The sequence below is a fragment of the Janthinobacterium sp. GW823-FHT01H08 genome (assembly GCF_058797855.1).
The window spans coordinates 2,903,285-2,960,955 of the sequence record NZ_CM179504.1; the positions used below are offsets into that span (position 1 = coordinate 2,903,285).

General features: G+C 61.5%; 50 protein-coding genes, 1 pseudogene and 2 riboswitches (2 of these 53 running past the window's edge). Of the genes and pseudogenes, 37 read left to right on the plus strand and 14 right to left on the minus strand.

Going from position 1 to position 57,671, the window contains the following annotated elements; translation table 11 throughout:
* Positions 1-1,266: the 3' portion of a methyl-accepting chemotaxis protein gene (locus tag AC3RCG_RS13085; RefSeq protein ID WP_492404827.1), read on the plus strand. It extends 369 nt beyond the left edge of the window; the window shows 1,266 of its 1,635 coding nt (coding positions 370-1,635); its start codon lies beyond the left edge, outside the window; its stop codon occupies positions 1,264-1,266.
* Positions 1,267-1,347: 81 nt separating this feature from the next.
* A complete protein-coding gene (locus AC3RCG_RS13090; protein ID WP_230505591.1) occupies positions 1,348-2,985 on the plus strand; it encodes a methyl-accepting chemotaxis protein in 1,638 nt (545 codons plus the stop codon).
* Positions 2,986-3,038: 53 nt separating this feature from the next.
* On the opposite strand, the gene AC3RCG_RS13095 is transcribed toward AC3RCG_RS13090, so the two are convergent.
* Genes AC3RCG_RS13095 through mgtA form a run of 3 tightly spaced genes read right to left on the minus strand, consistent with a single transcriptional unit; the run spans position 3,039 to position 6,610 of the window.
* Positions 3,039-3,551, minus strand: coding sequence for a ribonuclease HI family protein (locus AC3RCG_RS13095; protein WP_230505592.1), 513 nt, complete (start codon positions 3,549-3,551; stop codon positions 3,039-3,041).
* A complete protein-coding gene (locus AC3RCG_RS13100) occupies positions 3,548-3,889 on the minus strand; it encodes a hypothetical protein (protein ID WP_492404830.1) in 342 nt (113 codons plus the stop codon). Before AC3RCG_RS13100 ends, AC3RCG_RS13095 begins: the two co-directional genes overlap by 4 nt.
* Positions 3,890-3,925: 36 nt before the next feature.
* Positions 3,926-6,610: a magnesium-translocating P-type ATPase gene (gene mgtA, locus AC3RCG_RS13105; RefSeq protein WP_492404832.1), complete on the minus strand. Its 2,685-nt coding sequence runs from the start codon at positions 6,608-6,610 to the stop codon at positions 3,926-3,928.
* 950 nt (positions 6,611-7,560) lie between these two features.
* On the opposite strand from mgtA, the gene AC3RCG_RS13110 reads away from it, so the two are divergent.
* A complete protein-coding gene (locus tag AC3RCG_RS13110) occupies positions 7,561-7,857 on the plus strand; it encodes a hypothetical protein (RefSeq protein WP_492404834.1) in 297 nt (98 codons plus the stop codon).
* A gap of 258 nt (positions 7,858-8,115) precedes the next feature.
* On the opposite strand, the gene AC3RCG_RS13115 is transcribed toward AC3RCG_RS13110, so the two are convergent.
* Positions 8,116-8,724, minus strand: a complete 609-nt coding sequence (locus tag AC3RCG_RS13115; RefSeq protein WP_492404836.1) for a TetR/AcrR family transcriptional regulator — start codon at positions 8,722-8,724, stop codon at positions 8,116-8,118.
* Positions 8,725-8,749: 25 nt separating this feature from the next.
* A complete protein-coding gene (locus tag AC3RCG_RS13120) occupies positions 8,750-9,967 on the minus strand; it encodes a Bcr/CflA family efflux MFS transporter (protein WP_492404838.1) in 1,218 nt (405 codons plus the stop codon).
* A gap of 161 nt (positions 9,968-10,128) precedes the next feature.
* Between AC3RCG_RS13120 and AC3RCG_RS13125 the strand changes: the two genes are divergently transcribed.
* Positions 10,129-10,287, plus strand: coding sequence for a hypothetical protein (locus AC3RCG_RS13125; RefSeq protein ID WP_162995629.1), 159 nt, complete (start codon positions 10,129-10,131; stop codon positions 10,285-10,287).
* 319 nt (positions 10,288-10,606) lie between these two features.
* Positions 10,607-11,566, plus strand: coding sequence for an IS110 family RNA-guided transposase (locus AC3RCG_RS13130; RefSeq protein ID WP_083289991.1), 960 nt, complete (start codon positions 10,607-10,609; stop codon positions 11,564-11,566).
* A 90-nt stretch (positions 11,567-11,656) separates the two neighbouring features.
* Here AC3RCG_RS13130 and gcvP read toward each other — a convergent pair whose 3' ends face one another.
* The 3 genes from gcvP to gcvT form a co-directional block, all read right to left on the minus strand.
* Positions 11,657-14,557, minus strand: coding sequence for an aminomethyl-transferring glycine dehydrogenase (gene gcvP, locus AC3RCG_RS13135; RefSeq protein ID WP_409026538.1), 2,901 nt, complete (start codon positions 14,555-14,557; stop codon positions 11,657-11,659).
* 118 nt (positions 14,558-14,675) lie between these two features.
* Positions 14,676-15,056 (minus strand): glycine cleavage system protein GcvH, encoded by a 381-nt coding sequence (gene gcvH / locus AC3RCG_RS13140; RefSeq protein ID WP_070221532.1) that lies wholly within the window; start codon positions 15,054-15,056, stop codon positions 14,676-14,678.
* 73 nt (positions 15,057-15,129) lie between these two features.
* On the minus strand, positions 15,130-16,251 hold the full coding sequence (gene gcvT, locus AC3RCG_RS13145) for a glycine cleavage system aminomethyltransferase GcvT (protein ID WP_492401690.1): 1,122 nt from the start codon (positions 16,249-16,251) through the stop codon (positions 15,130-15,132).
* 74 nt (positions 16,252-16,325) lie between these two features.
* Positions 16,326-16,432, minus strand: a riboswitch (glycine riboswitch).
* 26 nt (positions 16,433-16,458) lie between these two features.
* Positions 16,459-16,545, minus strand: a riboswitch (glycine riboswitch).
* A 169-nt stretch (positions 16,546-16,714) separates the two neighbouring features.
* On the opposite strand from gcvT, the gene AC3RCG_RS13150 reads away from it, so the two are divergent.
* The 7 genes from AC3RCG_RS13150 to def all read left to right on the plus strand — a co-directional run bounded on the left by AC3RCG_RS13150 (position 16,715) and on the right by def (position 26,772).
* A complete protein-coding gene (locus AC3RCG_RS13150; protein WP_070221578.1) occupies positions 16,715-17,287 on the plus strand; it encodes an ATP-dependent Clp protease proteolytic subunit in 573 nt (190 codons plus the stop codon).
* 161 nt (positions 17,288-17,448) lie between these two features.
* Entirely contained in the window at positions 17,449-18,084 is a 636-nt protein-coding gene (locus AC3RCG_RS13155; RefSeq protein WP_230505599.1) for a phosphatase PAP2 family protein, read from the plus strand.
* Positions 18,085-18,268: 184 nt separating this feature from the next.
* Positions 18,269-21,796: a chromosome segregation protein SMC gene (gene smc, locus AC3RCG_RS13160; RefSeq protein WP_492401689.1), complete on the plus strand. Its 3,528-nt coding sequence runs from the start codon at positions 18,269-18,271 to the stop codon at positions 21,794-21,796.
* A complete protein-coding gene (locus tag AC3RCG_RS13165) occupies positions 21,793-22,959 on the plus strand; it encodes a cell division protein ZipA C-terminal FtsZ-binding domain-containing protein (RefSeq protein ID WP_070221528.1) in 1,167 nt (388 codons plus the stop codon). Before smc ends, AC3RCG_RS13165 begins: the two co-directional genes overlap by 4 nt.
* A 14-nt stretch (positions 22,960-22,973) precedes the next feature.
* On the plus strand, positions 22,974-25,325 hold the full coding sequence (gene ligA / locus AC3RCG_RS13170; RefSeq protein WP_492401688.1) for an NAD-dependent DNA ligase LigA: 2,352 nt from the start codon (positions 22,974-22,976) through the stop codon (positions 25,323-25,325).
* A 20-nt stretch (positions 25,326-25,345) separates the two neighbouring features.
* The gene (gene galU, locus AC3RCG_RS13175) at positions 25,346-26,239 is read left to right on the plus strand and encodes a UTP--glucose-1-phosphate uridylyltransferase GalU (protein ID WP_070221526.1); all 894 of its coding nucleotides are present in this window, start codon (positions 25,346-25,348) and stop codon (positions 26,237-26,239) included.
* Positions 26,236-26,772 carry a peptide deformylase gene (gene def / locus AC3RCG_RS13180; protein WP_070221525.1) on the plus strand — a complete coding sequence of 179 codons (537 nt, stop codon included), beginning with the start codon at positions 26,236-26,238 and terminating at the stop codon, positions 26,770-26,772. The genes galU and def overlap by 4 nt, the downstream gene beginning before the upstream one ends.
* 95 nt (positions 26,773-26,867) lie before the next feature.
* Here def and AC3RCG_RS13185 read toward each other — a convergent pair whose 3' ends face one another.
* From AC3RCG_RS13185 to map, 4 genes are all read right to left on the minus strand, one after another.
* Positions 26,868-27,632, minus strand: coding sequence for a flagellar brake protein (locus tag AC3RCG_RS13185; RefSeq protein ID WP_083287073.1), 765 nt, complete (start codon positions 27,630-27,632; stop codon positions 26,868-26,870).
* 145 nt (positions 27,633-27,777) lie between these two features.
* Complete coding sequence (locus AC3RCG_RS13190; RefSeq protein WP_034752263.1) at positions 27,778-28,527, minus strand: pseudouridine synthase; 750 nt, start codon at positions 28,525-28,527, stop codon at positions 27,778-27,780.
* 41 nt (positions 28,528-28,568) lie between these two features.
* Positions 28,569-31,136: a [protein-PII] uridylyltransferase gene (locus AC3RCG_RS13195; protein ID WP_492401687.1), complete on the minus strand. Its 2,568-nt coding sequence runs from the start codon at positions 31,134-31,136 to the stop codon at positions 28,569-28,571.
* 55 nt (positions 31,137-31,191) lie between these two features.
* Complete coding sequence (gene map / locus AC3RCG_RS13200; RefSeq protein ID WP_070221576.1) at positions 31,192-32,004, minus strand: type I methionyl aminopeptidase; 813 nt, start codon at positions 32,002-32,004, stop codon at positions 31,192-31,194.
* A gap of 400 nt (positions 32,005-32,404) precedes the next feature.
* On the opposite strand from map, the gene rpsB reads away from it, so the two are divergent.
* The 19 genes and pseudogenes from rpsB to AC3RCG_RS13295 all read left to right on the plus strand — a co-directional run bounded on the left by rpsB (position 32,405) and on the right by AC3RCG_RS13295 (position 50,029).
* The gene (gene rpsB, locus AC3RCG_RS13205; RefSeq protein ID WP_010397614.1) at positions 32,405-33,157 is read left to right on the plus strand and encodes a 30S ribosomal protein S2; all 753 of its coding nucleotides are present in this window, start codon (positions 32,405-32,407) and stop codon (positions 33,155-33,157) included.
* Positions 33,158-33,315: 158 nt separating this feature from the next.
* A complete protein-coding gene (gene tsf, locus AC3RCG_RS13210) occupies positions 33,316-34,227 on the plus strand; it encodes a translation elongation factor Ts (protein WP_034752260.1) in 912 nt (303 codons plus the stop codon).
* Positions 34,228-34,374: 147 nt separating this feature from the next.
* Positions 34,375-35,091, plus strand: a complete 717-nt coding sequence (gene pyrH / locus AC3RCG_RS13215) for a UMP kinase (protein WP_034752258.1) — start codon at positions 34,375-34,377, stop codon at positions 35,089-35,091.
* Between the two features lie 166 nt (positions 35,092-35,257).
* On the plus strand, positions 35,258-35,818 hold the full coding sequence (gene frr, locus AC3RCG_RS13220; RefSeq protein ID WP_070221522.1) for a ribosome recycling factor: 561 nt from the start codon (positions 35,258-35,260) through the stop codon (positions 35,816-35,818).
* Between the two features lie 100 nt (positions 35,819-35,918).
* A complete protein-coding gene (gene uppS, locus AC3RCG_RS13225) occupies positions 35,919-36,686 on the plus strand; it encodes a polyprenyl diphosphate synthase (RefSeq protein WP_070288000.1) in 768 nt (255 codons plus the stop codon).
* Positions 36,686-37,519 carry a phosphatidate cytidylyltransferase gene (locus tag AC3RCG_RS13230; RefSeq protein ID WP_070288002.1) on the plus strand — a complete coding sequence of 278 codons (834 nt, stop codon included), beginning with the start codon at positions 36,686-36,688 and terminating at the stop codon, positions 37,517-37,519. Before uppS ends, AC3RCG_RS13230 begins: the two co-directional genes overlap by 1 nt.
* Positions 37,520-37,527: 8 nt before the next feature.
* Positions 37,528-38,712, plus strand: coding sequence for a 1-deoxy-D-xylulose-5-phosphate reductoisomerase (ispC, locus tag AC3RCG_RS13235; protein ID WP_070288004.1), 1,185 nt, complete (start codon positions 37,528-37,530; stop codon positions 38,710-38,712).
* Complete coding sequence (rseP, locus tag AC3RCG_RS13240) at positions 38,709-40,070, plus strand: RIP metalloprotease RseP (RefSeq protein ID WP_070311814.1); 1,362 nt, start codon at positions 38,709-38,711, stop codon at positions 40,068-40,070. Before ispC ends, rseP begins: the two co-directional genes overlap by 4 nt.
* An 83-nt stretch (positions 40,071-40,153) precedes the next feature.
* Positions 40,154-42,490, plus strand: coding sequence for an outer membrane protein assembly factor BamA (gene bamA, locus AC3RCG_RS13245; protein ID WP_070221517.1), 2,337 nt, complete (start codon positions 40,154-40,156; stop codon positions 42,488-42,490).
* A gap of 51 nt (positions 42,491-42,541) precedes the next feature.
* Positions 42,542-43,060: an OmpH/Skp family outer membrane protein gene (locus AC3RCG_RS13250; RefSeq protein WP_046684967.1), complete on the plus strand. Its 519-nt coding sequence runs from the start codon at positions 42,542-42,544 to the stop codon at positions 43,058-43,060.
* A gap of 21 nt (positions 43,061-43,081) precedes the next feature.
* On the plus strand, positions 43,082-44,137 hold the full coding sequence (gene lpxD / locus AC3RCG_RS13255; RefSeq protein ID WP_492401686.1) for a UDP-3-O-(3-hydroxymyristoyl)glucosamine N-acyltransferase: 1,056 nt from the start codon (positions 43,082-43,084) through the stop codon (positions 44,135-44,137).
* On the plus strand, positions 44,134-44,613 hold the full coding sequence (gene fabZ / locus AC3RCG_RS13260) for a 3-hydroxyacyl-ACP dehydratase FabZ (protein ID WP_070311812.1): 480 nt from the start codon (positions 44,134-44,136) through the stop codon (positions 44,611-44,613). The genes lpxD and fabZ (AC3RCG_RS13260) overlap by 4 nt, the downstream gene beginning before the upstream one ends.
* A 110-nt stretch (positions 44,614-44,723) precedes the next feature.
* Positions 44,724-44,855, plus strand: a pseudogene (locus tag AC3RCG_RS13265) (UDP-3-O-(3-hydroxymyristoyl)glucosamine N-acyltransferase); the annotation flags it as partial.
* A 16-nt stretch (positions 44,856-44,871) separates the two neighbouring features.
* Complete coding sequence (gene fabZ, locus AC3RCG_RS13270) at positions 44,872-45,366, plus strand: 3-hydroxyacyl-ACP dehydratase FabZ (protein ID WP_034752234.1); 495 nt, start codon at positions 44,872-44,874, stop codon at positions 45,364-45,366.
* Position 45,367: 1 nt separating this feature from the next.
* On the plus strand, positions 45,368-46,159 hold the full coding sequence (lpxA, locus tag AC3RCG_RS13275; protein WP_070221515.1) for an acyl-ACP--UDP-N-acetylglucosamine O-acyltransferase: 792 nt from the start codon (positions 45,368-45,370) through the stop codon (positions 46,157-46,159).
* Complete coding sequence (gene lpxB / locus AC3RCG_RS13280; RefSeq protein WP_070288510.1) at positions 46,143-47,327, plus strand: lipid-A-disaccharide synthase; 1,185 nt, start codon at positions 46,143-46,145, stop codon at positions 47,325-47,327. Before lpxA ends, lpxB begins: the two co-directional genes overlap by 17 nt.
* A gap of 44 nt (positions 47,328-47,371) precedes the next feature.
* Positions 47,372-48,010, plus strand: a complete 639-nt coding sequence (rnhB, locus tag AC3RCG_RS13285) for a ribonuclease HII (protein WP_070221514.1) — start codon at positions 47,372-47,374, stop codon at positions 48,008-48,010.
* Positions 48,007-48,792 (plus strand): TrmH family RNA methyltransferase, encoded by a 786-nt coding sequence (locus AC3RCG_RS13290; protein ID WP_070221513.1) that lies wholly within the window; start codon positions 48,007-48,009, stop codon positions 48,790-48,792. Before rnhB ends, AC3RCG_RS13290 begins: the two co-directional genes overlap by 4 nt.
* A 22-nt stretch (positions 48,793-48,814) precedes the next feature.
* Complete coding sequence (locus AC3RCG_RS13295; RefSeq protein WP_492401684.1) at positions 48,815-50,029, plus strand: aminotransferase class V-fold PLP-dependent enzyme; 1,215 nt, start codon at positions 48,815-48,817, stop codon at positions 50,027-50,029.
* A 44-nt stretch (positions 50,030-50,073) separates the two neighbouring features.
* On the opposite strand, the gene ppsR is transcribed toward AC3RCG_RS13295, so the two are convergent.
* Complete coding sequence (ppsR, locus tag AC3RCG_RS13300; RefSeq protein WP_070288024.1) at positions 50,074-50,922, minus strand: posphoenolpyruvate synthetase regulatory kinase/phosphorylase PpsR; 849 nt, start codon at positions 50,920-50,922, stop codon at positions 50,074-50,076.
* Positions 50,923-51,074: 152 nt separating this feature from the next.
* On the opposite strand from ppsR, the gene ppsA reads away from it, so the two are divergent.
* From ppsA to AC3RCG_RS13325, 5 genes are all read left to right on the plus strand, one after another.
* Positions 51,075-53,507: a phosphoenolpyruvate synthase gene (gene ppsA / locus AC3RCG_RS13305; RefSeq protein WP_070221573.1), complete on the plus strand. Its 2,433-nt coding sequence runs from the start codon at positions 51,075-51,077 to the stop codon at positions 53,505-53,507.
* A 146-nt stretch (positions 53,508-53,653) separates the two neighbouring features.
* Positions 53,654-54,151 (plus strand): Dps family protein, encoded by a 498-nt coding sequence (locus AC3RCG_RS13310; protein WP_034752224.1) that lies wholly within the window; start codon positions 53,654-53,656, stop codon positions 54,149-54,151.
* Positions 54,152-54,327: 176 nt separating this feature from the next.
* Complete coding sequence (locus tag AC3RCG_RS13315) at positions 54,328-54,744, plus strand: NfeD family protein (protein ID WP_070221510.1); 417 nt, start codon at positions 54,328-54,330, stop codon at positions 54,742-54,744.
* Between the two features lie 15 nt (positions 54,745-54,759).
* Entirely contained in the window at positions 54,760-55,704 is a 945-nt protein-coding gene (locus tag AC3RCG_RS13320; RefSeq protein ID WP_070221509.1) for an SPFH domain-containing protein, read from the plus strand.
* A 607-nt stretch (positions 55,705-56,311) separates the two neighbouring features.
* Entirely contained in the window at positions 56,312-56,620 is a 309-nt protein-coding gene (locus tag AC3RCG_RS13325; RefSeq protein ID WP_010397665.1) for an H-NS histone family protein, read from the plus strand.
* 305 nt (positions 56,621-56,925) lie between these two features.
* On the opposite strand, the gene smpB is transcribed toward AC3RCG_RS13325, so the two are convergent.
* A complete protein-coding gene (smpB, locus tag AC3RCG_RS13330) occupies positions 56,926-57,375 on the minus strand; it encodes an SsrA-binding protein SmpB (RefSeq protein ID WP_034784131.1) in 450 nt (149 codons plus the stop codon).
* Between the two features lie 93 nt (positions 57,376-57,468).
* Here smpB and AC3RCG_RS13335 point away from each other — a divergent pair, with 93 nt between their 5' ends.
* On the plus strand, positions 57,469-57,671 hold the beginning of the coding sequence (locus AC3RCG_RS13335; protein WP_035818194.1) for a type II toxin-antitoxin system RatA family toxin. Its footprint extends 229 nt past the window's final position; only the first 203 of its 432 coding nucleotides appear in the window; its start codon is at positions 57,469-57,471; its stop codon lies off the right edge, out of view.

The following is a 57,671-nucleotide window of genomic DNA, read 5'->3' on the forward strand; positions in this document are numbered from 1 at the left end:
AAGGTGTATATCGGTTCACGCGACCAGGTCTACAAGCTCAAGGGCGAAGCGCAGGTCAATGCCGCCAATGAAGTGTTTGAAAAGACCTTCGTGCCTGCCGCCGCCAAGTACCAGAAGATGGTGCAGGACTTGCTGGAACACCAGCGCGCCAGCATCGACACGACGGCGCGCGAGATCGACGCCGTCGCCAATACCAGCCGCAATCTGATGCTGGTGCTGGCCGCGCTGGCGCTGGCTTTTGGCGTTGTCTGTGCCTGGGTCTTGACGACGGGCATCGTGCGCCCCCTGCGCACGGCCGTGGATATCGCCCGCAAGGTGGCCGATGGCGACTTGACGGCGCAGATCGACGCCAGCGCCAAGGATGAAACGGGGCAATTGCTGCTGGCGTTGAAGGACATGAACACGAGCCTGCTCAACATCGTTGGCGAAGTGCGCAGCGGCACGGACAGCATCGCCACGTCCTCGACGCAGATTGCCGCCGGCAACCAGGACCTGTCTTCCCGCACGGAAGAGCAGGCCGGTTCCCTGGAAGAAACAGCGTCGTCGATGGAAGAGCTCACTTCCACCGTGAAGCAGAATGCGGACAATGCGCGCCAGGCGAACCAGTTGGCGGCCTCGGCGGCGCAAGTGGCCGTCAAGGGCGGCGAAGTCGTGGCGCAGGTGGTGGGCACGATGGAGTCGATCAACGCTTCGTCGAACAAGATCGTCGACATCATTTCCGTCATCGATGGCATCGCCTTCCAGACGAACATTCTGGCCCTGAATGCGGCCGTGGAAGCGGCCCGTGCAGGCGAACAGGGTCGTGGCTTTGCCGTGGTGGCGTCCGAAGTGCGCAACCTGGCCCAGCGTTCGGCCAGCGCCGCGAAAGAGATCAAGACCCTGATCGGCGCGTCCGTGGAGCAAGTCAACGCGGGCAGCATGCTGGTGGCGCAGGCCGGTTCGACCATGAACGATATCGTCGACAGCGTGCAGCGCGTGAGCGACATCATCACGGAAATCACGGCGGCGAGCAGCGAGCAAAGCGTGGGCATCGACGAAATCAACCGGGCCATCGGCCAGATGGATGCCGTCACGCAGCAAAATGCGGCGCTGGTGGAAGAATCGGCGGCGGCCGCCGAATCGATGCAGCACCAGGCGCACAACCTGGCGCAGGTGGTCAGCGTGTTCAAGCTCAACGGCCAGCAGGCCAGCGGTGCGAACGGTGTCACACATGCGCTGAAACGCCCGGCAGCGCCGCAAACCACCTTGCGCATCGGCACACGCTGATGCCGCCGCGGCCGCCCCGTGCGGCCGCTTTCTGCTGTCCCCCTTTTATATAGTCTGGTTCCGCTTTTTTAGGATATTCACATGAATTTGTTAAGAAACGTCAGTATTGGTGTGCGCCTCGGCCTGGGTTTTGCCGTGATTTTGCTGTTTTCCATGCTGATCACGGGCATCAGCGTGTGGCGTTTGCACGACGTGGCCACGGCCACGCGCACCATGATGGAACTGCCGCTGGCGAAGGAACGCTATATTTCCGACTGGTACGCGAAGATCGACAGCGGCGTGCGCCGCACCACGGCCATCGCGCGCAGCAGCGACACGACCTTGGGCGCGTATTTTGCGGAAGAGGCGAAACAGTCGTCCGTCGTCTCGGGCGAACTGCAAAAGAAAATCGAAGCCTTGATTTCCAGCCCGGAAGAAAAGGAACTGTTCCGCCTGGTGAGCGAACAGCGCAAGGTTTACCTCGATTCACGCGCGCAAGTATCGAAGCTGAAGGCGGATGGACAGGAAGCGGAAGCGGAGAAGGCTTTCCAGGGTATCTTCGTGCCCGGTTCGACGAAATACCTGAAAGTGGTCAACGACATGCTGCAGCACCAGCGCGCCAGCATCGACACGACGGCGCGCGAGATCGACGATGTCGCCAAGACGAGCCGCAACTTGCTGCTGACCCTGGCCGTGCTGGCGCTGGGCTTTGGCGTCGTGTGCGCCTGGTTGCTGACGATGGGCATCGTGCGTCCTCTGCGCACGGCCGTGGATATCGCCCGCAAGGTGGCCGATGGCGACTTGACGGCGCAGATCGACGCCAGCGCCAAGGATGAAACGGGGCAACTGCTGCAAGCGCTGAAGGACATGAACACGAGCCTGCTCAACATCGTCAGCGAAGTGCGTACGGGCACGGACAGCATCGCGACCTCGTCGACGGAAATTGCCGCAGGCAACCAGGACCTGTCTTCCCGCACGGAAGAGCAGGCCGGTTCCCTGGAAGAGACGGCGTCCTCGATGGAAGAATTGACCAGCACCGTGAAGCAGAATGCGGACAATGCGCGCCAGGCGAACCAGTTGGCGGCCTCGGCGGCGCAAGTGGCCGTCAAGGGCGGCGAAGTCGTGGCGCAAGTGGTGGGCACGATGGAATCGATCAACGCGTCGTCGAACAAGATCGTCGACATCATTTCCGTCATCGACGGCATCGCCTTCCAGACGAATATTCTGGCGCTGAACGCGGCCGTGGAAGCGGCCAGGGCCGGCGAGCAGGGCCGCGGCTTTGCCGTGGTGGCCTCGGAAGTGCGCAACCTGGCGCAGCGTTCGGCCAGCGCCGCGAAAGAAATCAAGACCCTGATCGGCGCATCCGTGGAGCAAGTCAACGCGGGCAGCATGCTGGTGGCGCAAGCCGGCTCGACCATGAATGACATCGTCGACAGTGTGCAGCGCGTGAGCGACATCATCACGGAAATCACGGCGGCCAGCAGCGAGCAAAGCGTGGGCATCGACGAGATCAACCGGGCCATCGGCCAGATGGATGCTGTGACGCAGCAAAATGCGGCGCTGGTGGAAGAATCGGCGGCCGCCGCCGAATCGATGCAGCACCAGGCGCACAACCTGGCGCAGGTGGTCAGCGTGTTCAAATTGAATGGGCAGCAGGCCAGTGTCAGCGGCTTGAAGGGGGCCAAGCGTCCGGCAGCCAAGGTGCCAGCAGAAGCATTGCAGCTCGGCCGCGCCGCCTAAGTTGCTTACCCAGTAACGGCCGGGGTCGTACCCTGAGGGTACGACCCCGGTATTTAAGCCTCTGGGGTGAAGCTTGCGATCGCCAACTGCGACAGCCGGTCCGCCTCGCCATTTCTGTGGCGCGGCAGCCAGCGCAAACTCACATCCGTGAATTGTTTCAGCAGGGCCACTACGGTGGCCCTCTGCGTTTCCAGTCCCTTGGCGCCCACCGGCGTCGTTCCCAGCACATCATTGATCACCACCTGGCTGTCGCCGTACAGCAGCAGTTGCACGGGCGGCGGGCGCACGCCGAGTGCCGCCTGCAGCAAGGCCGTCAGGGCCGCGTATTCCGCGTCGCTGCTGCTGCCATAACCGGCCGCTTCGCTCACTTCGATACGTTCGCCATGCGGTCCCAGCAGCAGGGCGCCTATGCCCAGCTTGCCGGGGTTCGGATGGGCGGACCCGTCGAACCAGCCGCGCCAGGCCAGCGGGCCGCCATGGTCCTTGCGCTTGAGCGCCAGCTGGGCGCGGCGCGCCTGCATCCTGGCTTCCTTGCGCAGTTTGCGCGCCTCTGCTTCCGCCGTCATGGCTTGATCAGGAAGGTGTCGATGAGGCTGCCGATCCAGCAGGCCACCAGCACACACACGGCCAGCGTCATGGCGGGGCCGTCGTTGGCGGAGAGGGCCTCCACTTTTTCCATGATCAGCTGCACGTCGAGGGGCAGGGCGCCGCTGTCGATCTGTGCCATTACCTGCTCCAATCGTGCCATGATCTGGCGCAATACGATCGCCAGCGCAACGAGGGCCGGCACGAGGAAGAGGCAGCCACGGACCTTGCGTTGCAAGACAAAATGCCCGCTGCCGGGGAAGACCAGGGCCGACAGCAGCAGGGCGAGATGACGTTTGGAAAGGGAGGAGCCGCTCATGCGTGCCTTTTGTAGGGGAAAGAGCGGCTCATCATACTATTGCCAGCCGAATTTGCGCAGATACACGCGTTTCATGAACGTCGTCAGCACGGTGTAGCAGACGAGGATGCCCAGCAGCCAGGGGAAATATCCCAACGGCAAGGCTTGCAGCTTGAAGTAGGTCGCCAGCGGTCCCATCGGCAGGAACACGCCCACGGCCATGATGACGGTGGTGGCCACCAGCAGGGGCACGGACGCGATGCTGTCGATGAAGGGCAGCTTGGGTGTGCGGATCAGGTGCACGATCAGCGTCTGCGTCAGCAAGCCCACGACGAACCAGCCGGACTGGAACAGGGTCTGTTGTTCCGGCGTATTCGCGCCAAATACATGCCACATCAGGATAAACGTGCTGATGTCGAAGATCGAGCTGATGGGCCCGAAGAACACCATGAAGCGGCCGATGTCGCGCGGGTTCCAGGTCAAAGGCTGCTGGATCAGCTCGGCGTCGACATTGTCGAACGGGATGGCGATCTGCGACACGTCGTACAGCAGGTTTTGCACCAGCAAGTGCAGTGGCAGCATGGGCAAGAACGGCAAAAAGGCGCTGGCCACCAGCACGGAAAACACATTGCCGAAGTTCGAGCTGGCCGTCATGCGGATGTATTTGAGCATGTTGCTGAAGGTGCGCCGGCCTTCCAGCACGCCTTCTTCCAGCACCATCAGGCTTTTTTCCAGCAGGATGATGTCGGCCGCTTCCTTGGCGATATCGACGGCCGAGTCGACGGAAATGCCGATGTCGGCCGCGCGCAGGGCGGGCGCGTCATTGATGCCGTCGCCCATGAAGCCGACGATATGGCCGTTGCCGCGCAGGGCGCGCACGAGGCGCTCCTTGTGCAGCGGGCTGAGCTTGGCAAATACGGTATTCGCTTCAGCCGCGCGGGCCAAAGTGGCGTCGTCCATGTCGTCCAGTTGCGGGCCTTGCAGCACGCCGTGCACGGCCAGGCCCACTTCGCGGCAAATCTTCGCCGTCACCAGGTGGTTGTCTCCCGTCAATACTTTCACGGTGACGCCATGTTCCGCCAGCGCGCGCAGGGCGGGCGCCGTCGATTCCTTCGGCGGATCAAGAAACGCCACATAGCCGATCAGGGTCAGCGCCGTTTCATCGGCCACGCCGTACACGGTCTTATGCGGCGGCACTTCCTTGACGGCCACGGCCACTACGCGCAATCCTTCCGCGTTGAGGCCATGCGTGGTTTCCAGTACCTTGTCCAGCAGCGCGGCATCGAGCGGAATGTTGACGCCGCCCAGGCGCAGATGGCTGCAGGCGGCGAGGATTTCCTCGACGGCGCCCTTGCAGATCAGCTCATGGTGGTCATTCTTTTCAGACACGACAACGGACATGCGGCGGCGCACGAAATCGAACGGGATTTCATCGACTTTCACGTAATCGCGCGCCAGTTGCATTTCCGTCTGCAATTCCACGTGGTCGAGCACGGCGCGGTCGAGCAGGTTTTTCAGGCCGGTCTGGTAGTGGCTGTTCAGGTAGGCAAATTGCAGTACTTCATCGGACGGCTGGCCGAACACGTCCGTATGGCGCTCCAGCACGATCTTGTCCTGCGTCAAGGTGCCCGTCTTGTCCGTGCACAGCACGTCCATGGCGCCGAAGTTCTGGATCGCATCGAGGCGCTTCACGACGACTTTCTTTTTCGACAGTTTCACGGCGCCCTTGGCCAGGGTGCTGGTGACGATCATGGGCAGCATTTCCGGCGTCAGGCCCACGGCGATGGACAGGGCGAACAGGAACGCTTCCATCCAGTCGCCCTTGGTCCAGCCGTTGATCAGGAACACGAGCGGCGCCATCACGAGGGCGAAGCGGATCAAGAGCCAGCTGACGCTGTTCACGCCCGCCTCGAACGCCGTCGGCGTGCGCTCGGTGGCCGTCACCCGGGTGGCGATGGTGCCGAAATAGGTGCGGTTTCCGGTAGCCAAGACCAGCGCCGTGGCGGCGCCCGAGATCACGTTGGTGCCCATGAACAGCAGATTGGCCAGTTCCATCGGGTCTTTGCCATGGGCGTCGGCCAGCTCGGCCATCTTTTCCACCGGCAAGGATTCGCCCGTCATGGCAGCCTGGCTGACGAACAAGTCTTTCGCGGACAGCAAACGGCAGTCGGCGGGGATCATGTCGCCGGCCGACAGCACGATGAGGTCGCCCTGCACCAGTTGGCGGATCGGCAGTTCGATCTGCTGGCCATTGCGCAGCACGGTGGCGGTATTGCTGACCATGGCTTTCAGGCGTTCGGCGGCCCGGTTCGAGCGGCCTTCCTGCACGAAACGCAGCAGGGTCGACAGGATCACCATGGTGCCGATGACGATGGTGGCCTTCGGGTCTTCCGTCAGGTAGGAAACAATCGCCAGCACGGTGAGCAGCAGGTTGAACGGATTCTTGTAGCACAGCCACAGGTGCTGGTACCAGGCCAGCGGTTTCTCATGTTCGACCTCGTTCGGTCCTGTTTGCGCGCCGATGACTTGCGCCTCGGCATCGCGCAAGCCTTCCAGGCGCGTGTGCAGGCGGTTCAGGGCGCTGTCCAGGTCTTCATGGGCGGCGGCCAGCAGCTGGCGCGCCAGGTGGTCGGGCACGGGGCGGGCCGTGCTGTTTTCCAGCGGCATGGCGCGGCGCCGGAAGTTGCCGGCCGTATGGCGCTTGCGCAGGAACGATTCGAATAAGCGGGTGAAGAGATTCATGGCTCTTCCTTTCACGACGAGGTGTTGACGGGCGGCGCAGCCGCAGGCAAGACTTGCGTGCCGCCAGGACACAATCGTGCTGGCGGGCAATCCGGGTCAGTAGCCGGTCGCGATCGGAAAGAGGGGGGAGAGGCGCGCAGCCGGAGTGGCCGCGCGAGACACCGCACCTTGCTCAGCAAGGCACGGAGGAAACGGAATTCCGCGTTGCTTGCTGCTTAGCTGCCGAGGCAATCACCGATACAAGATCGGCTACTGTCACTAGAACAAGTACCCACGTGGGACTCCGTAAATGAATAATGAGGGCATCTTATGGATGCGCTGCAACAGTGTCAACTGAAGAAATCTTAGGTTTCCAAAGTGTAATGTGGGCGTGGACGAACACGAAAGTCCGATGCCACGGCCATTCACGTTGTTGTGACAATGTGTGATTCTTTCTGCTTGGCAATCCGTTATGCTCGGGTACGCTGACGCGCTACTCCTGCAGGTTTCAGATCCGGCTCGAGATCAGGATGCCTTGGCGTTGTTGTGCTGTTTGCCGTCGTTCCGCTGACTTGCTTTCTACTGGTGCACGCCTAAACCTGATCCATTTTTGGCGTGGCGCGCCTCGCTAAAGGCTGCGCGTTCCCTGCCAGCTTCCACGATGCTGCTGCTCCGCATGCGTAGAAACCCGTGAATAAGTGTTATACGGCCAGCACTATTGGCAGCGGCCGACGTCTTTCGGTTTATTGTGTTGAAGAAATTGAGTGGCAACAGTTTTGGGAGGTCTCCAACCTCCAGGCCGCCGGTGGTCGTTCACCGGCGGCGGTACTGGCCGGGCTGGGCTCGCAGAATATTGATCTAATGGTGTACGTACCTGAGTTTTTCAACATCAAAGGGCGTGACCTGCCAACAACGGCAAGGAGCAGTCGTTCGAAGCGCAACTTGAGTAACTCAAATCAATGCTAAAAATTATGGAATCTCAAATACAGCTTCAGTTGGGACAGAAAATTTCCCGCATTTCCTTATTTTTTTTCTCCTTAATTTTCTTTGGCTGCGCCTTTGCTCCTGAAGTTGTACCGGCTAATGTAAGGTTTTTTTCCTTGGCTGTATCGGCATTGTTTTATTGTGTAGGAAGCAATAAGTCTGCGTTGATTTCACCGACGAAGAGCCTGCAATGGAAGTTCATGCCGCCGATACCACGAGCTTTGTTTCTCGCTTTTTTTCAGTTGCTGGTATTGTCGGCTGTGATGATGCTCCTGGATGCTTAACTTGCCACGATTTCACTAGACACTGCTGAACTGCTCATCAGCTCTGGCTGGGCGACAGTTGCAAACAGTAAGCAATGCATGCAACGGGGCGGAGCCTGCCAACGACGGAAAACGGCGCAAGCGGAACTTCGCATGCGAAAAATCCGCCAGCAAGCCGTACCACATTTGAAGGTAGCAAAGTGGTGCTTTCGAAGAGTCGATGGCGGCTTGTGCCAGACCTGTTTGTCGGTTCACTGTGTGGCAGTGAGCTATGCCGCATCAGGCCGGTTGTGCCGCCATCGCCAGCGAATCGGACAATATTTGCCACAAGGCCGCGTGGCGCTGCTGCAGCGCGGCGCCGCCCGCGTAGATCAGCTCCACATGCAGGCTGTCGACGATGCCCAGGTAGGCTTGCGCATACAGGTCGATGCGCGCGGCCGGCAACGCTGGCGCGCAGCGGCCCAGGCTGGCCACGTAGTGCCGCTGCAATTGCGCCAGCAAGGCTTCATAGCCCGTGCCAACTTCCACGCGCAGGGTGGCGGGCGGCAGGTACGCCGTGCGTAGCAAAAAGCGCAGATGGGCCGAATCCCCGTAGCGCTGGGCCATGCGGTCGCAGTACAGGGTGCCGGCCAGCTGGCCGCCCGGTGCCGCCAGCGCCGCCTCGTCGGCGAAGCAGGCGTCCATGAAGGCTTGCTCTTCGGCCAGCGCGTCGGCAAACACGTCGAGGAAGAGGGCGTCCTTGCCGGCGAAGTGCGAATACAGCGAGGCCTTGCGCATGCCTGCCTGCGCGGCGATGTCGCTGAGGGAGGAAGCGTCGTAGCCGTGTTCGGAAAAGTGCACGACGGCGACGGCGCAGATGTTATCGGCCGAGGCCGAGCGTTTCTTCATATGAGGGTAGTAGTTGGGTGAAGCGTCAGTGCGCTCCCAGGCTGCTGGCGTGTGCCGGATGGATGCGCGCAGTGGCCAGGGTCAGCCATGATACCAGCAGGCCGGCCACGGTCAAGAACAGCAGCCAGGGCAATGGCCCCCATTCGGACAGGCCGGCCGCCAGCGGCGTGGCCAGCGACGACAAGCTCATCTGGATGGCGCCCAGCAGCGCGGCCGTGGAGCCGAGCGCGCGTTGCTGCGAGCCCATGGCCATGGCCATCAGCGCCGCTTCCGCGATGCCTAGGCCAAACAGGGCCACGAACATGCCGGGGACGACGACCATGATTCCCCCTCCGGCCCAGGCACCGAGCAGGGCCAGCCCCGCGCCGGCCAGCATGGCGGCGCTGCCCGCCACGCTCAAGCGCGCCACGCCATGGCGGCTTACCAGGCGGCCGCTGGCCATGGCACCGAGCAGCACGGCCACGCCCGTCGCGCCGAACACGAGGCCGAAACTGCCGGCGGACAGGCCGAAATCGCGCTGGTACACGAGCGACGCGCCGCCAATATACGCAAACAGGAAAAAGAATGCGGCCGACAGGGCCAGCGCGGGCAGCAGGAAGGCGCGGTCGAGCGCGATGCCCGCATACGTGCGGTGCATGCCTTTCGGCGATACACGCTGCTTCGGCGGCAAGGTTTCCGGCAGGAACAGCGCGCTATTGAGCAGGGTCAAGGCGCCCAGCGCGGCCAGGGCCAGCATCACGGCGCGCCAGCCGTAGTGCGCATCGAGCAAGCCGCCCACGGCGGGTGCCAGCACGGGCGCCAGGCCCACGATGGTCATCAACAGGGCAAACAGCTGCGCCGCCTGCACGCCGTCCGCCACGTCGCGCACCATGCTCATCACCACGACCAGGGTCAGCGCCGCGCCCAGGCCTTGCACCGCCCGCGCCAGCAGCAGGGTGTGCAATTGCTCCGCCTGCGACGCCCATACGGCGGCCACGATGTAGACGGCGATGCCGGCCAGCAGCGGACGGCGCCGGCCCAGCATGTCCGTCAGCGGCCCGCACAGCAGCTGCCCGCCGCCCAGGGCCAGCAGGAAGACGGTCAGGCTCAGCTGCACGTTCGCATACGAAGTGTGCAGTTCGCGCGCCATGGCGGGCATCGAAGCGAGGTACATGTCGATGCCGGCCGGACCGAGCACGGCCACCAAGGCCAGGGAAGCCGCCAGAGCGAGACTGGCGGCGGGGAGAGTGGTTTGCTGCTGCATTGTGCTTCCTTCATCGTTCAAAAACACGGCATGGACGCCGCTGTGTTTTTTATTGTACACTTACTGCCTACCGGTAGGTAGCTTGTTCAATCAATGAAAAGGATGGGGACGATGAAAAAGGAAACCATGACGGATGCGTTGCATCCGCAGGGAGGGCTGGCATGACGGAAGTGGGCATTTCACTCAGCGGCGTGGCCGTGGCCTTGCTGTTTGCCGCCTGGAGTTCGCACCGCACGCGCTGCGAGCGGCGCGATGTCGTGTTGCTGACGATGCTGGGCACCGCCCTGGGATTGCCGGGCGCGGCCTTGCTGGCGTTGTAGGTCGGATTAGCGCAGCGTAATCCGACGTCACCATATACGCCAACCATGTTGTCGGATTACGGCCCTTCGGGCCTAATCCGACCTTGTATTATTCCCCTCATGCCGTTCGTGGTATTGCGAACGGTATCGACCGCTGTCAAAATCTTGGTAGGCATATCAAGACCGGGTAACTGGATGCCGTATCCGCCCTTAGGCCCCGAGCCAGCTCCGTAGATCTCGCACCAGTTACCCATCCTCCATGTCAAGATCGGACAGTATCTTTGGCACCGGCATGCCGGTTAGCCCGCATTTGCAAGGTAGATCGCAAGAGGACCACAGCATGTTTAATTTAGGAATCGACGTTGCCAAGGCCAAGCTCGACTGCGCGCTGCGCCTGCCCAACGGCAAGCATCGTAACAAGGTTGTCGAGAACAACCGTCAAGGATTCACCGCGCTCCACGCATGGCTGCTGAAGCATGCTGCCGGCAGCCCCAGGGTGTGCATGGAAGCGACGGGCACGTATTGGGAAGGGGTTGCCGAATATCTCGCTGGACTTGGCATGGTGGTCAGTGTCATCAATCCAGCCCAGATCAAGGCCTTCAGCGCTTCACGCCTGGTGCGCACCAAGACCGACAAGGTCGACGCACAGCTGATCGCCGACTTCGCCCATGAACGCCAGCCAGAGCCCTGGCAGGCGCCATCGCCGGCCGAGCAATCGCTGCGCGCGCTGGTGCTGCGCCTCGATGCCTTGCAAGCGATGCGCCAGCAGGAAAGCAACCGGCTTGAAGTGGCGCGCGCGGCGGTACGCCAGGGTATCGAGGATCATATTGCCTGGCTCGACGCCGAGATCAAGGCGCTGATCCTGGCGATCCGCCGTCATATCGATGACGACCCGGATTTACGCGGCAAGCGCGAATTGCTCGATAGCATCCCTGGCCTGGGCGAGCGCACGATTCCCGTGCTGCTGTCCTACTACGCCAATCCTGAGCGCTTCGACAGCGCCAAGCAGGCGGTGGCGTTTGCGGGCCTCGATCCGCGCCAGCACGAGTCAGGTTCCAGCGTGCGTGGCAAGCCACGCATGTCGAAGGTCGGCCACAGTTTCCTGCGCAAGGCACTGTACATGCCGGCCATGGTGGCAGTGCATAAGACGCCTTGGGGCAAGCGCTTCGGTCAGCGTCTGCGTGACGCCGGCAAAGCGCCCAAGCTGATCATCGGCGCCATGATGCGCAAGCTGGTGCACGTGGCATTCGGCGTGCTCAGGTCGGGAAAAATATTTGATCCGGCCTTGCACGCCGCTTGACGGGGATAACAGTATCTACGATAAAAAAAAGCAGGCCGCGTGGCCTGCCTTTCTATCGCTGGCACGCCCGCCTAAGCGGGCGCGTGGCGCTTACTCTTCCTCGTACGAGCTGATCGGGGCGCAACCGCAGAACAGGTTGCGGTCGCCGTACACGTTGTCGGCGCGGCCGACCGGCGGCCAGTATTTGCGCTGACGCAGGGAAGCGACCGGGTAGGCCGCAATTTCACGGCTGTACTTGCGTTCCCAGTTGTCCGACATCAATACCTGTGCCGTGTGCGGCGCGTTTTTCAGCGGGTTGTCGTCGTGGTCGAATTCGCCGCTGGCGACCTTGGCGATTTCGCCGCGGATGGCGATCATGGCGTCGATGAAGCGGTCGATTTCCACTTTCGATTCGCTTTCCGTCGGCTCGATCATCAGCGTGCCCGGCACGGGGAAGCTCATGGTCGGCGCATGGAAACCGAAGTCCATCAGGCGCTTGGCCACGTCTTCGTTGCTGATGCCGGTGGCGTCCGTGATCGGGCGCAGGTCCAGGATGCACTCGTGCGCGACCAGGCCGTCATGGCCCGAGTACAGCACGGGATAGTGCGGCGCCAGGCGGCGCGCGATGTAGTTCGCCGCCAGGATCGCCGTCTCGGTCGCTGCCGTCAAGCCTTCCGCGCCCATCATGGCGATGTACATCCACGAAATCGGCAGGATGCTGGCCGAGCCGAATGGCGCGGCGCTGACGGCGCCGATGCCTGCCGCATCGCGCTGGTAGCCGGACGAGCGCTGATTCGGCAGGAATTTCGCCAGGTGGGCGCCGACGCCGATCGGACCGACGCCTGGTCCGCCGCCGCCGTGCGGGATGCAGAAGGTCTTGTGCAGGTTCAGGTGCGACACGTCGCCGCCGAAAGAGCCGGGAGCGGCCACGCCGACCAGCGCATTCATGTTGGCGCCGTCGATGTAGACCTGGCCGCCGTGCGAGTGGATGATCTCGCACAGTTCCTGGATGCCTTCTTCAAACACGCCGTGGGTGGATGGGTAGGTGACCATCACGCAGGCCAGGTTGGCGCTGTGCTTTTCCGCCTTGGCTTTCAGGTCGGCCAGGTCCACGTTGCCGTTGGCGTCACAGCTGGTGACGACGACCTGCATGCCGACCATGTTGGCCGATGCGGGATTGGTGCCGTGCGCCGACGAGGGAATCAGGCAGATGTTGCGGTGGCCTTCGCCGCGCGACTCGTGGTAGGCCTTGATCACCAGCAGACCCGCGTATTCGCCCTGCGAGCCGGCGTTCGGCTGCAGCGAGACGGCCGCGTAGCCCGTCAAGGCGCACAGCATCTCTTCCAGCTGGGCGATCATTTCGCGGTAGCCGACCGTTTGCGCGTCGGGGGCGAACGGGTGGATGTTCGAGAACTCGGGCCAGGTGACGGGAATCATTTCGCTCGTCGCGTTCAGCTTCATGGTGCACGAGCCGAGCGGGATCATGGTGCGGTCCAGCGCCAGGTCCTTGTCGGCCAGGCTGCGCAGGTAGCGCAGCATTTCGTGTTCCGAGTGATAGCTGTTGAAGACGGGGTGGGTCAGGTAGGCGCTCTCGCGCGCCAGCTGCGCCGGCAGCGCGCTGGTCACCGCCGCTTCGACGACGTCCAGGTCCGGGGCGGCAGGCGCGTTGGCCAGGCCGTGCGCGAACACTTTCCACAGCAGCGCGATATCGTCGCGCGTGGTGGTTTCGTCGAGCGACACGCCGACGTGGGTGGCGTCGATCTTGCGCAGGTTGACGCCGTGGTGCATGGCCGTCGCGTGCAGCTGCGCCGCATCGGCCACGTTGACGGTCAATGTGTCGAAATAGCTCGCGTTGACGACGCCGTAGCCGAGGGTCTTCAGGTTCGCCGCCAGCACGCCCGTAAAGCGGTGCACGCGCTGGGCGATCTGCAGCAGGCCGGCAGGGCCATGGTAGACGGCGTACATCGAGGCCATCACGGCCAGCAGCACTTGCGCCGTACAGATGTTGGACGTCGCTTTTTCGCGGCGGATATGCTGTTCGCGCGTTTGCAGGGCCAGGCGATAGGCCTTGTTGCCTTGCGCATCGACGGTCACGCCCACCAGGCGGCCCGACATATTGCGCTTGAATTCATCGCGCGTGGACAAATAGCCCGCGTGCGGGCCGCCGAAACCGAGCGGCACGCCGAAGCGCTGGCTGTTGCCGACGACGACGTCGGCGCCCCATTCGCCCGGCGGCGTCAGCATGGTCAGGGCCAGCAGGTCGGCCGCGACGATGACCATGGCGCCATTCGCGTGCAGTTTTTCCACGCCGGCGCGGTAGTCGCGCACGACGCCGTTCACGCCAGGGTATTGCAGCAGCACGCCGAAGCAGGCGTCCAGCGACTCGATTTCCGCCGGATCGAAAGTGCGCACTTCGATGCCGATCGGCTGGGCGCGCGTCTGCACCACTTCCAAGGTTTGCGGCAGCACGTCATTGGCGACGTACAGCACGTTCGATTTCGACTTGCCCACGCGCTGGATCAGGGTCATCGCTTCGGCGGCGGCCGTGCCTTCGTCCAGCATCGAGGCGTTCGAGATGCCCATGCCGGTCAGGTCCGTGATCACTTGCTGGAAGTTCAGGATCGCTTCCAGGCGGCCTTGCGAAATCTCGGGCTGGTAAGGCGTGTACGCCGTGTACCAGGCCGGGTTTTCAAAGATGTTGCGCAGCACGACGCCTGGCGTGAACGTGTTGTAATAGCCCTGGCCGATCAGGGACTTCAATACCTGGTTCTTGCCGGCGATGGCTTTCAGGCGCGACAGGGCTTCCTGTTCCGGCATCGGCTGCGAGTACGCGCCCAGGGGCAGGGCGCCCTTGTTGCGGATGTTGCTTGGCACCAGGGCGTCGATCAGCGCGGCGCGCGATGGATAGCCGAGGGTCGCCAGCATGGCTTGCTGTTCGGTGGCGGAAGGGCCGATGTGGCGGGCGATGAAGGCATCGCGTGCTTCGAGTTGGGTCAGGCTGGTGCGGGTCATGATATAGAGGCCAAAAAAGACTGAAAAACCGGGAGGCGGCGCGCGGGCGCGGCGGCGGGGTATAGCTGCAAAATTAAATGCAAACGGGCCGCAAACGCGGCCCGTGAATCAAACGCGATCAGGCGCTGGTGGTGGCGCCATAGGCGGCAGCGTCGAGCAAGCCGTCCAGGGCCGACACGTCGGCTGGCTTGATCTTGAACAGCCAGTTGGCGTAGGCGTCGGCATTGATCGATTCAGGCGAGTTGACGACGTCGTCGTTGACGGCCACGACTTCGCCGGCGATCGGCGCGTAGATGTCGCTCGCTGCCTTGACCGATTCCACCACGGCGGCGTCGTCGCCGGCGCCGTAGCTGTTGCCCACGGTTGGCAGTTCGACGAAGACGATATCGCCCAGCGCGTCCTGCGCGTACTCGGTGATGCCGACGGTGATGGTGCCGTCGCCTTCAAGGCGTACCCATTCGTGGGAAGCGGTGTACTTCAGGTCTGCAGGAATGTTCATGTGTGGCTCCAGATGGTAAGTGTTCGTTATTGATTATGGTTGTACGGTCTTGCGGGCGGCTCTATAAATACGCTTACGCAGCCAGGATTTTACCGTTACGCACGAAAGGCAGCTTGACGACGGAAGCGGCCAGCTGCTTGCCGCGGATTTCCACGTGCACGGTGTCGCCCACGGCCACGCCGTTCGGCACGCGCGCGAGAGCAATGGCTTCCTGCATCGTCGGACTGAAGGTGCCGCTGGTGATTTCGCCCGCGGCGTCGCTGCCGGCGATGATGACTTTCTGGTGCGCGCGCAGCACGCCGCCTTTTTCGCGCAGGATCAGGCCCACGAATTGCGCGTTCTGCCCTTTCGCCAGCAGGGCGGCCTTGCCGATGAAGTCGCGCTCGCTGACCAGGTCGATGGTCCACGCCAGGCCGGCGTCGAGCGGGTTGACGCTTTCGTCCATGTCCTGGCCGTACAGATTCATGCCCGCTTCCAGGCGCAGGGTGTCGCGCGCACCGAGGCCGGCCGGCTTGACGCCGGCGGCGATCAGGGCGTTCCACAGCGCTTCCACCTGGGTGGCGGCCACGCCGATTTCAAAGCCGTCTTCGCCCGTGTAGCCGGTGCGCGCCAGCATGACTTCGCCGAAGGCCGTGTCCTTGACGATGACGACGTTGAACGGCTTGATGGCTTCGGACGCGGCTTGCGTTTCCGGCAGCACTTGCCACACCTTGGCGCGCGCGTTCGGGCCTTGCACGGCCACCAGGGCCATTGGATTGTTGGCATTGCGGCGCTCGGTGATCGTCAGGCCGCTGTTGGTGTTGGTGTTTTGCTGCAGCATCCACGCCACGTCTTTTTCAGCCGTGCCCGCGTTGACGACGAGGCGGAACCAGTTTTCGTTGAAGAAGTAGACGATCAGGTCATCGATGACGGTACCTTCGGCATTCAACATGCACGAGTACAGCGCCTTGCCCGACACTTGCAGCTTGTCGACGTTGTTGGCCAGCAAGCCGCGCAGGAAGGCGCGCACATTCGGGCCTTCGATATCGACCACGCACATATGGGACACGTCGAACATGCCGGCGTCGCCGCGCACGGCGTTGTGTTCTTCGATTTGCGAGCCGTAGTTGACGGGCATGTCCCAGCCGCCGAAATCGACCATGCGGGCGCCGACGGCACGGTGGGCGTTGTTGAGTGGGGTCGCTTTGAGCGTCATGGATTCCTCGGGACGAAGGTAATAGGGGAGTTAACAAAACATAGAATAGCCAAACACGGCTTTCCAGCGTGATCACTGACCCCCCTGTCCTTTGTACCTGAGAGATTACGGGGGGCTTGCCCCGTGCGCCCCTTCGGTGGGCCGCCGGCATGTGCCGCGGCCGCTCTCCAGAGTTGAGCTGTAGTGTCGCCAAAGCAACAACTTCAGTCCGCCTGATCGGTCCTTTTGCCTGAGAGTTTTTGGGTAGTGCCCCTTCGGCGGCAACGCTGGGTTGCCCTCTCCCGATCAAGTGGGAGGAATATATGCCAGCAGGGTGTTTCTGTCAATCTGTAAAGACGTTGCCAAATTGCAGCAAAAGCCCCGGTTTGCGGGGCTGGCGAGGGGAATGTTCCGCTGCAAAAGGGCGCCCGGCCGCGCAGGAATGCGCTATGATGAAATCCTGGCTTTCTTGCGGGTGCCTGCCATGAACACTACACAAAGCGAGACGCAAAACAACACCGAGCAGCACGGTTACTTTACCCTCTCGGGCGACGTCAACAGCGACATGGTGCGGCGCGTCTTCAATGCCGCCGCCGACATCACGGAAGACAAGCTCACCACCGCGCACATCCTGATCCAGTCCAACGGCGGCTATGTCAGCGATGGCATCTGTCTGTACAACTTCCTCAGCAAGTTGCCGCTCGACATCATCACCTACAACGCGGGCGCCGTGGCGTCCATCGCCGTCACCCTGTTCCTGGCGGGGCGGCACCGCCACGCCAGCGACACGGCCCGTTTCATGGTGCACAAGTCGCATGCGACCGCCTCGCCCGGTTCGCGCCCCGATGCGCTCAGCATCATCGTCGAGGGCTTGCGCGCCGACGACATGCGCACCGAGCGCATCCTGCGCGGCCACGTCAAGCTGACGGACGAGCAGTGGCAGGTGCACGCATATTCGGACCTGCACCTGACGGCCGACCAGGCGCTGGAAGTGGGCATGGTCGAATCGATCCGCGACTTTGCTCCGCCCAAGGGCAAGCGCCTGACGAATATCTGACGCGCCGCCGGTGCGGCATCCGCGAGATATTTTCGTATGGCAATTTCTGAGATGGAAATTGTAATGGAATGTAATTCTTCTCCGTAGTTGATGAAAACCCGGGCGCAAGCAGGGCCAGTCGTGGCATAGTGCACGCTGATCATGAAATAAGCGTAGGCACGATGACTTGGTGGAATGGGATTTCTTTTGCGGCCGACATGTCCGTCATGGGGCCGGCTGGCGTGGCGATTGCCCTGTGGCTGCTCGTGTCGCGCCAGTGGCGGCTGGTACTCAGCTGGAGCTTGTGGTACGGCGGCGGCCTGGCCCTCGTGGTGCTGTCGAAGCTGGCCTTCATGAGTTGGGGCGTGGGCAGCAGCACGCTCGATTTTACCGGTTTCAGTGGCCACGCCATGCGCGCCGGCGCCGTGTTTCCCGTGCTGATGTATGTGCTGCTGCAGCGGGCCGAACCGCGCTGGCGCCATGCCGGCGTGCTGGTCGGCGTGGCCTTTGCCGTGCTGGTGGCCATATCCCGCGTGGTCGTGCATGCGCACAGCGTGTCCGAAGCCGTCAGCGGCTGCGTGCTGGGCCTGGCGCTGGCGCTGGGCTTCATGTGGAATGCCCGTGGCGCCGTCAATTTTGCCGTCAGCCATGCGCTGGCCCTGGCCAGCCTGGCGCTGATGGTGGTGCTGAGCTTCAAGGCGGAGCCCATGCCGACCGAACAATGGCTGCAAAAACTGGCCCTGGTGCTGTCCGGCCATGAGCGCGTTTTTTCCCGCGCGGACTGGAAACTGGCGCAGGATGGCCGTCCTGCCCCCTGATCCGCTGCCGGCAGGCGCCTGGCGCGACGGTTTTTTGGCCAGAAAAGCATCAGGAAATGGTATGATGAACCACTTTTTTTGCGGCGAGCGGCCAGGCTGCCGTCGCGATGCGGCATCTGAACTGAACATGAACCGGGTTCACCCATAATATAACCGCCAGCATAGGCCAGGAACTCTAAAACACGTGCGTCTCTCTTCCATCAAGTTGTCGGGATTTAAGTCTTTCGTCGATCCCACCAATTTTCAGGTGCCAGGCCAGCTCGTGGGCGTGGTCGGGCCGAATGGCTGCGGCAAGTCGAACATCATCGACGCCGTGCGCTGGGTGCTGGGCGAATCAAAAGCGTCCGAATTGCGCGGCGAATCGATGCAGGACGTCATTTTCAACGGCTCGACCCACCGTAAACCTGCCGGCCGCGCTTCCGTGGAACTGGTGTTCGACAATAACGACGGCAAGGCGTCCGGCCAGTGGGGCCAGTACGCCGAGATCGCCGTCAAGCGCACCCTGACGCGCGACGGCACCTCCACCTATTACATCAATGGCCAGCCCGTGCGCCGGCGCGACATCCAGGATATCTTCCTCGGCACGGGCCTCGGTCCGCGCGCCTACGCCATCATCGGCCAGGGCATGATTTCGCGCATCATCGAATCGCGCCCCGAAGAATTGCGCGTCTTCCTCGAGGAAGCGGCCGGTGTCTCCAAATACAAGGAACGCCGCCGCGAGACGGAAAACCGCTTGCAGGACACGCGCGAGAATTTGCTGCGCGTGGAAGACATCTTGCGCGAACTCAATGCCAACCTGGAAAAGCTGGAAGCGCAGGCCGCTGTCGCCACGCGTTTCCACGCCTTGCAGGCGGACCAGGAAGAAAAGCAGAAACTGTTGTGGTTGCTGCGCAAGAACGAGGCGCAAAACGAGCAGACGCGCTATTTCCGCGAAGTGGAGCAGGCGCAGACGGACCTGGAAGAGCAGACGGCCAAGCTGCGCAACGTGGAACTGACCCTCGAGCAGATGCGCCAGGCGCACTTTGCCGTGGGCGACCGTTTGCATACGGCGCAAGGTCATCTGTACCAGACGAATGCGGAAATCGGCAGCCTGGAAGCGCAGATCAAGTTCGTCATCGAATCGCGCGCCCGCCTGCAGGCACAGCTGGCCACCCTGACGGCCCAGCGCGACCAGTGGACGCAACAGGGTAGCGAATACCAGGAACAGATCGAAGAGGCGGAGTTCCACCTCGAGGAACTGGCGGCCAAGGTGGAACAGTCGCAAATGATGGCCGAGCAGAAGGGCGAGCAATTGCCCGAGCTGGACGCTGCCTGGCGCGCCGCGCAAAACAAGAGCACGGAATCGCGCGCGCGCATCATGCAGGCCCAGCAGCAGCTGGAACTGGAATCGGCGCACCAGCGCAACGCTTCCAACATCCTGGCCAGCCTGCTGACGCGCCGCGAGCGGCTGCAGCAGGAAAAGAACAGCCTCAGTTTGCCTGACAGCAGCCACCTGGAAAACCTGAAACTGCAGCTGGAAGAAAAGCAGCAAACCCTGGAAGAGCAGGGTTTCTACCTGGAAGAAGCGCTCGAGCAGCAACCGAAGCTGGAGCAGGAGCGGGCCGAGGCACAGGCGCAAGTCAATGCCGAAACGGCGGCCAACGCCCAGCTGGAAGCGCGTCTTTCCGCCTTAAAACAATTGCAGGAACGGGTGCAGACGCAGGGCAAGGTCCAGCCGTGGCTGAAAAAGCACGAACTCGACACCTTGCCCCGCCTGTGGCAAAAGCTGCAGATCGAAGCGGGCTGGGAAGCGGCCATGGAGTCGATCCTGCGCGAGCGCACGTCGGCCCTGCAACTGTCGAATATCGACTGGGCCAAGGCTTTCTTTGCGGACGCGCCGCCGGCCAAGCTGGCCCTGTATGCGCCATCGACCGTGGCGCCGCTGCCCCTGCCGGACGTGCCTGGCCTGAAACCGTTTTTGAACTTGTTGAAACTCAACGATCCCGGCTTGCGCGGCTTGCTGCAGGATTGGCTGTACAACGCCTACGCCGTGGAAGACGCGGCCGAGGCGCTGGCCGAGCGGGCGAAATTGCCGCCGGGCGGCTATTTCGTCACGCGCGCCGGTCACGTGGTCACGGCCACCAGCGTGCGCTTCTATGCGGCCGACTCGGAGCAGGAAGGCATGCTGGGCCGCCAGCAGGAAATCGAGAATATCGGCAAGCAGCTGCGCGCCCAGCAATTGCTGGCCGAAGAGGCGCGCGCCCGTTCCGTGCGGGCCGACGCCGCCGTGGCGACGCTCACGCGCAACCTGTCCGACTTGCGCCTGCGCATACAGCAGCTCACTTCCTCCGTGCATACCCTGCAGCTGGACGTGGTGAAACTGTCGGAAGTGGAAGCGCGCTTCAACCAGCGCAGCACGCAGATCGGCGCCGACCTGGCGGAGATCGCCGCGCAGGAAGCGGAGCAGCAGCAGATCAAGGCCGAATCGGAAGAGAAATTCGAACAGCTGGACATGGAGCTGGGCAACTTGCAGGAAGCGCACGAAGACGGCCACACGGATTTCCTGCAGAAGGAACAGCGGCTGGCCGAGGCGCGCGAAGCCTTGCGCGACCTGGAGCGGGCCGCCAAGGATACGGAATACGCGGAAAAAGCCCACCGCGCGAAGATCGAGGAATTGCGCCGCAATATCGCCACGGCCAGTACGCAGGCCCAGCAAGTGACGGAAAGCCTGGGGGCTGGCCAGCAGGAACTGGCCAGCCTGGAAAGCGGCGCGGCCGCCGACGGCTTGCAGGATCTGCTCGAGCGCCGCACGACGCAGGAGCGGGCGCTGGCCGACGCGCGCCATGAACTCGATCAAATTACGCAGCAGCTGCGCCTGTCCGAAGATGCGCGCACGCAATCGGAACGCAGCCTGCAGCCGCAGCGCGACAAGATCATGGAAATGCAGCTCAAGGAACAGGCCGCGCGCCTGAACCAGGAGCAATTCGCCCAGCAACTGCTGGAGTCGGGCGCCGATGAAGCGGCCCTGACGGAAAAACTGCATCCGGACATGCGTCCATCGTATCTGCAGGGCGAAGTGACGCGCCTGACCAATGCCATCACGGCACTGGGGGCCGTCAACCTGGCCGCGCTGGACGAACTGGCGCAGGCGTCGGAGCGCAAGAATTTCCTCGACGCCCAGAATGCCGACCTGACGGAAGCGATCAATACCCTGGAAGACGCGATCCACAAGATCGACAAGGAAACGCGCGACTTGCTGCAAGACACGTTCGACAAGGTCAACCACCACTTTTCCGAGCTGTTCCCCATCCTGTTCGGCGGGGGACAGGCCAGGCTGACCATGACGGGCGACGAGATTCTCGATTCCGGTGTACAAGTCATGGCGCAGCCTCCCGGCAAGAAAAATGCCACCATCCACCTGTTGTCCGGTGGAGAGAAGGCGCTGACCGCGACCGCATTGGTGTTTTCCATGTTCCGCCTGAATCCGGCGCCGTTCTGCCTGCTCGACGAAGTCGATGCACCGCTGGACGATTCGAACACGGAACGCTTCTGCCGCATGGTCAAGCGCATGTCCGACCAGACCCAATTCCTTTTCATTTCGCATAACAAGATTGCGATGGAAATGGCCCATCAATTGATCGGTGTGACGATGCAGGAGCAGGGCGTATCGCGCATCGTGGCGGTGGACATGGAGTCCGCCGCAAATTTTGCAACCGAGGCACAAGCAGCATGACAGACCTTCAAATTACCTTGTTCGGCGCCGGCGGCGTTTTTATCGTCGGCGTTTTCTCGTACAACAAATGGCAGGAATACAAGGCCAAGAAAAGCGTGGAGCGGGCTTTTTCCACCGACCACGATGACGTGCTGATGCGCGAGGGCGACGCCCCTGCGGTGGAAGCCCAGGAACCCGTCTTGCGTCAGGAACCGCGCTTTGACGCCGCGCCCGCCGCCAAGGCCGAACCGTCGTTCGGCGCGCCGCCCGCTAGCGCCGTGCCCGAAGCCCCCGTGCATGCGGAACCGTCGCTCGGCGATGCCGGCGTGGAAGCGCCTGCTGCCGTGGCCGCGCCGCTGCAGCAGGAAGTGAGCGCCGCCAGCGAACAGGCGACCAGCCTGGTCGACCCGCTGATCGATTGCCTGCTGCCTTTGTCGCTGGAAGCGCCCGTGCGCGGCGACAAGATCCTGCCCGTGCTGCAAACCCTGCGCCTGGTGGGCAACAAGCCCGTCCACTTCATCGGCTTGCACGTGAATGGCGACTGGGAACCGATCACGCATGGCGGTGTCTACACCAAGATGCAGGGCGGCGTACAGCTGGCCAGCCGCAGCACGGCCCTGAATGAACTCGAATACTCGGAACTGGTCACGCGCCTGCGCGGCGTTGCCGACGAGATCGGCGCCGAGCCGGAAGTGCCCGACATGATGGAAGTGATGGCCGAAGCGCGCAATCTGCACCGTTTCGTCGCTGGCCACGATGCCCAGCTGGGTGTCAACCTGCATACAAATGGCGCGCCATGGGCCATTTCCACCTTGCTGTTCGCGTTGGAAAAGCAGGGCTTCGACGTGCGTCCGGACGGCCGTTTCGTCATGCCCGACGGCGAAGGCAGTTATCTGTTCTCGCTGTCGACGAATGTCACCCTGGCCGAGGAAACCACGCCCCGTTTGACACTGCTGCTGGACGTGCCCTGCGTGGCGCCCGCGCGCGACGGTTTCGGCGCCATGGTCGCCTGCGCCAAGGCGCTGGTGGGCCGCCTCGACGCGACCATCGTCGACGATTACAACCAGGCCCTGTCCGATGCGGCGCTGGCCGAGATCGCCGGCCAGGTGCAAGAGTTTTACCAGGAAATGGATGCGGCCGACATTCCGGCCGGTTCCACCCGCGCCCTGCGTTTATTTAGCTGAAGAATCCCGCAACAATGACTGATCCGATCAACCAGGACGCCGCCGCTCGCGTCCTGGCACTCACGGCCGAACTCAATCGGCATCTGCACGCCTACCACGTGCTCGACAATCCCACCATCCCCGACGCCGAGTACGACAAGCTGTTCGTCGAACTGCAAACGCTGGAAGCGGCCCATCCCGACTTGCGTACGCCCGATTCGCCCACCTTGCGCGTGGGCGCGGCGCCTTTGCCGCAATTCGAGCAAGTCACGCACACGGTGCCGATGCTGTCGCTGAACAATGGTTTCACCGATGACGATATCATCAACTTCGACCGCCGCGTGCGCGAAGGCCTGGACCTTGATGGTACGGATGTCGACTATGCTGCCGAAGTGAAATTCGACGGCCTGGCCATCAACCTGCGCTATGAGCGCGGCCTGTTCGTGCAGGCGGCCACGCGCGGCGATGGCGCCACGGGCGAGGACGTGACGGCGAATATCCGCACCATTTCCGGCATCCCGCTGCGCTTGCATGGCGACAAGATTCCAGCCGTGCTCGACGTGCGCGGCGAAGTGATGATGTTCAAGGGCGATTTTGCCCGCCTGAACGAACGCCAGCGCGAAGCGGGGCAGAAGGAATTCGCCAACCCCCGCAATGCGGCGGCCGGCAGCCTGCGCCAGCTCGATTCGCGCATCACGGCGCAGCGCAAGCTGCGTTTCTATGCCTACGGCATCGGTGCGCTGGAAGGCGCCGCCATGCCGGTGTCGCACTCGGCCTTGCTGGACTGGTACGAAACCCTGGGCATCCCCGTGTCCAAGGAGCGCAAGGTGGTGCAGGGCGCGCAGGGCTTGCTTGCCTACTACGCCGATATCGGCGCGCGCCGGCCCTCCTTGCCGTATGAAATCGACGGCGTCGTCTACAAAGTGAACGCGACGGAAGACCAGCAGGAGCTGGGTTTTGTGTCGCGCGCGCCGCGTTTTGCGCTGGCGCACAAGTTCCCCGCCGAAGAAGCGCTGACGCAAGTGCTGGGCATCGATATCCAGGTGGGCCGCACGGGCGCCATGACGCCCGTGGCGCGCCTGGCGCCCGTGTCCGTGGGCGGTGTGACGGTGACCAACGCCACCTTGCACAATGAAGACGAAGTGCTGCGCAAGGATGTGCGCGTGGGCGATACCGTCATCGTGCGCCGCGCCGGCGACGTGATTCCGGAAGTGCTGAGCGTGGTGCTGGAAAAACGTCCGAAACCGGCGCCGCTGCCGTTCAAGATGCTGGAAGCGTGCCCCGTGTGCGGCTCGCACGTGGTGCGCGAAGAGGGCGAGGCCATCGCCCGCTGCTCGGGCGGCCTGTTCTGCTCGGCACAGCGCAAGGAAGCGTTCCGTCATTTCGCGGGCCGCCGCATGATGGATATCGAAGGCCTGGGGGAACGTTATATCGATACCCTGGTCGAACTCGAATACGTGCATGGCCTGGCTGACCTGTACAGCCTGACCCTGGATAAATTGCTGGAAATGAAGTTGCGCGCCGACGAGCGCGACGGTTCGACGCCGGAAACAGTACAACAAGGCAAGATTCCCACCAAGTGGGCGGAAAATCTGTTGGCAGGCATCGAGGCCAGCAAGCGCCCGCCGCTCGAGCGTTTCCTGTTTGCGCTGGGCATCCGCCACGTGGGCGAGTCGACGGCGAAGACCCTGGCCGAGTGGTTGGGTAGCCTGGATTATGTGCGCCGGGCGCCGGCCGCCTTGCTGCGCGTGCTGCCCGACATCGGCGGCACCGTGGCCGAGTCGATTGCCGATTTCTTTGCCGAAGAAAAGAACCAGCAGGCGTTGCAGGCATTGCTGGACGCGGGTGTCACGCCGCAAGGCGAACACGCGCCCAGCGCCAAGCTGCGCACGCAGCTCGAACAAACCACCTTGCTGGCCGCCATCGGCATTCCGAAGCTGACGGAGCCGCGCAGCAAACAGCTGGTGGAGCGGGGTGTGACCCTGGCCAGTCTGGCGGCGCAAGGTGCCAGCTTCCACGCGGGCTTGCCCGCCGCCGTGGCCGAAGCGCTGGCGCAATGGCTGGCCGATGAGGGCAATGTCAAGCTGCTTGGTCAACTGGACGCGCTACGAAATGAATTACTGTCACAATTGCCTGAAATGCCAGCTGTTGGCGGCAAACTGGACGGCAAGACCTTTGTGTTGACGGGCACTTTGCCCAACATGAGCCGCGACGAGGCTGCGGAGTTGATCGAGGCGGCCGGCGGCAAGGTCAGCGGTTCCGTGTCGAAGAAAACCGCTTACGTCGTGGCCGGTTCGGACGCCGGCAGCAAGCTGGCCAAGGCGCAGGAGCTGGGCGTGGCCATACTCGACGAGGCTGGTCTGCTGACCCTGTTGGCGCAAGACTAATCATTCATTACAGAAGACCCATGAAAAAAATCAGAAAAGCAGTCTTTCCCGTCGCCGGCCTGGGCAGCCGTTTCTTGCCTGCGACCAAGGCGCAACCGAAGGAAATGTTGCCCATCGTTGACAAGCCATTGATACAGTACGCGGTCGAGGAAGCCGTGGCTGCGGGTATCACGGAAATGATCTTCATCACGGGCCGCAACAAGCGCGCCATCGAAGACCATTTCGATACGGCCTATGAGCTCGAGTCGGAACTGGAAGCGGCCGGCAAGCGCCAGTTGCTGGAAATGGTGCAAAACGTCATTCCCAAGCACATCAATTGCATTTACATCCGCCAGTCGGCGCCGCTGGGCCTCGGGCATGCCGTGCTGTGCGCGCGTCCCGTGATCGGCGACGAGCCGTTTGCCGTCTTGCTGGCCGACGATTTCATGGATGTGGAAGAGGGCGTGCGCCCCGTGCTGGCGCAGATGGCCGATGTGTTCCAGTATGAAAACTGTTCCCTGCTGGCGGTGCAGGACGTGCCGCGCGCGGAAACCAGGCAGTACGGTATCGTCAGCGCCCAGCATTATCAGCCTGACCTGGAGCTGGTGTCGGGGATCGTGGAAAAACCCGTGCCGGAAGAGGCGCCGTCGACCCTCGCCGTGGTCGGCCGTTATGTGCTGACCAGCCGCATCTTCGAGCACCTGGAGAAAATCGGTACGGGCGCCGGCGGTGAAATCCAGTTGACGGACGGCATCGCCGCCCTGATGCGTGAAGAGCGCGTGCTGGCTTACCGTTACAAGGGGCAGCGTTATGATTGCGGCTCCAAGCTGGGTTATCTGAAGGCAACGACAGCGATGGGCATGAAACACCCGGAAACGGGCGCGGCCTTTCGCACTTACCTGCAAGAACTGCAATCGACACTGGACGCAAAATGACCGTACGTGAAATCCTGAAGATGGGCGATCCGCGCCTGCTGCGGATGGCCGAGCCCGTGCGTGAATTCGATACGCCCGAACTGCATGCCTTGATCGCCGACATGTTCGACACCATGCACGCGGCCAATGGCGCAGGTCTGGCGGCGCCGCAGATCGGCGTCAACCTGCAAGTGGTGATCTACGGCTTCAAGCAGAACCTGCGCTATCCCGACGCACCGCAAGTGCCGGAAACCGTGCTGATCAACCCCGTGCTGACGCCTCTGTCGGAACGCAAGGAAGAGGGTTTTGAAGGCTGCCTGTCCGTGCCCGGCCTGCGCGGCAGCGTGCCGCGCTGGAGCGAGCTGCACTACGAAGGTGTCGACCAGTTCGGCCAGCCCATCAGCCGCGACTGCGACGGCTTCCATGCGCGCGTGGTGCAGCATGAAGTGGACCACCTGCACGGCATCCTGTATCCGATGCGTATCGTCGACTTCACGCAGTTCGGCTATACCGAGGTCATGTTCCCCGACCTGGATCCGAACGACGACGATTAATTGACGCTTTACCTGGACGTCCGGGGTCAGCCCCCCGGATGCGTTAGCGCGAAGATATGTGTTGGCGGTGTTGAGGGTCTGACCCCAGTACTCAACTAGCGCACCTTGCGGCTGCTGCCCAGGTTATCGAGCAAGGCTTTCAATTCATCCTGCATGGCATCCGTCAGGTTCAGGAAGCGGCAGCCGATCTGCACCTGCTCGCCCAGCAGGAAGGAGCGGAAGGTGCGCGACAGGCGGATTTCCAGGTCTGCGATCATGACCTTGTCCGGCCCCAGCTCCAGGCGCACGCGCGACAGCTTGCGGCCCACGTACAGGCCTACCGTGTCGCGCGGATGGGCGCGCATGCCGATGCCGCCGGCCGAGAAATCATACAGCTGCAATTCATATGGACGGCCCTCGAGCACGAAGGCGGCCAGGTAGTACACGCCCAGCGGTGTTTCCAGGCGGGCCGATTCGCGCCGCTCCAGGACCAGGCAATGGCTGGGAAAGTTCGTCAGGTAGACGTTCGGCCGCTCGGGATACGCTTGCCATTCGCCATTGATGGTGAACTGCAGTTTGGCGTTTTGTACCCACGACACAAACGTGGCGCCGCCAGGCGGCAGGGTCGCACCTTCATTGAGTTCCAGCACGAATTGCGGCAAGTCATCGTCAACGGACAGGACGCGCCCCAGGATGAGGTCTTCGCCGCCAGCCGGGTAGATGGAGATGGCGTCGCCGTTGTCAGCCAGGCTGCACAAGGTTTCGCCGATATCCCACGGATCGCTCATATGGTGCGGCTTGGTGCCGGGGGCCATCGGCTCGGCCACGTCAGCCAGACTGGGCGCGCCCTTGCGCAGGGGATTGGGGATGGGATCGTTCACGACAGCGTATCTCTTTTGTTCTAATGGGGAATAGTGTATAGGTTTAAGGCAATATTTACTAAGTAAATCACAATAATTGATTTTATATCACTATATTCCTGTTGCTTATGTATGCTGGCCTGGCATGCCGCCTTGACGTCGCCGCTTAAAACTGTTCGTCTGCGCTCAAATAACGCCATTGGCCGGTAGGCAAGTCGCCCAGTTTGACCTTGCCGATGCGCACGCGTTTCAAACCCAGCACCTTCAGGCCCACGGCTTCGCACATGCGGCGGATCTGGCGTTTCTTGCCTTCGCGCAAAGTAAAGCTTAGCTGGTCTTCGTTTTGCCAGCGCACCTTGGCCGGCAACAGCGGCTTGCCGTCGAGCCACAGGCCGTGGTTGAGCTTTTTCAGCTCGCTGTCGGGCAGGGTGCCGCCCTTGGTGTAGCTCACGCGCACCAGGTATTCCTTGTCGATGTCGGTATCGTGGCCGATCAGCTGCTTGGCCACGCGGCCGTCCTGCGTCAGGACCAGCAAGCCGACGGAATCGATGTCCAGCCGTCCCGCTGCCACCAGGCTGCGCAGCTGGGTCGGATGGAATTGTTCCGGGCTGCGGTCTTCCGCCCAGCGGTTTTCCGCCTTGATCAGGGCCACGGCGGGCGTGTAGCCGTCTTCGGCCTGGCCGCTGACGTAGCCGACCGGTTTGTTGATCAGCACGGTGACGCGCTTCGATTGCTCGGCCGCCGCCTGGCGTTCCACGGTGACTCTCTGGCTCGGGTAGACTTTGCTGCCCAGCTCGGACACCACCTTGCCATCCACGCGGACCCAGCCGCGGGCGATCCATTCATCGGCTTCGCGGCGCGAGCACAGGCCCAGTTCGGACATGCGTTTGGACAAGCGTAATAATTCTTCGGTCATGTTGTTTCAGTTTCAGTAAGGGTAGGCGCTGCGCGGAAAGCTTACACTTTCAGCGCATCGAGTAAATCGGTTTCCAGCAATATCTGGTTGCGGGCATTGTTGAGCGCGGGGCCGTCGACGAGGAAGACGTCTTCGACCCGCTCGCCCAGGGTCATGATCTTGGCCGTGTGCAAGTTAATGCGGTACTTGGTCAGCACGTTGGCGATCGCATACAGCAGGCCCGTGCGGTCGTTGGCCGCCACCGACAGCAAATAGTACTGGCCTTTTTCATCGGGCCGCAGGTCCACCGTCGGCTGGAAGGGGAAGGTGCGCGACAGGCGCGACAGCCGTCCCTTGCCCGGCGGCGGCAGCGGCGTTTGCGACTGCAGCAATTCGCCCAGCTCATGCTCGATCAGGCTGATGATGTCGCGGTAGCTCTTGGCGAAGTTTTGCTCGGTGACGAGGAAGGTGTCGAGCGCATAGCCATTTTTCGTCGTATGGATCTTCGCGTCGAGGATGCTGAAGTTCTTGCGGTCGAAATAGCTGCAGATGCGCGCGAACAGGTCGGGCTGGTCGGGAATGTATACGGCCACCTGCAAGCCTTCGCCGATGGGCGCCAGCCGGCATTTTACCACCGGCAACTTGCTGTCGAGCTTGTCATACAGCGAGCGCGTCTGCCAGGCGATGTCGGACGCGTCGTGGCGCAGGAAATAGGCCACGTCCAGCTGTTGCCACAGTTTCTGGTGCGCATCGGGCGGCAAGCCGTACAGGCGCAGGGTGGCCAGCGCTTCCTGCTGGCGGTTTTTGAGCTCGCGGTCGGCCGTGTGCGGCTCGCCGCCCAGCACGCGCAGGGTGATCTTGTACAGGTCTTCCAGCAGCTTGCCCTTCCAGGCATTCCACACTTTCGGGCTGGTGCCGCGGATGTCGGCCACCGTCAGCAGGTACAAGCCCGTCAGGTGGCGCTCGTCCTTGACCACTTTCGCAAAGGCGGCGATGACGTCGGGATCGGACAAGTCCTGCTTTTGCGCCACTTGCGACATGGTCAGGTGATTTTCCACCAAGAAAGCCACCAGTTCCGTGTCCTCGGCAGACAGGCCGTGCTCCTGGCAGAACTGGGTGGCGTCGGCCACGCCCAGTTTCGAGTGGTCGCCGCCGCGGCCCTTGGCGATGTCGTGGAACAGGGCCGCCACGTACAGCAGCCACGATTGCGAGAAATCGGCCATCAGCTGGCTGCAGAACGGATATTCGTGCGCGTGTTCGCTCATGGTGAAGCGGCGCATGTTGCGCACCACCATCAGAATGTGCTGGTCGACCGTGTACACGTGGAACAGGTCGTGCTGCATCTGGCCCACGATGCGGCGGAAATTCGGCAGGTAGCGCCCCAGGATGCTCATCTCGTTCATGCGCCGCAGCGCGTGGATGATGCCGACAGGGGCTTGCATGATGCGCAGGAACAGGGCGCGGTTGACGGGATCCTGGCGGAAGGCGGCGTCGATCTTGAAGCGCGCGTGCCACAGGGCTCGCGTGGCGCGCGAGGTCATGCCCTTCAGGGCCGGGCGCTCCGTCATGAGCACGAAGACTTCCAGCATGGCCGATGGATATTGCTCGAACGTGTCGTCGGCGCTGATGTCGATCAGGCTGTTGACTTCATTGAAGCGCTCGTTGATGGGCACGGCCACGTCGTCCTGCGGGAACAGCCGCGCTTCGATGTTTTGCAGCAAAATCGTGTTGAGCTGGGTCACCGTCTTGGCGGCCCAGTAGTAGCGTTGCATGAGGAATTCGCTGGCACGGCGCATGTGCGGCCCGCTGCCCGTCGCTTGCAGGCCCAGCGATTCGGCGATCGCCGTCTGCACATCGAACACGAGACGGTCTTCGCGCCGCCCCGCGTGCAGGTGCAGGCGCACGCGGATATCCTTGAAGGCGCGCTCCTTTTCCATCAGCTGGCGCGCTTCCGTCAGGGTGATCAGTCCGCCCGTGGCCAAGGTGCGCCACGAGTTCGCCAGGCCGGCCGCTTTGGCCACCCATAGGATCACCTGCAGGTCGCGCAGGCCGCCCGGGCTTTCCTTGCAATTCGGTTCCAGGCTGAAAGCCGTGTCTTCGTACTTGGCATGGCGCTGGCGCATTTCCGCCGTTTTTGCCTGGAAGAAGGCTTGCGGATCCATGGCCGCGTCATAGCGCTGCTGCAATTGCGCGAACAGGTCCGCGTTGCCGCACACGAGGCGCGCTTCGAGCAAGCTCGTCTGCACTGTGATGTCGGCCTTCGATTCGACCAGACATTCATCGACCGTGCGGATGCTGTGGCCGATTTCCAGGCCCAGGTCCCACAGCAGTTGCACCAGTTCCTCGAGCTTTTCCTGCGTGGCGGCGTCCGGCGATTGTTGCAGCAGGATCAGCAGGTCGACGTCGGAATACGGAAACAGCTCGCCCCGGCCATAGCCGCCCACGCCCACCAGGGCCGTGCCTGGCGGCAAGCCCGCTTCCTGCCAGGCCCGCGCCAGCACGCCATCGACGCTGTGGCGCAGGCTGCGCAGCAGTTTTTCAGGCTTGCCGTCGGCCTGGAAGGCCGCAATGACGACCTGGCGGTCGGCTTTCAGTTGCTGTTTCAGCTGTTCCCGAACTTGCTTTTTCATCTGGGCCCTGGGTGGCGGTGGGTCGGGTGGGGTCAGGCTTGATTAATGACGCTTATCAGGCTTTATTGCCGATAAAGGCGGGCGGCGGCGGCATGCCCGGCGAGACGGTCAGCACTTCATAGCCCGTTTCCGTGACCAGCACCGTGTGCTCCCATTGCGCCGACAGGCTGCGGTCCTTGGTTTTGATGGTCCAGCCATCGTTCATTTCGCGGATTTCGCGGCGGCCCGAGTTGATCATCGGTTCCACCGTGAAAATCATGCCCGCTTCCAGGCGCTCCAGGGTGCCTGGCTTGCCGTAGTGCAAGACTTGCGGCTCTTCATGGAAGACCTTGCCGATGCCGTGGCCGCAGAATTCGCGTACCACGCTGTAGCCGGCCTTTTCCGCGTGCTGCTGGATGGCGTGGCCGATATCGCCCAGGTGGGCGCCCGGCTTGATCTGATCGATGCCCAGCCACATGCACTCATAGGTGATTTCCGACAGGCGCTTGGCCAGGATGGTCGGCGTGCCGACGAGGAACATGCGGCTGTTGTCGCCGTGGTAGCCATCCTTGATGACGGTGATGTCGAGGTTGACGGAGTCGCCGCTTTTCAGGACCTTGTCGCCGGGAATGCCATGGCAGATGACGTCGTTGACGGAGGTGCAGATGGCTTTCGGATAGGGCGTGTAGCCGGGCGGGCAGTAGTTGAGCGGGGCAGGGATGGTGCCTTGCACGTTGACCATGTATTCGTGGCACAGGCGATCGAGTTCGCCCGTCGTGACGCCCACCTTGACGAAGGGGGTGATGTAGTCGAGCACTTCGGCGCCGAGCTTGCCGGCAATGCGCATGCCTTCGATGTCGGCGGCGGTATTGATACGGATGGTGGACATGGTGTAATTCGCAATCTGCAAGAATTCAGGTGAAAAGCACAGACGATTCCGGCTGTATGGGGAAAAGTCTGCAAATATGCCGAAATTATAAACGAGGCGCCCTGAATCCGCCGCCTCCTTCCTATGGCCGGGAGGGGATTTGTGGAGAGAAAGCGGATGAAAAGGCGGCGCGGCCACGCCTTGCACCATCGTGGTGCGCCGGCTGTTTCCGCAGGGCGCGCGATTTGCGGTGCGGACTTGATGCGGCAGGCATTTCAGTGTAGAATCCCGGGTTGCTTGAATTCTCTTTTAAGCAATGCAGTAAAACAGTGTCTTTAATTTATATAAACACGCGAATCCGGTCGACAAGGGTGCCTGTATGGTGACTGATCGGATTCCAGACCCAACCCTGGAGTTAATAATGTCCGTAACAATGCGCGAAATGCTGGAAGCCGGTGTCCACTTTGGTCATCAAACCCGTTTTTGGAATCCAAAAATGGCACCGTTCATCTTCGGCCATCGCAACAAGATCCACATCATCAACCTGGAGAAAACCATGGCGATGTACCAGGACGCAATGAAGCACGTGCGTCAACTGGCTGCAAACCGTGGCACCATCCTGATGGTTGGCACCAAGCGTCAAGCTCGCGAAATCATCGCTGCTGAAGCACAACGCGCTGGCGTGCCTTTCGTTGATCAACGTTGGTTGGGCGGCATGCTGACCAACTTCAAAACGATCAAAACCTCGATCAAGCGTCTGAAAGACATGGAAGTGATGATCGAAGACGGTTCGATCGAGAAGCTGTCGAAAAAAGAAGCGCTGATGTTCTCCCGCGAAATGATCAAGCTGCAAAAATCGATCGGCGGCATCAAGGACATGGGCGGCATTCCTGACGCAATCTTCGTCGTCGACGTCGGCTACCACAAAGGTGCGATCACCGAAGCAGCTAAACTGGGTATCCCGGTCATCGGCGTTGTCGATACCAACCACTCCCCAGAAGGCGTGAACTTCGTGATCCCAGGTAACGATGACTCCTCGAAAGCCATCATGTTGTACGCTCGCGGTGTTGCTGACGCAATCATCGAAGGCCGTGCAGCTGCCGGTAACGAAGTTGTTGAAATGGTTAAAGCAGCCGCTGGCGACGAATTCGTCGAAGTTAACGAACAGGCTTAATGGCCAGGCTATCGCAAGATAGCCGTTTGTAAGCACAGCAGTAAGGGAAAAGGGGTGGCAGCAGCTCCCCCTTTTTTTTAACAAAAAAACGATAGTGACCGCTGGCGAGGCATGCATGCCCGGCCGCGACTATCGACTCACCGAATCAGGAGAAACACATGGCAGCGATTACAGCAGCGATGGTAGGCGAATTGCGCGGCAAAACCGACGCACCAATGATGGAATGCAAAAAAGCACTGACCGAAGCCGAAGGCGACATGGCTCGTGCGGAAGAGATCCTGCGCGTCAAACTGGGCGGCAAGGCATCGAAAGCATCGGCACGCATCACCGCTGAAGGCGTCGTGGCAACTTACATCGCCAATGGCGTAGGCGCCCTGGTCGAAGTGAACTCGGAAACCGACTTCGTTGCGAAAAACGACGATTTCCTGGCACTGGCCAACAACGCTGCCCGTCTGGTAGCGGAACACAACCCGGCTGACGTCGCTGCCCTGCTGGCTCTGCCACTCGATGGCAAGACCCTGGAAGACGTGCGCGCTGCCCTGATCGGCAAAATCGGCGAAAACATGACCATCCGCCGCTTCCAGCGTTTCGAAACCAGCGCCAAGCTGGCTTCGTACCTGCACGGTTCGCGCATTGGCGTGATCGTCGAATTCGACGGCGCCGATGAGCAAGTGGGCAAAGACGTGGCCATGCACATCGCTGCCATGAAGCCAGTGTCGCTGTCGTCGAACGAAGTTCCTGCGGAACTGATCGAAAAAGAGCGTTCGGTTGCACAACTGAAAGCCGAAGAAGACGCAGCCAAAGCGGCCGCCGAAGGCAAGCCAGCGCAATCGCCGGAAATCCTGGCCAAGCGCCTGGAAGGTTCCGTACAGAAGTTCTTGAAAGAAGTTTCCCTGCTGAACCAAGCTTTCGTGAAAAACGACAAGCTGTCGGTTGAGCAAATGCTGAAGGCGGCTAACACCAGCGTCAAAGGTTTCGCCATGTACGTAGTGGGCGAGGGCATCGAGAAGAAGCAGGACGACTTCGCAGCAGAAGTCGCAGCACAGATGGCTGCCTCCCAGGGAGCGTAAGTAAAGCGGGCCGAGAGGCCCGTTTTTTTGGCCCGCCCGCACCTGTGTGCCGGGCGGCGGCATGGGCAGCTTCCTCCCGCCTATCCGGCGCTGCAAGGCGCTGCGCCATGTCATACTCGAATAACCTCATTTATGGAGCCCCAGCTCATGTCAAAACCAGCCTACAAGCGCGTCCTCCTCAAGTTGTCCGGCGAAGCCCTGATGGGCGATGATCCCTACGGCATCAACCGCGCCACGATCGAGCGCATGGTGGCCGATGTGGCCGAGGTGGCGAAGTTGGGTGTGGAACTGGCAATCGTGATTGGCGGCGGCAATATCTTCCGCGGCGTCGCGCCTGGTGCGCAAGGCATGGACCGCGCCACCGCCGACTACATGGGCATGCTTGCCACGGTGATGAACGCACTGGCCCTGGCCGATGCCATGCGCCATGTCGGCATTACCGCGCGCGTCATGTCGGCCATCGGCATCGAACAAGTGGTCGAGCCGTACGTCCGCCCGAAAGCCCTGCAATACCTGGAAGAAGGCAAAGTGGTCGTCTTTGCCGCCGGTACCGGCAATCCGTTCTTCACCACCGATACGGCAGCCGCCCTGCGCGGTTCCGAGATCAGCGCCGAGATCGTCCTGAAGGCCACCAAGGTCGACGGCGTCTACACGGCCGATCCGAAGAAGGATCCGAACGCCACCCTGTTCCACACGATTACGTTCGACGACGCCATCGCCAAGCATCTGCAAGTAATGGATGCCACCGCATTCGCCCTGTGCCGCGACCAGAAACTGCCGATTAAAGTGTTTTCGATCACCAAGCCGGGCGCGCTGATGCGCGTCATCATGGGCGAAGACGAAGGCACCTTGGTTCACGTATAAGGGAAGCGGAGCGCCGAGAAGCCGTCCATGGCTGCGTTGCAGTGCCTTGCCGTACGTTCGGCGCCGCGCCTTGCCCTGAACGGTTTTCGGCACTCCCGACTGCGCTGGTGTTTTCATCGCAAGCGAAGTAGCAATATTCATTATTATCAAGACAAGGAGTACAGCAATGTCCTTAGCTGACGTTAAGAAAAATACCCAGGAACGCATGACGAAGTCGCTGGAAACACTGCGGGCCGACCTGGCCAAAGTGCGTACCGGCCGCGCCCATACGGGTATCCTGGACCACGTGATGGTCGAGTACTACGGTTCGCCGACGGCGTTGACCCAGGTGGCCAACGTGACCCTGATCGATGCGCGCACCATCGGCGTGCAGCCGTACGAGAAGAAGATGGCCAACACCATCGAAAAAGCCATCCGCGACGCCGACCTGGGTCTGAACCCATCGGCACAGGGCGACCTGATCCGCGTTCCGACGCCGCCGCTGACGGAAGAGCGCCGCAAGGAAATGGTCAAGCTGGTCAAGAGCGAAGCGGAAGACGCGAAGATCGCCGTGCGTAACATTCGCCGCGATGCGAATGAGTCGCTGAAAAAACTGGTCAAGGAAAAAGCCTGCTCCGAGGACGATGAGCGCCGCTCGTCGGAAGAAGTGCAGAAGCTGACGGACAAGTTTATTGCCGACATCGACAAGATGGTTGTCGACAAAGAAAAAGAAGTGCTGACCGTCTAGTTTTCAGTCCTTTTGGCGCTGCCCGGAAAAGCACGGCTTTTCCGGGCAGTGCTATTTGGAGCATAATAGTTATCTTTTATTTTTTGGTATTCGTGTTTTCATGATCTATTCGAGTTCGACAACGGCAGTACCTGAAGTGGGCACGGTGCCGCGCCATGTGGCAATCATTATGGATGGCAATGGTCGCTGGGCAACCAAGCGCTTCCTGCCGCGTGTGGCTGGCCACGTCAAGGGCGCGGATGCCGTGCGCGGCATCGTCGAGGCTTGTATCGAGCGCGGCGTCGAATACCTGACCCTGTTTGCTTTCAGCTCGGAAAACTGGCGCCGCCCGGAAGAAGAGGTGTCGATGCTGATGCGCCTGTTCGTCACGATGCTGGAACGCGAAGTGGTCAAGATGCATGCGAACGACATCCGCCTGAAGGTGGTGGGTGACTTGTCGCGCTTCAACGACGAGCTGCAAACCCTGATCGCCAATGCGGAGCGCAAGACGGCGAACAACACGCGCCTGACGGTGTCCATCTGCGCCAACTACGGCGGCCGCTGGGACATCATGCAGGCAGTCAATAAAATGACGGCCGAGGCGCTCGCCGATGGCCAGCCTGCCGGACACGCTTACACGGAAGAGCAACTGGCGCCGCACCTGGCCATGGCTTACGCACCCGAGCCCGACCTGTTCATCCGCACGGGCGGCGAGCAGCGCATTTCCAATTTCCTCCTGTGGCAACTGGCGTACACTGAGTTGTTTTTCACCGAAACTTTCTGGCCCGACTTCAATGGCGAGTGCCTCGACGCGGCAATCGCGTCTTACCAGCAGCGCGAACGGCGCTTTGGCCGTACCAGCGCGCAATTAACTGAAAAGACAAACTGATGCTGAAAACACGGATAATCACCGCCCTGGTCCTCCTGGCGGTCTTGCTGCCGGTTCTGTATCTGAATTATTTCCCCGCCTTCGCCGTGATCGCCACGGCGTTCTTCGGCGCCGCCGTATGGGAAAGCTTCCGCATCTTCAAAAATCGCCAGGCGCTGCTGATCGCCGCCGTCTGGACTGCCGCCTTCGCGTATACTTTTTTTGTCGGCAACGGCATGGCGCAGCTCAATTTCTGGTTCGCCCTGTGCGTGGCCATCTGGCTGATCCGCTTCGTGCCTTCGCTGGCAACAGGCTTGCCGCCCACCGAAGGCCTGGGCAATACCTTGCTCAGCTTCGTGTACCCGGTGACCATCGTCGGCTGCTTCGTCGCCATCATCGCCCTGTTCCTGCATAGCCCTTTGTACCTGCTGTCCGTGATGGCCCTCGTGTGGATCGCCGATATCGGCGCCTATTTCTCGGGCAAGGCGTTCGGCAAGCGCAAACTGGCGCCAAGTATTTCCCCAGGTAAGTCCTGGGAAGGCGCCATCGGCGGCGGCATCGCCGTGCTGGTCATCTCCGCCATCACCATCGTGGCCGCGCCATCGCTGCCGGTCTTGCAAGACACCTTCGCCGTGCAGCTGCAATTGCGCCGCGGCTGGCTGGTGGCCTTGCTGGTGCTGCTGCTGATCGTTGCGGCCAGCATCGTCGGCGACCTGTTCGAATCCCAGCTGAAGCGCCGCGCCGGCATCAAGGACAGCAGCAAGCTGCTGCCCGGCCATGGCGGCGTACTCGACCGTATCGATGCGCTGATCCCGGTCTTGCCATTTGCCGCCCTCGTGGCCAGCTGGCTTTAAGGAAACTCATGCAATACATCACCATTCTTGGCGCGACCGGCTCGATCGGCGTGTCCACCCTGGACGTCCTCGCGCGTCATCCGGAGCAATACAGCGTGTATGCGCTGAGCGCCCACAGCCGCGTGGCCGAACTGGCCGCCCAGTGCCTGCAATTTCGCCCCCGGCGCGCCGTCGTCGGCACGGCCGACGCCGCCCTTGAACTGACGCGCTTGCTGCGCGGGCAGGGCGTCGATACGCAAGTCGAGTACGGGGTGGACGCCCTGTGCGACATCGCCAGCGCGCCGCAGGTGACGGGCGTGATGGCGGCCATCGTCGGCGCGGCCGGCCTGGCGCCCACCCTGGCTGCAGCGCGTGCCGGCAAGAAAGTATTGCTGGCCAATAAAGAAGCGCTGGTCATGTCCGGCCAGCTGTTCATCGATGCCGTGCATGACAACGGCGCCGTGCTGCTGCCCATCGACAGCGAACACAACGCCATCTTCCAATGCATGCCGCACGCCCATGGCCGCGCGCCGGGCGCCGCGGGCGTGGCGAAAATCGTGCTGACGGCTTCCGGCGGCCCTTTCCTGACGCGCGACGTCGAGACGCTCGACACGGTCACGCCGGACCAGGCATGCAAGCATCCGACCTGGGCCATGGGGCGCAAGATTTCCGTCGATTCGGCCACCATGATGAACAAGGGCCTGGAAGTGATCGAGGCGCACTGGCTGTTCGGCGCGCCGGCCGACCAGATCGAGGTGCTGATCCACCCGCAAAGCGTGATCCATTCGATGGTTTCGTACATCGACGGTTCCGTGCTGGCCCAGCTGGGTAATCCGGACATGCGCACGCCGATCGCCCATGCGCTGGCGTATCCGCAGCGCATCGCTTCCGGCGTGGCGCAGCTGGACCTGGCCCAAGTGGCCACCTTGCAGTTCGAACGTCCCGATTTCCGCCGTTTCCCCTGCCTGGCGCTGGCCTTTGACGCCTTGCGCGCGGGCGGCACGGCGCCGGCTTTGCTCAATGCGGCCAATGAAGTGGCCGTGCAAGCGTTTCTTGACGAACAGATCGGCTTCCGCCAGATCGACAGGGTCATCGCGCACGTGATCGAGACGGTGCCGCATGGCGCCGCTTCGAGCATCGACGCCGTGATGGAGCAGGACCGCCTGGCCAGAGCGGCCGCGCACGCGTATATCGCGCAAAGGCTGGCTGCATGACGCTCATCACCACGTTGCTGGCCTTTATCGTCGCGCTCGGTTCGCTGATTACCCTGCACGAGCTGGGCCACTACCTGGTGGCGCGCTGGTGCGGCGTGAAAGTGCTGCGTTTCTCGATCGGCATGGGGAAAGTGGTGTATTCGCGCAAGTTTGGCAAGGACCAGACGGAATGGGCGATCTCCGCGCTGCCGCTGGGCGGCTATGTCAGCATGCTCGACAGCCGCGCGCAAGACCTCAGCGACTTGCCGGAAAGCGAATTGCGCCGCGAATTCACGCGCCAGAGCGTGTGGCGCCGCATCGCCATCGTGGCCGCCGGCCCGCTGGCCAACTTCCTCGTCGCCATCGTGCTGTACGCGGGCCTGTTCATGCATGGCATCGAAGAGCCGTCGAGCAAGCTCGGCCCCGTGGCCGAACAGACTGCCGCCCATGCGGCCGGCTTGCGCAGCGGCGATACGGTCGAGTCGGTGAATGGCAAGCCCGTGGCCAGCTGGTCCGAGCTGCGCTGGGAACTGATCCAGGCTACCCTCGACAAGCTGCCGGCGCGCATCGAAGTGCGCCGTCCCGACCGTGGCCAGCAGGAAGCGACCTTGCCGACGGCCAGCCTGACGGAGACGGACCTGGAAGGCGACGTGCTGGGCAAGCTGGGGTTGACCCTGGCCCGTTCCGCGCCCACCCTGATGGAAATCATGCCCGATGGCGCCGCCGCGCGCGCCGGCCTGCAGAAAAACGACCAGATCCTGGCCATCGACGAACAACCCGTGCACGACGTGGCGGCCGTCATCGCCACCCTGAGCCAGGCGCCGGGCCGCACCTTGCAATTGCAGCTCTTGCGCCAGGGCCAGGACCTGACTTTGCCCATTACGCCGGACGCCGTGCCGGGCGCCGGGGCAGAGGGAGCTGTAACAGTTGGTAAGATACAAGCAAAGCTGGGACAGGTGCCGGATATGATCACCGTGGCCTCCGGACCGTTCTCTGCCGTGGGCAAGGCGTCCGCCAAGGTCTGGGATACCAGTGTCATGAGCCTGAAAATGCTGGGCAAAATGATCACCGGCCAGGTTTCTCTGAAGAATGTGACGGGGCCCATTACCATCGCCGATTACGCGGGCCAGACGGCGCGCATCGGCTTGGTAAGCTACCTGAGCTTCATCGCCTTCATCAGTATCAGTCTGGGCGTGATGAATTTGCTACCCATTCCTGTTCTGGATGGCGGGCATTTGCTGTATTATTCGCTGGAAGTTTTGACCGGACGCCCCTTGCCGGAGCGCGTAGGCGAGATTGCCCAGCGCCTGGGGATAGGTTTGTTGCTGACCTTGATGGTGCTTGCCGTCTTTAATGACGTGTTGCGATTGCTGAATTAGGACGCTGGTTGAGGCCATTGCGTGAGTCGCACAAGCAATCTTTTGTGTATGTTGTCCATTGATTTACCCATTGAATAACCCCAATGAAATTACATTCTGCTCGTTTTGCCTTGCCTTCCTTTCGCCGCAGCCTGATCGGCGCCGCCGTCATGGCCATCTGTTCCGGCCACGCGCTGGCCGTCCAGCCATTTACTGTCAAGGACATCCGGGTCGAAGGGATCCAGCGTACTGAAGCGGGCACCGTCTTTGCCTACCTGCCGGTGCGGGTCGGCGAAACGTTCTCCGACGAGAAGAGCGTTGCCGCCATCAAGGCCCTGTATGCGACGGGCATGTTCAAGGATGTGCGCCTGGAAGCCGATGGCGACGTGCTGGTGGTGCTGGTCGAGGAACGTCCGGCCATCGCCAGTGTGGCATTTACCGGTACCAAGGAATTTGAAAAGGACGTGCTGGTCAAGGCGCTGAAGGAAATCGGCGTCGGTGAAGCCAAGATTTTCGACAAGGCCTCCGTCGACCGCGCGGAACAGGAACTCAAGCGCCAGTACCTGTCGCATGGCCTGTACGGCGTGAAGATCACCACCACCGTCACGCCGATCGAGCGCAACCGCGTCAACGTGGTGTTTGCCGTCGACGAGGGCGACGTGGCCCGCATCAAGCAGATCAACATCGTCGGCAACAAGGCCTTCACGGACAAGGAACTGCGCGAGCAGCTGGCCCTGAACACGGGCGGCTGGTTCAGCTGGTACACCAAGGCCGACCAGTATTCGAAGACCAAGCTGACGGGCGACATCGAAGCGCTGAAGTCCTACTATCTGGACCGCGGCTACATCGAGATGCAGGTCGATTCGACGCAAGTGTCGATCACGCCCGATAAAAAAGACATCTACCTGACGATCAACATCACCGAAGGTGAAAAGTACAAGATCGCCGGCACCAAGTTCGAAGGCGAGATGTTCGGCCGCGAAGAAGAGCTCAAAGCGCTGAATCTGATGCGCGAAGGCGACATCTACTCGGGCGCGCGCCTGACGGCGACGAACAAGCGCATCCAGGACCGCCTGGCCACGTTCGGCTATGCGTTTGCCAACGTTAACGCCAATCCCGAGATCAACCGCGAAAAGCATGAAGTCGGTTTCACCTTCTTCATCGATCCGGGCAAGCGCGTCTACGTGCGCCACATGAATATCGCCGGCAACACCACCACGCGCGATGAAGTCATCCGCCGCGAATTCCGCCAGTTCGAATCGTCCTGGTACGACAGCAACAAGATCAAGCTGTCGCGCGACCGTGTCGACCGCCTCGGCTACTTCAAGGACGTGACCATCGACACGCCGGAAGCGCAGGGCACGACCGACCAGGTCGACGTCAACGTGACGGTGGTGGAAAAACCCACCGGTAACTTCCTGATCGGCGGCGCCTTCTCGCAATCGGAAAAATTCACCCTGTCGGCCTCGATTTCGCAAGCCAACTTCGCCGGTAGCGGCAACACGGTCGGCATTGAACTCAATACCAGCCATTACAGCCGCACGATCGCGTTTTCGCAAACCAATCCGTACTTCACGGACGACGGCATTTCGCGCAGCTTCGAAGTCTATCTGCGCACGACGGAACCGCCGGCGCTGAACATCGGCAGCTACAAGATCAAGCAGACCGGTGGCCGCGTCAGTTTCGGCGTGCCGTTCTCGGAAGTCGACACCGTCTTCTTCGGCATCGGCGCCGAGCGCTCGCGCATCGAAACGGACATCACCAGCCCGATCCGCTTCAAGCAGTACGTGATCGACAATGGCGGCCCGTCCGACGGTATCGGTTCGGCCACCACGAATTCCATCCCGCTGACGGCGGCATGGCAGCGCGACAGCCGCGACAGCGCCCTGACGCCATCGATCGGCCGCTACCAGCGCGTCAACCTCGAGGCCGACCTGATCGGCGACCAGAAATACTTCCGCGCCATTTATGAGCACCAGTATTTCCGTCCGTTGTTCAGCAAGGTCACCCTGGCGCTGAAGGGCGAGATCGATTACGGCCACGGTATCGGCAAGCACGTGTATCCGGTCTTCAAGAACTTCTACGGCGGCGGCATCGGTTCGGTGCGCGGCTACCTGAGTTCCTCGCTGGGCGCGGTCGAACCGAGCACCAACGATGCCTTGGGCGGCGCTTCGCGCCTGATCGGTAACGCGGAACTGCAGATGCCATTCCCCGGTTCGGGCAATGACCGCAGCTTGCGCTGGTTCGGTTTCCTTGACGGCGGCCAGGTCTACCAGGAAGGCGAAAAAATGCGGATCTCGCAATTGCGCTATTCTGCTGGCTTGGGCATCAGCTGGATTTCACCGGTGGGCCCGCTCAAGCTGAGCTACGCCAAGCCGCTGAACGCCAAGCCGACGGACCGCCTGGAGCGCTTCCAGTTCCAGATGGGCACCGGTTTCTGACCGGCCATCTGAACGGGGGCGACAGCTTTTACTTTTTGACCATGGAGTATCATGAACACCGCATCCGCTACCCTGCCCAAGACCCTTGCCGTGATCGCATTGTGCTGGAGTTCGCTGTTGCCGGTGCAGGCGCAGGCTCAGGAGTCGAAGATCGCCTGGATCAGCAGCGAACGTATTTATAACGAATCGAGGCTGGCCAAGCTGGCCAGCGCCAAGCTGGCCGAAGAGTTCCGCTCGCGCGAAAAAGCCGTGCAGGAACTGGCTGCCCGCTTCAAGGTGGCCAACGAAGCCCTGGAAAAGGACATGCCGACCCTGAGCGAGGCGGAGCGCGCCAAGCGCCAGCGCGAGTTTTTCGAGCTGGACAAGGAGCTGCAACGCCGCCAGCGCGAGTTCCGCGAAGACCTGAGCCAGCGCACGAATGAAGAGCGCAGCGCCATCGCGGAAAAGGCCAACACCATCATCCAGCAGATGGCGCATATCGAAGGATATGACATCGTGCTGCAGGAAGCCCTGTGGGCCAGCCCGCGCATCGACATTACCGACAAGGTATTGAAGGCGCTGGACAAGTGATATTAGAATAGAGGTAATTAGATGGGCACTCGACTAGGAGAATTGGTCGAACGCTTCGGCGGGCAGTTGGCGGGCGATCCCAACCTGGAAGTGTCAGGTATCGCACCGCTGGCCGACGCCGGCGCTTCGCACATCAGCTTTCTCAGCAATAGCAAATTCCGCGCACAGGCGGCTCAGAGCGGCGCCGCCGCGCTGATCCTCACGCCGGCCGACGATGCGCTGATCGGCGTCGACTACGCCGGCGCGCGCATCGTCACCCCGAATCCCTATGTGTATTTCGCGCGCGCGGCGCAGTATTTCGCCGCCCTGCACGAGATCAAGGCACCAATCGGCATCCATCCGGGCGCCTTTGTCGACGCCAGCGCGCAGGTTGACGCCAGCGCCTCCGTCGGCGTGCATGCGGTGATCGAAGCGGGCGCCGTGATCGGCGCCGGCTGCGTCATCGGCCCCGGCTGCGTGGTGGGGCGCGACGCCGTCATCGGCGCCGGTACCCAGCTGTTCGCCAACGTGACCTTTCACGCGCGCTGCGTGATCGGCCAGCGCGGCATCATCCATTCGGGCGCCGTGATCGGCACCGACGGATTCGGCTTCGCCAACGAAGGCGGCGTCTACATCAAGATACCGCAGACGGGCAGGGTGGTGATCGGTGACGATGTCGATATCGGCGCCAACACCACCATCGACCGCGGCGCACTGGCCGACACCATCATCGAAGATGGCGTCAAGCTCGATAACCAGATCCAGATCGGCCACAACTGCCATATCGGCGCGCACACGGCCATGGCCGGCTGTGTCGGCGTGGCCGGCAGCGCCATCATCGGCAAGTACTGCACCTTTGGCGGCGCCGCCATGGTGCTGGGCCACCTGACCATTGCCGACCGCGTCCACGTGGGCTCGGGCAGCATGGTCTCGCGTTCGATCCTGGAAGCGGGCCAGTACACGGGCTTTTATCCGCTGGCCAAGAACGCCGACTGGGAAAAGAGCGCGGCCATCGTGCGCAATCTGTCAAGCATGCGCGAGAAAATCCGCGCGCTTGAAAAAACGATTAAAACACTGACCACGCAAGACGAAAAATGAGTACTGAGAAAAAAACCCTCGACATCCTCGCCATCAAATCGCTGCTGCCGCACCGCTATCCGCTGCTGCTGGTCGACCGCGTGCTGGACTGGGAAGCCGATAAGACGATCACCGCCATCAAGAACGTGACGGTCAACGAAGAGTTTTTCCAGGGCCATTTCCCGCACAAGCCGGTCATGCCCGGCGTGCTGATGATCGAAGCGCTGGCGCAGACGGCGGCCCTGCTGTCGTTCCTGTCGATGGGCGTGAAGCCGGACGAGAATTCGGTGGTGTACCTTGTCGGCATCGACAATGCGCGCTTCAAGCGTCCCGTCGAACCGGGGGACCAATTGAAGATGGACGTGGAAATCCTGCGCGTGTCGCGCGGCCTCTGGAAATACAAGGCAGTCGGTTCGGTCGACGGCACGGTGGCGCTGGAAGCGGAAATCATGTGTACCATTCGCAGTGCGCAGGATGCGAGCCAGCCGGCGGGGTAGTAATAGGGCGGTCATCCACTCTAAGCCAATGTTGATCCGAAAGCTGAGTTCGACAGATTGGTCTGGGTGGGGCCGTACACCAGCATAGGTCCGCACGTGCGTATCGCGCGGAACCGGGCCAGTACACGGGTTTCTGTCTGCTGGCCAAGAACGCCGACTGGGAAAAGAGCGCCGCCATCGTGCGCAACCTGTCAAGCATGCGCGAGAAAATCCGCGCGCTTGAAAAACAATTAAAACACTGACCACCCAAGACGAAAAATGACTACTGAAAAAAAGACCCTCGACATCCTCGCCATCAAATCGCTGCTGCCGCATCGCTACCCGCTGCTGCTGGTCGACCGCGTGCTGGACTGGGAAGCCGATAAAACGATCACCGCCATCAAGAACGTGACGGTCAACGAAGAGTTCTTCCAGGGCCATTTCCCGCACAAGCCGGTCATGCCCGGCGTGCTGATGATCGAAGCGCTGGCGCAGACGGCGGCTTTGCTGTCGTTCCTGTCGATGGGCGTGAAACCGGATGAAAATTCGGTGGTGTACTTCGTCGGCATCGACAATGCGCGCTTCAAGCGTCCAGTCGAACCGGGCGACCAATTGAAGATGGATGTGGAAATCCTGCGCGTCTCGCGCGGCATCTGGAAATACAAGGCCGTCGGTACGGTTGACGGCAAGCTGGCGGTGGAAGCGGAACTGATGTGCACCATCCGCAGCGCGCAGGATGCCAGCCAGTCTGCGAGCCAGCCAGCGGGGCAGTAACATGGCGGCCATCCACTCCACGGCAGTCATCGATCCGAAGGCCGAGCTTGACAGCTCGGTCGAGGTGGGTCCGTACACCATCATCGGTCCGCACGTGCGCATCGGCGCCGGCACCAGGGTCGGCCCGCACGTGGTGATCGACGGCCATACGACGATCGGCAGCGACAACCACCTGTTCCAGTTTTCTTCCATCGGCGCGCAGCCGCAGGATAAAAAATGGGCGGGCGAGGCGACGCGCCTGGAAATCGGCGACCGCAACACCATCCGCGAGTTCTGCACCTTCAACACGGGCACCGTGCAGGGCGGCGGCGTGACGCGCCTGGGCAATGACAACTGGATCTCGGCGTATGTGCACCTGGCGCACGACTGCCTGGTGGGCAACAACACTATCTTTTCGAACAACGCGCAGCTGGCGGGCCACGTGGAAATCGGCGACTGGGTCATCATGAGCGGTTTTGCCAATGTGCACCAGTTCTGCAAGATCGGCGCGCACGCCTTTGTCGGCATGAGCACCAGCCTGACGCAGGATGTGCCGCCGTTTGTGCTGTTGAACGGCAATCCGGCGCAGGCGCATGGCGTCAATATCGAAGGCTTGAAACGCCGCGGCTTTACGCGCGAGCAGATCAACGGCATCCGCGCCGCGTATAAGCTCATCTACCGCGCGGGACTGACCCTGGAAGAGTCCAAGGCGGCCCTGTTCGAAGAAGAGCAGGCTTCCTCGCCCGAGGTGGCGCAACACATTCGCGCCATGCGCGAATTCCTTGGCGTGGCGTCGCGTGGCATCGTCCGCTGACCAGGACCGCGGCCTCGGTGTCGCCAATGTCGCCATCGTCGCCGGCGAGGTGTCGGGCGACCTGCTGGCCAGCCGGCTGCTGTCCGGCCTCGTGCCGCAGCTGCCCGGCGCGCGCTTCCACGGCATCGGCGGCGAGCACATGGCCAGGCAGGGCTTCGTGTCCGACTGGCCGCTCGACAAACTGACCGTGCGTGGCCTGTTCGAGATCATTCCCCGCTACCGCGAAATCAAGGGTATCCAGAACGCGCTGCGCGACCAGCTGCTGGCGGAGCGTCCCGCCGTCTTCATCGGCGCCGACTACCCGGGCTTTAACCTGGGCCTCGAGCAGCAGCTGAAGGAAGGCGGCATCCCTACCGTGCACTACATCGGGCCGCAGATATGGGCCTGGCGCGGTGGACGCATCAAGAAAATCATCAAGGCCGTTTCGCACATGCTGGTGATTTTCCCGTTCGAGGAAGAGATCTACCGCAAGGCGGGCGTGCCCGTCACCTATGTCGGTCATCCGCTGGCCGAGATGATCCCTTTGCAGCCCGACGAGGCGGCCGCGCGCCGTGTCCTGGGCTTGCCGCAAGACGCGAATGTCGTGACCCTGATGCCGGGCAGCCGCATGGGCGAACTCAAATACAATACCGCGGCGTTTGTCGGCGCCTGCAAGCTGCTGCTGGCGCGCGATCGCTCCCTGCGTTTCGTCGCGCCCATGGCCGGCGAAAAGCAGCGCCAGTACTTTTTGCAACTGATCCGTGAGGCGGGCTTGCAGGACGTCGAGATATTGCTCACCGATGGCGGCTCGCACACGGCCATCTGCGCCGCCGATGCGGTGCTGGTGGCTTCCGGAACGGCGTCGCTGGAAGTGGCGCTGTACAAGAAACCGATGGTCATCGCCTACAAGATGATGCGCGCTTCGTGGGAAATCATGCGCCACATGGGCTACCAGCCGTGGATAGGCTTGCCGAACATCCTGGCGCGCGATTACCTGGTGCCCGAGCTGCTGCAAAACGCGGCCAGCCCGCAAGCGCTGGCCGATGCCATGTGGCAGCAGCTGAGCGACGTGCCGGGCCGTTTGCGCCTGGTGCAGCGCTTCACGGACATGCACCACAGCCTGCTGCGCGACAGCGCGCGCGAGAGCGCCAACGCCGTCATGCAGGTCATCGCCGCCAACCGCAAGTAAGCTCGAATCACCGCTTCAACCGCAGTACCAACCAAAGATTCAACGTGAAAAATATCTATCCCGGCCTGTTTGACGACTTGCCATTCTCGCTCGATGAAATCATCTGCGGCGTCGACGAGGCAGGCCGCGGTCCGCTGGCCGGCCCCGTCTTCGCCGCCGCCGTGATCCTCGATCCGAACCAGCCCATCGACGGCTTGCGTGATTCGAAAAAACTCAGCGAAGCCAGGCGCGACCTGCTGGCACCGCAAATCAAGGCCAAGGCCCTGGCCTGGGCCATCGCCGAAGCGTCGGAAGAAGAGATCGACAACCTGAACATCCTGCAGGCGTCGATGCTGGCCATGCGCCGCGCCGTCGAGTCCCTGGCGACCGTGCCGACCCTGGCACTGATCGACGGCAACCGCTGCCCCGTGATGCCGATACGCGGCATGGCCATCATCGGCGGCGACGACAAGGTCGATTCCATTTCTGCCGCTTCCATCCTTGCCAAGACGGCGCGCGATGCGGCGCTGGTGCACCTGCATGCGGCCTATCCCGAGTACTGCTTCGACCAGCACAAGGGCTATGGCACCAAGCTGCACCTGGAGCGCCTGCACCTGCACGGCGCCTCGCCCGTGCACCGCCGCTCGTTCGCGCCCGTGCGCAACGTGATCGCGCTGTTTGGCGGGCAGGAGGTGGCGGCATGAAGACGATCACCTCGCGCGACAATGCGCAATACAAGGATTTATTGAAGCTGGCGGGCAGTTCGCAGGCGCGCCGCAAGTCGGGCCGCACTTTGCTCGACGGCGTGCACCTGTGCCAATCCTATCTGCAGCTGCGCGGCATGCCGGAGCAGTGCATCGTCAGCGAAAGCGCCTTGCAGAACCCGGAAGTGGCGGACATCGTCGGTCAGCTGGAAAGCCGGCGCGCGCACGTACTGGGCTTGCCCGATGCGCTGTATAACGCGGTGAGCCAGGTCGAGCACGGCGTGGGCGTGATGTTCCTCGTCGAAACGCCGGAACGGGCCGTCACGCAGCCTCTGAGCGTGTCGGCCGTGCTGCTCGATAACCTGCAAGACCCGGGCAACGTGGGCTCCATCCTGCGCAGCGCGGCCGCCGCAGGCATCACGCAGGTGTACTGCAGCGCCGGCACGGCTTTCTGCTGGTCGCCCAAGGTGCTGCGCGCGGCGATGGGCGCGCACTTCGTGCTCGACATCTTTGAAAACGTCGACCTGGCGGCACTCGTATCGAACGCCAAGGTGGCGACGCTGGCCACCAGTGGCTACGCCACGCAGCGTCTGTACGACGTCGACCTGCGCCAGCCCGTCGCATGGCTGTTCGGCCATGAAGGGCAGGGCGTCGCCGACGACCTGCTGTCGATGGCCACGCACCAGGTGGTCATTCCCCACCTGGGCCAGATCGAATCGCTGAACGTGGCCGCCTGCGCCGCCGTGTGCTTCTTCGAGCAGCTGCGCCAGGGCCAGTCCTGACACTTTCACAGCAAGGCCCGCCATGCCTGACCATGCAGTTCTGCCCTTGCTTGCCGACGGAGCCACGCGTGACGAGGCCTGGTGGCGCCAGGTAGCCAGGTTTTATCCCGCGCCGCCGGACGCCATCGTCAATCTGGAACACGGTTATTTCGGCGCCATGGCCGCCCCCGTGCAAGCGGCCTTCGAGCAGGCCGTGCGCTACACCAACGAGCAACTGAGTCCCTTCGTGCGCGGCGAATTCACGCGCACGCATGTGGATATTCTGCGCCGGCGCGTCGCCGCGCTGATCCATGCCGAACCGCATGAAATCCTGCTGACCCGCAGCGGCACCGAGTCGATGCAGGTGCTGATCACGCAATACCACGGCCTGGCGCCCGGCGATACCGTGCTGTGGAGTAATCTCGACTATCCGGCCATGCGCACGGCCATGCGCTGGCTGGCGCAGCGCCGTGGCGTCACCAGCACGCCAGTCGCATTGAACTTGCCCATCGGCGATGACGAGATCATCGCCCGCTACGCGCAAGCCATGCGCCAGGCCGTCAAGCCCAAATTGCTGCTGCTGTCGCAGGTGACGCCGGCCAATGGGCAGCAGTTGCCGCTGAAGGCCATCATGGCGCTGGCGCGCGAACACGGTATCGACGTGCTGCTTGACAGCGCCCATGCGCTGGGGCAGGTCGACGTCGACGTGCAGGCCATGGGTGTCGATTTTGCCGGATTCAATCTGCACAAATGGCTGGGGGCCCCGGCGGGACTCGGTGTCGTGTATATCCGCGCATCGCAATTGCACAAGATCGAGCCGCATTGTGGCGACGACGATTATCCGTTGGACGATATCCGCAGCCGCCTGCACATGGGCATGCCGCCGATCGGCGCCATCCTGGCCGCGCCTGCCGCCTTGGACTTCCATGCGCGCCTGGGCGGCACGCCGGCCAAGAACGAACGCCTGGCCTGGCTGCGCAATTACTGGGTCGAGCGGGCGGCGCAGTTGCCCGGCGTGCGCATCCTGTCGCCGCTCGGTGCCAAACGCGGCACGGCGCTGGTCGCCTTTGCCGTCGACGGCATGAGCGCGCGCGATCTGCAGCAAGCCTTGCTGCAGCGTTTTGGCATATTCACCGTGCAGCGCAATATCGGCGATGCCGACATCGTGCGCGCCACGGTGGCAATCACCACCACCACCGCTGAACTGGACCAATTGGTGACGGCGCTGACGGTGCTGTCCCGCGAGGCGAACGCCTGACAAAACCGTCGCGAGCGCACGCGCAGCAGGTTTGGTCAGGTGTTCTAGTACTCGCGGCGGTTCGGCTTGATCTCTTGCAGGATCGTCGTGGAGATCTCCTCGATCGACTTGGTGGTCGAGGAGAGCCAGCGGATGCCTTCGCGTTTCATCATTTTTTCCGCCTCGTTGACCTCGTAACGGCAGTTTTCAATTGCCGCATACTTGCTTCCAGCGCGTCTTTCGTTGCGTATTTCCGACAAACGTTCGGGCGTAATGCTCAATCCGAAAATTTTATTCTTAAATTCCAGCAGGGCCGATGGCAGCTTGTCGCGCTCGAAATCGTCGGGAATCAGCGGATAATTGGCCGCCTTGATACCGTATTGCATGGCCAGATACAGGCTGGTCGGGGTCTTGCCAGAGCGCGAAACACCCACCAGAATGACATCGGCCGAGGACAGGTTCTTGTGCGACTGGCCATCGTCGTGCGCCAGCGAATAGTTGATCGCCTCGATGCGGTTCTTGTATTCCTCGCTGTCGACGATGTTGTGCGAGCGTCCGATGGTATGGGTCGACATCACGCCCAGCTCCTGCTCCAGCGGGGCCACAAAGGTCTGGATCAGGTCCATGTGCATGCCGCTGGACTTGCGGATCACGGCCGACAGGTCGTTCTTCACCAGGGTGGAGAAAATGATCGGGCGCTGGCCATCGGCGGCGAAGGCTTCGTTGATCTTGCGCGCCGCATCGTATGCCTTGTCCATGGTGTCGATGAAGGGCAGGCGGATCTGACGGAAGCGCAGGTCGAACTGCGTCAGCACCGAGTGGCCGAACGTCTCGGCGGTGATGCCGGTACCGTCGGAAACGAAGAAGACGGTGCGGGCCGCGGAGGGCAGAGGAGGGCGTGGTTCTTGTGTCATGGGTTTTCGGATCAAGATTGTGCGTCGTCAATTTGCGCCGCACAAGGTAAAATGGCTGCAACGGTATGATTGTGCTGCACGACGCCAAGAATAACAAGAAGACTGTCTGTGCGCCGCGCGTAAAGATTTCTATCATCAGTAAGGGTGTCATTATGACCAACGCAGTATCGCAACAGCAGGAAGACAAGGACGCGGTGTATGTTGCCTCGTTCGAGCATTTGCGCATGACGGATGTCGAATCCGTCGGCGGCAAGAACGCCTCCCTGGGCGAAATGATCAGCCAGCTGGCGGAAGCCGGCGTGCGCGTGCCCGGTGGCTTTGCCACCACGGCGCAGGCATTCCGCGATTTCCTCTCGTATAGCGCCAACGGCGGCTTGCCGCTGGCCGAACGCATCGCCCAGCGCCTCGAAGGGCTGAACATCGATGACGTGCGCGCGCTGGCGCAAGCCGGCGCCGAGATCCGTCAATGGATCGTCGAAACGCCGTTCCAGCCACGCCTGGCCGCTGAAATCGATCAGTTCTACGCCAAGCTGGTGGCCGATTCCGACACCGAAATGTCGTTTGCCGTGCGTTCCTCGGCCACGGCGGAAGACTTGCCGGACGCCTCTTTTGCTGGTCAGCAAGAAACCTTCCTGAACGTGGTCGGCATCGACAACGTGCTCGAAGCCATGAAACAGGTGTTCGCGTCGCTGTACAACGACCGCGCCATCTCGTATCGCGTGCACAAGGGCTTTACGCACGCTGAAGTGGCCTTGTCGGCCGGCGTGCAGCGCATGGTGCGTTCCGACCTGGGCGCGGCCGGCGTGATGTTCACCATCGATACCGAGTCGGGCTTCAAGGACGTGGTCTTCGTCACTTCCAGCTATGGCCTGGGCGAAACCGTGGTGCAGGGCGCCGTCAATCCCGATGAATTCTATGTGCACAAGCCGATGCTGGAAAAAGGCAAGTCGCCTGTGATCCGCCGCAATATCGGCTCGAAGCTGCTGAAGATGGAATTCACGAACGAAGCGAAAGCCGGCCGTTCCGTGAAAACCGTCGACGTACCCGTTGAAATGCGCAACCGCTACTCGCTGAACGACAGCGAAGTGGTGGAGCTGGCCAAGTACGCCGTCATCATCGAAAACCACTACGGCCGTCCGATGGACATCGAGTGGGGCAAGGATGGCCGCGACGGCAAGCTGTACATCCTGCAGGCGCGTCCTGAAACCGTCAAGTCGCAGCAAAAGGCGACCGACGTGCAGGAACGCTTCAAGCTGAAAAGCACGGGCACCGTGCTGACGTCCGGCCGCGCCATCGGTCAGAAGATCGGCGCCGGCCCCGTGCGCGTGATCCACGACCCGGCCGACATGGAGCGCGTGCAGCCAGGCGACGTGCTCGTTGCCGACATGACGGACCCGAACTGGGAACCGGTCATGAAGCGCGCGTCGGCCATCGTCACCAACCGTGGCGGCCGCACTTGCCACGCAGCAATTATTGCCCGTGAACTCGGCGTGCCTGCCGTCGTCGGCTGCGGCGACGCGACCGACGTGCTGAAAGACGGCACGTTCGTCACCGTCGTCTGCTCCGAAGGCGACGAAGGCAAGATCTACGACGGCTTGCTGGAAACGGAAGTGTCGGAAGTGTCGCGCGGCGAATTGCCGAAGCTCGATACCAAGATCATGCTCAACGTGGGCAATCCGCAGCTGGCGTTCGACTTCCAGTCCGTGCCGAATGCGGGCGTGGGCCTGGCGCGCCTGGAATTCATCATCAATAACAATATTGGTGTGCATCCGCGCGCGATCCTGGAATACCCGAACATCGACGCCGACCTGAAAAAGGCCGTGGAATCGGTGGCGCGCGGCCACGCTTCGCCGAAAGCGTTCTATATCGACAAGCTGGCCGAAGGCATCGCCACCATCGCCGCCGCGTTCTGGCCGAAGAAAGTCATCGTGCGCCTGTCCGACTTCAAGTCGAACGAGTACAAGAAGCTGATCGGCGGTTCGCGCTACGAGCCGGACGAGGAAAACCCGATGCTGGGCTTCCGCGGCGCGGCGCGCTACCTGTCGGCCGACTTCTCCGAAGCGTTCAACATGGAATGCGAAGCGATGAAGCGCGTGCGCAATGACATGGGCCTGACGAACGTGGAAATCATGGTGCCATTCGTGCGCACCCTGGGCCAGGCCGAAAAAGTCATCGACTTGCTGGCAAAGAATGGCCTGAAGCGCGGCGAGAACGACCTGCGCGTCATCATGATGTGCGAAGTGCCGTCGAACGCCATCCTGGCCGACCAGTTCCTCGACCATTTCGACGGCTTCTCGATCGGTTCGAACGACCTGACCCAGCTGACCCTGGGCCTGGACCGCGATTCCGGCATGGAATTGCTGGCCGCCGATTTCGACGAGCGCGATCCCGCCGTGAAAGCCCTGCTGGCCCTGGCCATCAAGGCTTGCCTGGCACGCGGCAAGTACATCGGCATCTGCGGCCAGGGGCCTTCCGACCATCCGGACTTCGCCGTCTGGCTGATGGAGCAGGGCATCGAATCGATGTCCCTGAATCCCGACTCGGTGATCGACACCTGGCAAAAGCTCGCTGCGCTGAAAGCGTAAGCTTCTTTATTGCCCCTTGAAAACCCGCTGCCACTGACCTGGCAGCGGGTTTTTTTATGCCTGCCATGCTGTGCACGGCAGTATCCGATGGGCTTGCGCCAGATCAGCTAAAATGATTCCACCAATACATTGAAACGGGAGTTTACATGGCAAGCAAGAAACCGAGCAAAGTGGCAAAGATCGATATCGGCATTTCCGAAGCGGACCGCGCGAAAATTGCGGAAGGCCTGTCCGGCCTGCTGGCCGACAGCTACACCTTGTACCTGATGACCCATAATTTTCACTGGAACGTCAAGGGGCCGATGTTCAACACCCTGCACCTGATGTTCATGACGCAATACACGGAGCAGTGGGCCGCGCTGGACTTGATCGCCGAGCGTATCCGCGCCCTCGGCTATCCGGCGCCGGGCACCTACAAGGAATTCGTCAAGCTCGCTTCGATCAAGGAAATCGACGGCGTGCCGCCGGCGCTGGACATGGTCAGCCACCTGGTGTCGGCACAGGAAGCGACAGCGCGCACGGCGCGCCGTTTGTTCCCGCTGCTCGAGAAAGCCAATGACCAGCCGACGGCCGATTTGATCACGCAGCGCCTCGATTTGCATGAGAAGACGGCGTGGATGTTGCGCAGCCTGCTCGAGGAATAAACGCCGGGCCGGCGGCGCTAATTCGCCGCCGGCTATTGACGCCATCCGGAATTGCGTTAGACTGCTTGTATATAGGTGTTTGGCAAGAATAATATCAGGCAGTGCAGCGCATTAAACCCCGTCGCTTATATAGGCTGCGGGGTTTTTTATTTTGGATTCACAAGGATGGAGGCATCATGGCTGAATGGGTGGGCTGGTTTGTCGCGGCTGGCGCGGTATTGATCCTGGAGCTGTTTACGGGCACGTTTTATCTGCTGATGATCGCCATCGGCGTCAGCGCCGGAGGATTGGTGGCGCTGGCGGGCGGAAATGGCAGCTGGCAGGCCCTGACGGCCGCTATTGTCGGCGTGGCGGCTACGCTGTTATTGCGGCGCAGCCGTTTTGGCAGGGCGGCGCGGCGCGATGCGGCGCAGGATCCGAATGTGAATCTCGATATCGGCCAAAGCGTGGCGGTCGCGCACTGGGTCGATGGTGCGGCGCGCGTCATGTATCGCGGCGCCTTGTGGGATGTGGAATTGATTCCCGGCAGCGATACGCAGGCCGGTCATTACACCATACGTGCCGTGCGTGGCAGCCGTTTGATTGTTGGATAACCTGGAGAATAGATTATGGAAGTAAGCATCGGAAGCGTGTCGCTGATCTTGTTATTGCTGGCGTTGGTATTTGTCTTCAAGACGGTCAATGTGGTGCCGCAGCAGCATGCCTGGGTGGTGGAACGCCTGGGCAAGTTCCATGCGGTATTGGGGCCTGGCCTGAATATTGTCGTGCCTTTTGTTGACCGCATCGCTTATAAGCATGTACTCAAGGAAATTCCACTCGACGTGCCGCCTCAGGTGTGCATTACGCGTGACAATACGCAATTGCAGGTCGATGGCATTCTGTATTTCCAGATTACCGATGCGATGCGTGCTTCATATGGTTCGTCGAATTATATTGCCGCCATTACGCAATTGGCGCAAACGACCTTGCGATCGGTGATCGGTAAAATGGAACTCGACAAGACATTTGAAGAGCGCGACCATATCAATACTGCCATCGTGAATGCCATCGATGAATCGGCGGCGAATTGGGGCGTCAAGGTATTGCGCTATGAAATCAAGGATTTGACGCCGCCCAAGGAAATCCTGCATGCGATGCAGGCGCAGATCACGGCCGAGCGCGAAAAGCGCGCGCTGATTGCCGCCTCGGAAGGACGCAAGCAGGAGCAGATCAATATCGCCAGCGGCGAGCGCGAAGCGAACATTGCCCGCTCCGAAGGCGAGAAGCAGGCATCGATCAACCGCGCCGAAGGTCAGGCCACAGCCATCGTTGCGCTGGCACAGGCCAGTGCCGAGGCGCTGCGCCAGGTCGGCGCCGCCATCCGCGAGCCGGGCGGCGAAGATGCCGTCAACCTGAAAGTGGCCGAACAGTATGTGGGCGCCTTCGCGCAATTGGCGAAGACAAATAACTCGATTATCGTGCCGGCCAATCTGGGCGATATGAGTGGTTTGATCGCCGCGGCAATGCAGGTGGTCAAAACCCAGAAGCCGAAAGGTGGCGTGGCGATTCCTTGATTGCCGGTGAATAGCAAACTCGTAGCAAGTTTTCGTCAATACTGCCCGCCATATCGCGGGCAGTTTTCATTTGCGCCACTGGAATATATGGCAGCAGCAGAGCTGGAGTATCAGCGTTGGAATCAGTAGCGCTGAGAATATTTTCTTTATGCTATGCTGTGCGCACTTTCTGGGTTATATGTTGTCGTGCGACGCTTATCTTTTTGATTGAAGTGGAATCTGCTGCACCGATGTCCGCGATGGACGACGACGCGGGATTGGAGGCCGGTGCATGGTGGCCGATAGTATTGGCCCCGTGTATGTTTTGAATTGCAATTTTTAATTACTATAAATTGCAATGAAACAAAAAATACTGCAGAATAAATGTGACCGATGGCGCTGTATTGAATCGCCGCCGCACAAAATACAGGTACTGGCGCAGACGGTACACTGCGGTGTCCGTCCCCTTGATTGAAGACTTGCATCGCCTGAAAGCCGGGAAGTGGGGTTTTTGGGAAAAGAATTGTAAAAAACAATCAAATCTTCAGAAAAAATCACCTCAATCGCGTTACAATTGGATAGAATTTAACTGTTCAGTTATATTTTTCAACTCACACAAGGAAATATCATGGATCTGTCCAGCTTATCCCTGTCCGAACTGCGCACCTTGCAGGACGACATCAAGAAGCAAATGAAAAAACGCGAACAAGACGATCTGTCCAAAGCGCGTGAACAAATCCTGGCGATCGCACAGAGCGTCGGCGTTTCCGTAAAAGATCTGGTTGGTACGGGTATCCGCGCTAAAACCGGCACGGTTGCAGTACGCTATCGCAATCCGGATGATGCGACGCAGCAATGGACTGGCCGTGGCCGTCAACCGAAATGGGTCAAAGAGTGGACCGATTCGGGCAAGTCGCGTGACCTGCTGAAGGTGTAATGTAATACGCCATTCATTCGGATGCTTGTCCTGAGCGGTAATACAGGTGTACAAGGCAGCATGCAAGCATCCGGAACTTTCCTCGTTTTTTGTCTTTGGCCAGGCAGGCAGAGTTGATGTCCTTCGCCGTATCTCCATGGCTTTTTCGCCAATACCGCTTTATTTCCCGCCTTACCTCTTTCTTTTCCCTGCTTTATTCCGTCGCGCTGAGTTTTTCCCGCTTGCCGCAGGCAATCGGCAAAATAAAACCCGGCATATAGCCGGGCTTGTTGGTATTGGCGCAGCACGCTGCGCGCGGTGCCGGATCAGCGGCGGTGCGATTTCATGGCCGCTTGCACTTCGCGCGCGCCATCGCGGTCGCGTTCCGCAGCGCGTTTGTCGTGCTGTTTCTTGCCCTTGGCCAGGCCGATCTCGCATTTCACGCGGCCGCCCTTGTAGTGCAGGTTGAGCGGCACCAGGGTATAGCCGGAGCGTTCCACCTTGCCGATCAGTTTATCCATTTCAGCGCGGTGCAGCAGCAGCTTGCGCGTGCGTACGGCTTCCGGGTGGATATGGGTGGAGGCGGTCGGCAGGGCGCTGATATGCGCGCCGAACAGGAAGAGTTCATCGCCGCGGACGACGACGTAGGCTTCCTTGATTTGTACGCGGGCGTCGCGGATGGCTTTGACTTCCCAGCCTTCCAGCACGATGCCCGCTTCGTAGCGATCCTCGATAAAGTAGTCGTGGAAGGCTTTTCTGTTGTCTGCTATGGTCATGAGATGGTAAATGTGCGCGGGTCGGTTAAACTACTGTCTCGCGCAAGCGCGATAAAATCAAATGTATCCAACATCATAGCAAATGGTTCTTCAATGGCAGTAGTACATAAATCAGTTTTTCTCGGCTATAGCGCCGAACAAATGTTCGCGCTGGTGGCGGCGGTGGAAGATTATCCCAAATTCCTGCCCTGGTGCGGCGCGGTCGAGATTCGCGAGCGGGGCGAGAACACGGTCGTCGCCAGCGTGGGCATACATTACCACGGCGTGCGCCAAAGCTTCACCACGTCCAACGAGAA

Coding starts and splice junctions, on each gene's coding strand:
- ispC (WP_070288004.1), top strand. CDS start 37,528: ATGCAATACATCACCATTCTTGGCGCGACCGGCTCGATCGGCGTGTCC.
- lpxA (WP_070221515.1), top strand. CDS start 45,368: ATGGCGGCCATCCACTCCACGGCAGTCATCGATCCGAAGGCCGAGCTT.
- AC3RCG_RS13150 (WP_070221578.1), top strand. CDS start 16,715: ATGAACACTACACAAAGCGAGACGCAAAACAACACCGAGCAGCACGGT.
- AC3RCG_RS13125 (WP_162995629.1), top strand. CDS start 10,129: ATGACGGAAGTGGGCATTTCACTCAGCGGCGTGGCCGTGGCCTTGCTG.
- AC3RCG_RS13325 (WP_010397665.1), top strand. CDS start 56,312: ATGGATCTGTCCAGCTTATCCCTGTCCGAACTGCGCACCTTGCAGGAC.
- AC3RCG_RS13120 (WP_492404838.1), bottom strand. CDS start 9,967: ATGCAGCAGCAAACCACTCTCCCCGCCGCCAGTCTCGCTCTGGCGGCT.
- AC3RCG_RS13130 (WP_083289991.1), top strand. CDS start 10,607: ATGTTTAATTTAGGAATCGACGTTGCCAAGGCCAAGCTCGACTGCGCG.
- gcvP (WP_409026538.1), bottom strand. CDS start 14,557: ATGACCCGCACCAGCCTGACCCAACTCGAAGCACGCGATGCCTTCATC.
- ligA (WP_492401688.1), top strand. CDS start 22,974: ATGACTGATCCGATCAACCAGGACGCCGCCGCTCGCGTCCTGGCACTC.
- gcvH (WP_070221532.1), bottom strand. CDS start 15,056: ATGAACATTCCTGCAGACCTGAAGTACACCGCTTCCCACGAATGGGTA.
- frr (WP_070221522.1), top strand. CDS start 35,258: ATGTCCTTAGCTGACGTTAAGAAAAATACCCAGGAACGCATGACGAAG.
- mgtA (WP_492404832.1), bottom strand. CDS start 6,610: ATGAATCTCTTCACCCGCTTATTCGAATCGTTCCTGCGCAAGCGCCAT.
- AC3RCG_RS13110 (WP_492404834.1), top strand. CDS start 7,561: ATGGAATCTCAAATACAGCTTCAGTTGGGACAGAAAATTTCCCGCATT.
- pyrH (WP_034752258.1), top strand. CDS start 34,375: ATGTCAAAACCAGCCTACAAGCGCGTCCTCCTCAAGTTGTCCGGCGAA.
- tsf (WP_034752260.1), top strand. CDS start 33,316: ATGGCAGCGATTACAGCAGCGATGGTAGGCGAATTGCGCGGCAAAACC.
- AC3RCG_RS13320 (WP_070221509.1), top strand. CDS start 54,760: ATGGAAGTAAGCATCGGAAGCGTGTCGCTGATCTTGTTATTGCTGGCG.
- AC3RCG_RS13295 (WP_492401684.1), top strand. CDS start 48,815: ATGCCTGACCATGCAGTTCTGCCCTTGCTTGCCGACGGAGCCACGCGT.
- AC3RCG_RS13115 (WP_492404836.1), bottom strand. CDS start 8,724: ATGAAGAAACGCTCGGCCTCGGCCGATAACATCTGCGCCGTCGCCGTC.
- uppS (WP_070288000.1), top strand. CDS start 35,919: ATGATCTATTCGAGTTCGACAACGGCAGTACCTGAAGTGGGCACGGTG.
- AC3RCG_RS13290 (WP_070221513.1), top strand. CDS start 48,007: ATGAAGACGATCACCTCGCGCGACAATGCGCAATACAAGGATTTATTG.
- fabZ (WP_070311812.1), top strand. CDS start 44,134: ATGAGTACTGAGAAAAAAACCCTCGACATCCTCGCCATCAAATCGCTG.
- AC3RCG_RS13155 (WP_230505599.1), top strand. CDS start 17,449: ATGACTTGGTGGAATGGGATTTCTTTTGCGGCCGACATGTCCGTCATG.
- def (WP_070221525.1), top strand. CDS start 26,236: ATGACCGTACGTGAAATCCTGAAGATGGGCGATCCGCGCCTGCTGCGG.
- galU (WP_070221526.1), top strand. CDS start 25,346: ATGAAAAAAATCAGAAAAGCAGTCTTTCCCGTCGCCGGCCTGGGCAGC.
- AC3RCG_RS13250 (WP_046684967.1), top strand. CDS start 42,542: ATGAACACCGCATCCGCTACCCTGCCCAAGACCCTTGCCGTGATCGCA.
- rseP (WP_070311814.1), top strand. CDS start 38,709: ATGACGCTCATCACCACGTTGCTGGCCTTTATCGTCGCGCTCGGTTCG.
- smpB (WP_034784131.1), bottom strand. CDS start 57,375: ATGACCATAGCAGACAACAGAAAAGCCTTCCACGACTACTTTATCGAG.
- AC3RCG_RS13100 (WP_492404830.1), bottom strand. CDS start 3,889: ATGAGCGGCTCCTCCCTTTCCAAACGTCATCTCGCCCTGCTGCTGTCG.
- fabZ (WP_034752234.1), top strand. CDS start 44,872: ATGACTACTGAAAAAAAGACCCTCGACATCCTCGCCATCAAATCGCTG.
- ppsA (WP_070221573.1), top strand. CDS start 51,075: ATGACCAACGCAGTATCGCAACAGCAGGAAGACAAGGACGCGGTGTAT.
- AC3RCG_RS13310 (WP_034752224.1), top strand. CDS start 53,654: ATGGCAAGCAAGAAACCGAGCAAAGTGGCAAAGATCGATATCGGCATT.
- ppsR (WP_070288024.1), bottom strand. CDS start 50,922: ATGACACAAGAACCACGCCCTCCTCTGCCCTCCGCGGCCCGCACCGTC.
- AC3RCG_RS13230 (WP_070288002.1), top strand. CDS start 36,686: ATGCTGAAAACACGGATAATCACCGCCCTGGTCCTCCTGGCGGTCTTG.
- rpsB (WP_010397614.1), top strand. CDS start 32,405: ATGTCCGTAACAATGCGCGAAATGCTGGAAGCCGGTGTCCACTTTGGT.
- bamA (WP_070221517.1), top strand. CDS start 40,154: ATGAAATTACATTCTGCTCGTTTTGCCTTGCCTTCCTTTCGCCGCAGC.
- AC3RCG_RS13095 (WP_230505592.1), bottom strand. CDS start 3,551: ATGACGGCGGAAGCAGAGGCGCGCAAACTGCGCAAGGAAGCCAGGATG.
- AC3RCG_RS13315 (WP_070221510.1), top strand. CDS start 54,328: ATGGCTGAATGGGTGGGCTGGTTTGTCGCGGCTGGCGCGGTATTGATC.
- lpxD (WP_492401686.1), top strand. CDS start 43,082: ATGGGCACTCGACTAGGAGAATTGGTCGAACGCTTCGGCGGGCAGTTG.
- map (WP_070221576.1), bottom strand. CDS start 32,004: ATGTCCACCATCCGTATCAATACCGCCGCCGACATCGAAGGCATGCGC.
- AC3RCG_RS13190 (WP_034752263.1), bottom strand. CDS start 28,527: ATGACCGAAGAATTATTACGCTTGTCCAAACGCATGTCCGAACTGGGC.
- gcvT (WP_492401690.1), bottom strand. CDS start 16,251: ATGACGCTCAAAGCGACCCCACTCAACAACGCCCACCGTGCCGTCGGC.
- AC3RCG_RS13165 (WP_070221528.1), top strand. CDS start 21,793: ATGACAGACCTTCAAATTACCTTGTTCGGCGCCGGCGGCGTTTTTATC.
- AC3RCG_RS13195 (WP_492401687.1), bottom strand. CDS start 31,136: ATGAAAAAGCAAGTTCGGGAACAGCTGAAACAGCAACTGAAAGCCGAC.
- AC3RCG_RS13090 (WP_230505591.1), top strand. CDS start 1,348: ATGAATTTGTTAAGAAACGTCAGTATTGGTGTGCGCCTCGGCCTGGGT.